The organism is Trichocoleus sp. Lan (genome assembly GCF_039961855.1).
Classification (GTDB): domain Bacteria; phylum Cyanobacteriota; class Cyanobacteriia; order Cyanobacteriales; family FACHB-T130; genus FACHB-T130.
This window is the reverse complement of record NZ_JAMPKA010000016.1, coordinates 1-57,671: the sequence shown is the minus strand read 5'-3', so window position 1 is coordinate 57,671 and position 57,671 is coordinate 1. Positions and strand designations below refer to the sequence as shown.

General features: G+C 45.2%; 50 protein-coding genes and 1 pseudogene (1 of these 51 running past the window's edge). 31 read left to right on the top strand and 20 right to left on the bottom strand.

What is annotated here, in order from left to right:
• Positions 1 to 286: the 5' end (the start) of a hypothetical protein gene (locus tag NDA03_RS15510; protein ID WP_190432582.1), read on the bottom strand. Its footprint begins 527 nt before the window's first position; the window shows 286 of its 813 coding nt (coding positions 1-286); the start codon lies at positions 284 to 286; its stop codon lies off the left edge, out of view.
• Positions 287 to 316: 30 nt separating this feature from the next.
• On the opposite strand from NDA03_RS15510, the gene NDA03_RS15505 reads away from it, so the two are divergent.
• From NDA03_RS15505 to NDA03_RS15490, 4 genes and pseudogenes are all read left to right on the top strand, one after another.
• Complete coding sequence (locus NDA03_RS15505; protein ID WP_190432584.1) at positions 317 to 1,201, top strand: GTP-binding protein; 885 nt, start codon at positions 317 to 319, stop codon at positions 1,199 to 1,201.
• Positions 1,202 to 1,205: 4 nt separating this feature from the next.
• Positions 1,206 to 1,637: an archease gene (locus NDA03_RS15500; protein WP_348238518.1), complete on the top strand. Its 432-nt coding sequence runs from the start codon at positions 1,206 to 1,208 to the stop codon at positions 1,635 to 1,637.
• Between the two features lie 396 nt (positions 1,638 to 2,033).
• Positions 2,034 to 3,497, top strand: a complete 1,464-nt coding sequence (locus NDA03_RS15495) for a hypothetical protein (RefSeq protein WP_348238517.1) — start codon at positions 2,034 to 2,036, stop codon at positions 3,495 to 3,497.
• 284 nt (positions 3,498 to 3,781) lie between these two features.
• Positions 3,782 to 3,883: pseudogene (locus tag NDA03_RS15490) on the top strand (archease); the annotation flags it as partial.
• Positions 3,884 to 4,025: 142 nt separating this feature from the next.
• On the opposite strand, the gene NDA03_RS15485 reads toward NDA03_RS15490, so the two are convergent.
• Positions 4,026 to 5,015 (bottom strand): hypothetical protein, encoded by a 990-nt coding sequence (locus NDA03_RS15485; RefSeq protein WP_348238516.1) that lies wholly within the window; start codon positions 5,013 to 5,015, stop codon positions 4,026 to 4,028.
• Positions 5,016 to 5,612: 597 nt separating this feature from the next.
• Between NDA03_RS15485 and NDA03_RS15480 the strand changes: the two genes are divergently transcribed.
• The 4 genes from NDA03_RS15480 (at position 5,613) to NDA03_RS15465 (ending at position 7,644) form a co-directional block, all read left to right on the top strand.
• On the top strand, positions 5,613 to 6,296 hold the full coding sequence (locus NDA03_RS15480; protein WP_190411558.1) for a Uma2 family endonuclease: 684 nt from the start codon (positions 5,613 to 5,615) through the stop codon (positions 6,294 to 6,296).
• 657 nt (positions 6,297 to 6,953) lie between these two features.
• Positions 6,954 to 7,136, top strand: coding sequence for a chlorophyll a/b-binding protein (locus NDA03_RS15475; protein WP_190411557.1), 183 nt, complete (start codon positions 6,954 to 6,956; stop codon positions 7,134 to 7,136).
• Positions 7,137 to 7,227: 91 nt separating this feature from the next.
• Positions 7,228 to 7,425: a chlorophyll a/b-binding protein gene (locus NDA03_RS15470; protein WP_190411556.1), complete on the top strand. Its 198-nt coding sequence runs from the start codon at positions 7,228 to 7,230 to the stop codon at positions 7,423 to 7,425.
• 48 nt (positions 7,426 to 7,473) lie between these two features.
• A complete protein-coding gene (locus NDA03_RS15465; protein WP_348238515.1) occupies positions 7,474 to 7,644 on the top strand; it encodes a hypothetical protein in 171 nt (56 codons plus the stop codon).
• A gap of 169 nt (positions 7,645 to 7,813) precedes the next feature.
• Here the strand turns inward: NDA03_RS15465 and NDA03_RS15460 are convergent, their stop codons facing one another.
• The 4 genes from NDA03_RS15460 to NDA03_RS15445 form a co-directional block, all read right to left on the bottom strand.
• Positions 7,814 to 9,148, bottom strand: coding sequence for a cytochrome P450 (locus NDA03_RS15460; protein ID WP_348238514.1), 1,335 nt, complete (start codon positions 9,146 to 9,148; stop codon positions 7,814 to 7,816).
• Between the two features lie 758 nt (positions 9,149 to 9,906).
• Complete coding sequence (locus NDA03_RS15455; RefSeq protein WP_339380597.1) at positions 9,907 to 10,527, bottom strand: Uma2 family endonuclease; 621 nt, start codon at positions 10,525 to 10,527, stop codon at positions 9,907 to 9,909.
• Between the two features lie 139 nt (positions 10,528 to 10,666).
• The gene (locus NDA03_RS15450) at positions 10,667 to 12,268 is read right to left on the bottom strand and encodes a DUF4419 domain-containing protein (RefSeq protein WP_348238513.1); all 1,602 of its coding nucleotides are present in this window, start codon (positions 12,266 to 12,268) and stop codon (positions 10,667 to 10,669) included.
• A 384-nt stretch (positions 12,269 to 12,652) separates the two neighbouring features.
• On the bottom strand, positions 12,653 to 13,192 hold the full coding sequence (locus NDA03_RS15445; protein WP_190411552.1) for a pentapeptide repeat-containing protein: 540 nt from the start codon (positions 13,190 to 13,192) through the stop codon (positions 12,653 to 12,655).
• 804 nt (positions 13,193 to 13,996) lie between these two features.
• Here NDA03_RS15445 and NDA03_RS15440 point away from each other — a divergent pair.
• Positions 13,997 to 16,492, top strand: coding sequence for a glycogen/starch/alpha-glucan phosphorylase (locus NDA03_RS15440; RefSeq protein ID WP_348238561.1), 2,496 nt, complete (start codon positions 13,997 to 13,999; stop codon positions 16,490 to 16,492).
• Between the two features lie 61 nt (positions 16,493 to 16,553).
• Here NDA03_RS15440 and NDA03_RS15435 read toward each other — a convergent pair whose 3' ends face one another.
• On the bottom strand, positions 16,554 to 17,129 hold the full coding sequence (locus NDA03_RS15435) for a DUF924 family protein (protein ID WP_190688755.1): 576 nt from the start codon (positions 17,127 to 17,129) through the stop codon (positions 16,554 to 16,556).
• 193 nt (positions 17,130 to 17,322) lie between these two features.
• Here NDA03_RS15435 and NDA03_RS15430 point away from each other — a divergent pair, with 193 nt between their 5' ends.
• The 4 genes from NDA03_RS15430 to NDA03_RS15415 all read left to right on the top strand — a co-directional run bounded on the left by NDA03_RS15430 (position 17,323) and on the right by NDA03_RS15415 (position 24,439).
• Positions 17,323 to 21,264, top strand: coding sequence for a PAS domain S-box protein (locus NDA03_RS15430; RefSeq protein WP_348238512.1), 3,942 nt, complete (start codon positions 17,323 to 17,325; stop codon positions 21,262 to 21,264).
• A 443-nt stretch (positions 21,265 to 21,707) separates the two neighbouring features.
• Positions 21,708 to 22,100, top strand: a complete 393-nt coding sequence (locus tag NDA03_RS15425) for a response regulator (protein ID WP_190427114.1) — start codon at positions 21,708 to 21,710, stop codon at positions 22,098 to 22,100.
• Positions 22,093 to 23,889 (top strand): diguanylate cyclase, encoded by a 1,797-nt coding sequence (locus NDA03_RS15420; RefSeq protein ID WP_190411547.1) that lies wholly within the window; start codon positions 22,093 to 22,095, stop codon positions 23,887 to 23,889. Before NDA03_RS15425 ends, NDA03_RS15420 begins: the two co-directional genes overlap by 8 nt.
• A gap of 148 nt (positions 23,890 to 24,037) precedes the next feature.
• Positions 24,038 to 24,439 carry a fasciclin domain-containing protein gene (locus tag NDA03_RS15415; protein ID WP_348238511.1) on the top strand — a complete coding sequence of 134 codons (402 nt, stop codon included), beginning with the start codon at positions 24,038 to 24,040 and terminating at the stop codon, positions 24,437 to 24,439.
• Positions 24,440 to 24,579: 140 nt separating this feature from the next.
• Here the strand turns inward: NDA03_RS15415 and NDA03_RS15410 are convergent, their stop codons facing one another.
• The 4 genes from NDA03_RS15410 to NDA03_RS15395 form a co-directional block, all read right to left on the bottom strand.
• On the bottom strand, positions 24,580 to 25,881 hold the full coding sequence (locus tag NDA03_RS15410; protein ID WP_348238510.1) for a CO2 hydration protein: 1,302 nt from the start codon (positions 25,879 to 25,881) through the stop codon (positions 24,580 to 24,582).
• 172 nt (positions 25,882 to 26,053) lie between these two features.
• Positions 26,054 to 27,565 (bottom strand): NADH-quinone oxidoreductase subunit M, encoded by a 1,512-nt coding sequence (locus tag NDA03_RS15405; protein ID WP_190523790.1) that lies wholly within the window; start codon positions 27,563 to 27,565, stop codon positions 26,054 to 26,056.
• A 199-nt stretch (positions 27,566 to 27,764) separates the two neighbouring features.
• Positions 27,765 to 28,478 (bottom strand): carbonic anhydrase, encoded by a 714-nt coding sequence (locus NDA03_RS15400; RefSeq protein ID WP_190426520.1) that lies wholly within the window; start codon positions 28,476 to 28,478, stop codon positions 27,765 to 27,767.
• A gap of 159 nt (positions 28,479 to 28,637) precedes the next feature.
• A complete protein-coding gene (locus NDA03_RS15395; RefSeq protein ID WP_348238509.1) occupies positions 28,638 to 30,509 on the bottom strand; it encodes an NAD(P)H-quinone oxidoreductase subunit F in 1,872 nt (623 codons plus the stop codon).
• Between the two features lie 625 nt (positions 30,510 to 31,134).
• Between NDA03_RS15395 and NDA03_RS15390 the strand changes: the two genes are divergently transcribed.
• From NDA03_RS15390 to NDA03_RS15380, 3 genes are all read left to right on the top strand, one after another.
• Entirely contained in the window at positions 31,135 to 32,121 is a 987-nt protein-coding gene (locus NDA03_RS15390) for a threo-3-hydroxy-L-aspartate ammonia-lyase (protein ID WP_190523800.1), read from the top strand.
• 70 nt (positions 32,122 to 32,191) lie between these two features.
• Complete coding sequence (locus tag NDA03_RS15385) at positions 32,192 to 32,737, top strand: hypothetical protein (protein WP_190523803.1); 546 nt, start codon at positions 32,192 to 32,194, stop codon at positions 32,735 to 32,737.
• Between the two features lie 82 nt (positions 32,738 to 32,819).
• A complete protein-coding gene (locus tag NDA03_RS15380; RefSeq protein WP_190523808.1) occupies positions 32,820 to 34,838 on the top strand; it encodes a family 10 glycosylhydrolase in 2,019 nt (672 codons plus the stop codon).
• A 156-nt stretch (positions 34,839 to 34,994) separates the two neighbouring features.
• Here NDA03_RS15380 and NDA03_RS15375 read toward each other — a convergent pair whose 3' ends face one another.
• The 3 genes from NDA03_RS15375 to NDA03_RS15365 form a co-directional block, all read right to left on the bottom strand.
• Positions 34,995 to 35,255, bottom strand: coding sequence for a hypothetical protein (locus NDA03_RS15375; RefSeq protein ID WP_190411538.1), 261 nt, complete (start codon positions 35,253 to 35,255; stop codon positions 34,995 to 34,997).
• Positions 35,245 to 35,721, bottom strand: a complete 477-nt coding sequence (locus tag NDA03_RS15370; RefSeq protein ID WP_190411537.1) for an SRPBCC family protein — start codon at positions 35,719 to 35,721, stop codon at positions 35,245 to 35,247. Before NDA03_RS15370 ends, NDA03_RS15375 begins: the two co-directional genes overlap by 11 nt.
• 277 nt (positions 35,722 to 35,998) lie before the next feature.
• Positions 35,999 to 36,664: a ferritin-like domain-containing protein gene (locus NDA03_RS15365; RefSeq protein ID WP_190688723.1), complete on the bottom strand. Its 666-nt coding sequence runs from the start codon at positions 36,662 to 36,664 to the stop codon at positions 35,999 to 36,001.
• Positions 36,665 to 37,104: 440 nt separating this feature from the next.
• Here NDA03_RS15365 and NDA03_RS15360 point away from each other — a divergent pair, with 440 nt between their 5' ends.
• A complete protein-coding gene (locus tag NDA03_RS15360; RefSeq protein WP_348238508.1) occupies positions 37,105 to 38,022 on the top strand; it encodes a histone deacetylase in 918 nt (305 codons plus the stop codon).
• Positions 38,023 to 38,038: 16 nt separating this feature from the next.
• Here the strand turns inward: NDA03_RS15360 and NDA03_RS15355 are convergent, their stop codons facing one another.
• From NDA03_RS15355 to NDA03_RS15345, 3 genes are all read right to left on the bottom strand, one after another.
• Positions 38,039 to 39,481 carry a bifunctional orotidine-5'-phosphate decarboxylase/orotate phosphoribosyltransferase gene (locus NDA03_RS15355; protein WP_348238507.1) on the bottom strand — a complete coding sequence of 481 codons (1,443 nt, stop codon included), beginning with the start codon at positions 39,479 to 39,481 and terminating at the stop codon, positions 38,039 to 38,041.
• An 87-nt stretch (positions 39,482 to 39,568) separates the two neighbouring features.
• Complete coding sequence (locus NDA03_RS15350; protein WP_190820969.1) at positions 39,569 to 40,078, bottom strand: GNAT family N-acetyltransferase; 510 nt, start codon at positions 40,076 to 40,078, stop codon at positions 39,569 to 39,571.
• 165 nt (positions 40,079 to 40,243) lie between these two features.
• Positions 40,244 to 42,115, bottom strand: a complete 1,872-nt coding sequence (locus NDA03_RS15345; protein ID WP_348238506.1) for a tetratricopeptide repeat protein — start codon at positions 42,113 to 42,115, stop codon at positions 40,244 to 40,246.
• Between the two features lie 194 nt (positions 42,116 to 42,309).
• Between NDA03_RS15345 and NDA03_RS15340 the strand changes: the two genes are divergently transcribed.
• Positions 42,310 to 43,191 carry an alpha/beta hydrolase gene (locus NDA03_RS15340; protein WP_348238505.1) on the top strand — a complete coding sequence of 294 codons (882 nt, stop codon included), beginning with the start codon at positions 42,310 to 42,312 and terminating at the stop codon, positions 43,189 to 43,191.
• A gap of 83 nt (positions 43,192 to 43,274) precedes the next feature.
• Positions 43,275 to 44,129 carry a rhodanese-like domain-containing protein gene (locus NDA03_RS15335; protein ID WP_348238504.1) on the top strand — a complete coding sequence of 285 codons (855 nt, stop codon included), beginning with the start codon at positions 43,275 to 43,277 and terminating at the stop codon, positions 44,127 to 44,129.
• Positions 44,130 to 44,214: 85 nt separating this feature from the next.
• On the opposite strand, the gene ubiG is transcribed toward NDA03_RS15335, so the two are convergent.
• Positions 44,215 to 44,970, bottom strand: coding sequence for a bifunctional 2-polyprenyl-6-hydroxyphenol methylase/3-demethylubiquinol 3-O-methyltransferase UbiG (ubiG, locus tag NDA03_RS15330; RefSeq protein ID WP_348238503.1), 756 nt, complete (start codon positions 44,968 to 44,970; stop codon positions 44,215 to 44,217).
• Between the two features lie 108 nt (positions 44,971 to 45,078).
• Positions 45,079 to 45,201, bottom strand: a complete 123-nt coding sequence (locus NDA03_RS15325; protein WP_277877524.1) for a hypothetical protein — start codon at positions 45,199 to 45,201, stop codon at positions 45,079 to 45,081.
• A gap of 92 nt (positions 45,202 to 45,293) precedes the next feature.
• Between NDA03_RS15325 and NDA03_RS15320 the strand changes: the two genes are divergently transcribed.
• From NDA03_RS15320 to NDA03_RS15265, 12 genes are all read left to right on the top strand, one after another.
• Positions 45,294 to 45,605 (top strand): carbon dioxide-concentrating mechanism protein CcmK, encoded by a 312-nt coding sequence (locus NDA03_RS15320; RefSeq protein ID WP_190411530.1) that lies wholly within the window; start codon positions 45,294 to 45,296, stop codon positions 45,603 to 45,605.
• 214 nt (positions 45,606 to 45,819) lie between these two features.
• Positions 45,820 to 46,155: a carbon dioxide-concentrating mechanism protein CcmK gene (locus NDA03_RS15315; RefSeq protein WP_190411529.1), complete on the top strand. Its 336-nt coding sequence runs from the start codon at positions 45,820 to 45,822 to the stop codon at positions 46,153 to 46,155.
• Positions 46,156 to 46,614: 459 nt separating this feature from the next.
• Positions 46,615 to 47,862: a nucleotidyltransferase family protein gene (locus NDA03_RS15310; protein WP_348238502.1), complete on the top strand. Its 1,248-nt coding sequence runs from the start codon at positions 46,615 to 46,617 to the stop codon at positions 47,860 to 47,862.
• Between the two features lie 309 nt (positions 47,863 to 48,171).
• Positions 48,172 to 48,633 carry a PqqD family protein gene (locus tag NDA03_RS15305; RefSeq protein ID WP_348238501.1) on the top strand — a complete coding sequence of 154 codons (462 nt, stop codon included), beginning with the start codon at positions 48,172 to 48,174 and terminating at the stop codon, positions 48,631 to 48,633.
• Between the two features lie 107 nt (positions 48,634 to 48,740).
• Positions 48,741 to 49,823 (top strand): serine kinase, encoded by a 1,083-nt coding sequence (locus NDA03_RS15300; protein WP_348238500.1) that lies wholly within the window; start codon positions 48,741 to 48,743, stop codon positions 49,821 to 49,823.
• A gap of 3 nt (positions 49,824 to 49,826) precedes the next feature.
• Positions 49,827 to 50,597 (top strand): glycosyltransferase, encoded by a 771-nt coding sequence (locus NDA03_RS15295; RefSeq protein WP_348238499.1) that lies wholly within the window; start codon positions 49,827 to 49,829, stop codon positions 50,595 to 50,597.
• Between the two features lie 55 nt (positions 50,598 to 50,652).
• Positions 50,653 to 51,369 carry a glycosyltransferase family A protein gene (locus tag NDA03_RS15290; protein WP_348238498.1) on the top strand — a complete coding sequence of 239 codons (717 nt, stop codon included), beginning with the start codon at positions 50,653 to 50,655 and terminating at the stop codon, positions 51,367 to 51,369.
• A 5-nt stretch (positions 51,370 to 51,374) separates the two neighbouring features.
• Positions 51,375 to 52,253 carry an SDR family oxidoreductase gene (locus NDA03_RS15285; protein ID WP_348238497.1) on the top strand — a complete coding sequence of 293 codons (879 nt, stop codon included), beginning with the start codon at positions 51,375 to 51,377 and terminating at the stop codon, positions 52,251 to 52,253.
• A gap of 28 nt (positions 52,254 to 52,281) precedes the next feature.
• Entirely contained in the window at positions 52,282 to 53,208 is a 927-nt protein-coding gene (locus NDA03_RS15280; protein ID WP_348238496.1) for an SMP-30/gluconolactonase/LRE family protein, read from the top strand.
• A gap of 36 nt (positions 53,209 to 53,244) precedes the next feature.
• Positions 53,245 to 54,378, top strand: coding sequence for a nucleotidyltransferase family protein (locus NDA03_RS15275; RefSeq protein WP_348238495.1), 1,134 nt, complete (start codon positions 53,245 to 53,247; stop codon positions 54,376 to 54,378).
• Between the two features lie 222 nt (positions 54,379 to 54,600).
• On the top strand, positions 54,601 to 55,491 hold the full coding sequence (locus tag NDA03_RS15270) for a M48 family metalloprotease (RefSeq protein WP_190531990.1): 891 nt from the start codon (positions 54,601 to 54,603) through the stop codon (positions 55,489 to 55,491).
• Between the two features lie 80 nt (positions 55,492 to 55,571).
• A complete protein-coding gene (locus NDA03_RS15265; RefSeq protein ID WP_190411518.1) occupies positions 55,572 to 56,327 on the top strand; it encodes a TIGR04283 family arsenosugar biosynthesis glycosyltransferase in 756 nt (251 codons plus the stop codon).
• A gap of 178 nt (positions 56,328 to 56,505) precedes the next feature.
• Here the strand turns inward: NDA03_RS15265 and NDA03_RS15260 are convergent, their stop codons facing one another.
• The gene (locus NDA03_RS15260; RefSeq protein ID WP_190523849.1) at positions 56,506 to 57,210 is read right to left on the bottom strand and encodes a DUF547 domain-containing protein; all 705 of its coding nucleotides are present in this window, start codon (positions 57,208 to 57,210) and stop codon (positions 56,506 to 56,508) included.
• Between the last annotated feature and the right edge of the window lie 461 nt (positions 57,211 to 57,671).

The window sequence follows — 57,671 nt, the reverse complement described above, 5'->3', positions numbered from 1 at the left end:
CTGCCTCCAAGTGGGTTTTTAACCGAGGCAACAGACAAACCCCGCTCCAGGTGTTGCCATTACGCCCCCCCATCGCCAAATAAACCATCCATTTTCCATCGAAAGATATATCGCATCTTTTTGGATATAACTTACCGTTAAACCAAGACCCATATTCTAGGCAATCGTCTTCTGTATTCCAACGAATGATGTGGAAAACTTTTGACGGCTTTCGTCTGATTACAGCGACGTAGGGCGAGCCTTTCGCTGGAAGTAAATGTATTCTCGCTGGAATTTCTTCAATCATCGCAGTGCAGTTCCATCAAAGGGATAGTTTATGCAGGTACGCACGCCACTTACAGTCATTACGGGACCACTCGGAAGCGGAAAAACAACTCTGCTTCGTCACATTCTCGACTCTTTTCCTAAAAAGATTGCCATTTTGATGAATGAATTTGGCGAAATTGGTATCGATACCAAAATCATTCAAGGCAAAAATGTCCAAATGGCGGATCTCGGTGGTGGTTGCGTCTGCTGTTCGCTGTTAGGCGAGTTTGAAGCCGCTGTCAATGAAATCATTGATAGCGTTGACCCGGATAATATTGTGGTGGAGACAACTGGAGTTGCAGAACCAGATGCGCTGGTGTTCGACATTCAAGAAAGCTTAACTAAAGTGCGACTGGATGGAGTTGTCACGGTTATCGATGCCGATGCAATGGTGAAATATCCGTCTGTGGGACATACCACTAGGATACAAATTGAAGCAGCAGACACCCTCCTTTTGAACAAAGTTGATTTGGTTTCTGAAAGCGAGTTAAAGGCGATAGAAGATAAATTGCGCTCCTTCAACGAAGTCGCCTCAATTTTGCACACTAAGCGATGCCAAGTAGACCCAGATTTGCTATTTGGGATTGGTCGAGAGCGAGTTCAACCGCAACCTCATCACGTTCACCAACTTGAATTTGAATCATTTAGCACGACAAGTCCTGCCACTTTCGATCGGCAATGTTTTGGAGAATTTGCCGACTCACTTGGGACAGATGTTTACCGGGCGAAAGGTTTTGTACGATTTCCTGAAGGAAACTATCTATTTAATTTCGTGGCTGGACGTTGGGATCTGGAGCCATTTGAACAAGAGGGCACGGAGCTAGTTTTTATTGGCAAACAGGTAAGCGATCGCAAGGAAGAAATTATTAGTCAGTTAAAGACGTGTGAGCAATAGTCCTATGCCTTACGAGTTTCTTGAAGATGTTGCCACTGCTGATATTGCTTTTCACGCTTGGGGAAAAGATTTAGAGGAGCTTTTCATCACGGCAGGTGATGCAACCATTAACGTGATGATTGATAATCTGGATGCGATCGCGCAAACCGAGACGCGCACCTTCAGCTTAGAAAACGATGAATTGGATATGCTGCTGTTTAATTTCCTGCAAGAATTTATCTACTACAAAGACAGCGAGTTACTACTGCTGAGGGCGCAGCAGGTTGAGATATCCGAGAAAGATGGAGTGCATCAGCTAAGTGCGGTTACGAAGGGAGAAAAGCTAGATAGCGATCGCCATCAACAACGGGTAGATGTTAAGGCTGTTACTTTACACCAGTTCCAATTGGAAAAAACAGATGACGGTTGGACAGCAATGGTGATTCTTGATATTTAGTGCATATCTCCAAAAAGGTCTTGCAAATTGTAAATACCGATGCGGATATTTATAAGATTGCAGCGAATATAGCGGTTTTCAATCGAGTGGAATATAGGTTGTGTTTGGAGGGGCAATTCATGAATTGCCCCTCCTGTTTACTTTTTCAAAGAATGGCTAATTTTCCCTTAAGCCAGTGACATTCGATTTAAATACTCTGATAGGGGAAAATATTACACAAGTGAAGTCTCTCTAGCCTACGGCACGCTACGCTAACGCCGACTCACCAAAAGCCCAGGTTTGGAAACCTGCGAAGGCAGATTTCGTCTTGTGTATCCATAGCTTACAGGATATCCTCATCCTTCCAATCGCAGTGCGTCTTTATAAACATCCTTTCAAGAGGAAATTTTTCCTATAATGCACAATTTTATAGAACCGCTGGGTAACTGGAATCCCCAACTGTTGCGGGAACTCAAAGGACGTTTTAAACCTCGCAACATTCTGTTGGCAAGTGTTATCTCTGTGCTGGGTCAATTTGGAATATTCATGTATTTTCAAACCCAGCTGCCGAATCCTATTAACCGAATCGCGGATATCTACAATAAATATTGCACAGGCAAGCCCCTTCCTAATAGTAAAGAACCGCTATGTCTGTTGGATGGATTGGGCAATTTGGTTATCAACTCGCAATTATGGTCACTAGACCGATTTATATCCCTGAGCATTATTGGCATCTTAATCCTGTTACTAGCAGGAACCTATTTGCTAATTAGTGATTTGGCTACTGAAAAACGTCGCGGCACCCTAAATTTTACTCGCCTCACCCCTCACTCTACTGCGAGTATTTTGACGGGAAAACTGCTGGGGGTTCCAATTTTGATTTATCTGGTAGCCGTCGTTGCAGTTCCTTTCCATTTGTGGGCTGGACTCGCCGCCAAAATTTCTTTGGGACAAATTTTGAGTTTCTATGGGGTTCTCGTTGGTAGCTGTATTTTCTTTTACAGTGCAGCGTTATTATATGGCCTTGTCAGTTCTTGGCTGGGCGGTTTTCAAGGTTGGTTAGGCAGTGGTACGGTTCTGGCTTTACTAATGCTAACTAAGGGAATAAGTACGACCAGTTACTATAATTCAACGACTTGGCTGAAGCTGCTTAACCCCTTTTGCCTAATCCCACATTTGTCTGCTAGTTCTTTTAATGAATCTTTTGCCACAGGGTTGGAAGGGTTTAAGTGGTTTAGCTTACCATTGGGTGACAGTGTTTTAACTGCCGTAGGCTTTGTGCTGTTAAACTACAGCATTTTGACTTGGTTTATTTGGCAAGCTTGGCAGCGTTGTTTTCGTAATCCCAAGGCCACTATGTTAAGTAAGCAGCAGAGTTATTTGTTAACTGCTTGCTTTACAGTTTTGACTCTAGGATGTGCCAATTACAACTCCATAGAAAATCGTAGCGTTTACGCTGCGCCGCTGTTAGAAAACCTCTTGGCACTATCGTTGTTGAATCTGTTGCTATACCTCTGTTTAATTGCTGCTGTGACGCCTCATCGCCAAACTCTACAGGATTGGGTAAGCGCTCGACCCAAGAGGGGTTCTAATAGCAAAAGATTCGCTGATAGCTCGTTGGTAAAGGATTTAATTTGGGGTGAAAAAAGTCCAGCGGTAGTAGCGATCGCGCTGAATGTAGTGATTGCGATCATCCCCTTGGCTTTATTTATTTTACTCTCCCCTGCACAATCAGCTACTGGTATAAATGCTGCTGCAAAAGTAAATGAGAGCAGAACTGGGGCGTTGTTTGGTCTTACTTTAGTGGCTAGCTTAATCCTAATTTACGCAAGCATAGCCCAACTGCGATTATTCATGCGAACTCAGCAACGGACGCTCTGAGCAGCGGGAACGCTAGGGGCACTAATTGTATTGCCCCAACTATTTTTGCGGTACTGAGAATTCACCATTTCGATCCCTTGGCGGTGCTGTCGCTGTCTATTGTCTCTCCTTTCGCTCTCTTACTAAGCTCGGAGAAAATTTTTCTGCTAATTCCAGGTCTGGGACTAATACTGGTATTGTTGAACCTGCAACTGACACGCCAGTTGCGGCAAGCAGGCAAGCAAATCAAAGGCTCTAGCCACGTCACCTCGTAGTGATAAACGCGCGATTGTCATCATCGCGATCGCCATCAACAACGGGTAGATGTTAAGGCTGTTACTTTACACCAGTTCCAATTGGAAAAAACCGATGACGGTTGGACAGCAATGGTGATTCTTGATATTTAGGGCGTGTCTGCAAATTCGACAATCTATTTTTGAAGAGTGCTGGCTGTCCTGTATCAATGAGTGAGCCTTGTCTGCGGCTACAATGTGACTGCCTCGCCTAATTATCTACTTTACGACGCTGTTTAGTGTTGAGTAGGCTGTTCTATAGAACTCCAAAGACTTTTAACACCGTTATGATTGCTGTTATCGCTGTTCCTCCAAGACCTACCCCAGCAGCAAGAAATTTAATGACGAGATCTCTATCTTGTCTTTTATCCGCGTCTTGACGCTGTTTCTCTTGGCGACGACGTTCAAAGAGGCTGAGATAATACTTAGCGTTTGCTTTGAGCGTTTCTTCTGGTAAGTCAGGGGTACCTAATCGTGATCCAATAGATCGCCCATCCTCAACCCAAGTGTAGAGAACGTTTTCATCTAGCTTTTCAAACAACGGTTTTAATTTCTCTAAGGCTTGAGTCTCCGCAGGTGTGAGAGCAGCTGCATCTGTAACCTTTGATAAAAACTTGTAAGCAAGGTATCCCTGCCAAAGAATCTCTTGAAAATGGGAGTTTTTGATTTCATACATGGTGTGAAAAATAGTTGCATTATAAGCAGCCCAAGCAGCTTCTCGCGCATCGTTCTCAGCAATTGCTTTTCGAGTAATGTCCACAAAGGACACCATGAGAGCAGCAGATATTTCTTGCAAGTTGTTATCTTCCTTCAAACGTTGCCATATCTCCTCATTATCGTTCTCATTTTCTATGTCTAGATCCTGGAGTAATGGACTCTCTCGTAAGCATTTGTACCCTTCCTTTTCATAGTATTCAAGTAGCATATCTAATTCTGCTGATGTTTGTGGGCAACCCGATGTCATTAGCATTTGAACAAAATCTAGCAGACCAATTCGGGTAAAGGTACAGTTTTCCTTAGGATCTAATGACATTCTTATCAAGCCAGCAGGTACTATGATCTGATCACCTTTTTGAACTTTAACGCCTTTCCCATCTTCACCTGGCTCAGCCACATGAATTGTTTTTCCACATTCTGAGCAGGCTCTTGCAACATGAAAGGTCTTTAATGGAATTAGGCTAAGTCCACATTGTGAGCAGTACCTTGCAATGCTTTCAGAAGAATTCTGCGATGAATTTTCAACCATATTTCAGAAGCTTTACTGATTTGGGACTCTATTAAAGTTAGTAAGATGAGCAGTCCTACCCTTGTTAAGGTAATTGTAAGTACCTGAAATTCTTGCAAATTTATAATGGCGTGACACGCCTAATCGATGCCTTAGAAACTTAGTAAAAGTTGTTTTAACATGGGTTCAAAACTTTATTATTGTACTATTTTAGCTGTAGTACGCCAGTAGGATGGATGACGCTAACCCACCATCTGTAAAATCTTCCATTTGAGCAAGTCTAATTCTTTGGAAGCACGAATATTCGCTTTTTATATCTTGACACGGGTAGATGAGCAGCGCCCATCAAAACCATTCTGACTACTTCAGTGAAGTAGTCACCGTCCGGTAAAACCCTTAACAGAGCCTGCCGCTCTGAATATCACTAGGCGCATTGTTTGCTTGTGGTCAATCGCTTGGATAATGTTGCAGAGGCGATCGCGTTTCATGGTCAGTAGATGCGACGAGAGTCTAGTTTACCAACACTCTGCGGTGTACTGCGCGATCGCTGCCAGGTATGAGAATTCGGCTGCCCCGCCTAGCTAAGATACAAGCAGTAAGACACACCTAGGAGTTGTCATGGTACAGTACAACCCGTTGCAGCATCTTCCCACCGCTGAAGAACTGCCTGAAACTGACCATAAGCCTGTGGAAAGTCAACTACAAATTCTGGTTGCCAGCTTATTAGGAGATATCCTAGCTTGGCTTTGGCAGAACCTTACCGACTGGTTTTGGGGCATAAACATGGGGGTTTATTATGACCCTGAAAAATCTGCAATTGTCCCTGATGGATTCTTAAGCTTGGGAGTTGAACGGTTGACTCGTACTGGGGGAAGGTTGAGTTATGTTATCTGGCAAGAGGGCAAAGTTCCCCTTCTGGCACTTGAGTATGTCTCTAAAACTTACGGTCAAGAGTACGACAACAAGAAAGATGAGTATGCCAGTATTGGCGTGTCGTACTATGCGATCTACAACCCGGAGTACCATAGGCGTGACAAGCACAATCCCTTTGAGGTTTATCGCTTAATGGATGGGCAGTATGTGCTGCAATCGGGCGAGCCAGTGTGGATACCTGAGATTGGCTTAGGAATTGGTAGGGCGCAGGGTACTTATCGGGCTTGGACGCGGGAGTGGCTGTACTGGTACGACCAGAATGGTAATCAACTCTCTACACCCTCGGAAGTTGCACAGCAGGAGCGTCAACGGGCAGAGCGTTTGGCTGAGCGGCTGCGGCAGATGGGAGTTGACCCCGATACTCTGTAGAAATGCGATAAGCCTGACGGCATGCTTTGCGATCGCGCAGCAGCTCTTCATGAGCGCGATCGCATCTAGGTCTATTCCAGTTCAAGTTGAGCGATAAGCGAAGAGCTTTCGCAACGCTCACCCGCTTTTCTCAATTTCAGCTTGGGTGCTGGAAGCGATCGCTTCAAATTTCCTCCTCCCTCTCGCTATTACCTATCTGCTGAACCCTTATCAATAGTTTCCCAAAATACATCATTCTTTATACAGAGAAATTAATCGCAAACAAATTTCTCTGATATTTAGACAATACTCATTCACTATTTTTAGGCTAAATATTCTATCCCCCCTGCCCCCTTCTACCTTTAACAACCTGAGGTGCTGTAGTCTTAAAAACTAAAAGTTGGGGGGATTGCTTTTTTTTGCAGACGCTTCGTGAAAAAAATACTTCAGAGATTTAGTCAATACTCATTCAACATTTTCAGGCTAAATATTCTATCCCCCCTACCCCCTTCTACTCTGAATAGGATGATGTGCGGTAGACAAAGAAGTTTGGGATCGGGGGGGATTAGTGATTACGAATAAGTTGCTGAAATGGGATAAGTTTTACTACTTTGGAAAGAACATTATAAGATTTGTTTCAAATAATATAGTTAAAAGAAAACAGTTTAGAGCGAGCTTATGCAGATTGTAGATAGAGAAGAAAGTTTGAGCTACAAACATTACAGCAGCGAATGGAAATGGGGTTTTACCCCTAGCGCTGAAATTTGGAATGGTCGTTTGGCAATGGTGGGCATTGTGATTGCTGTCCTCATTGATTTAGTAAGCGGTCAGGGAGTTCTGCAATTTTGGGGAATCCTATAAGCAAGGCGATCTCTTGCTAATTTCTCTTACCGTTACCCGCCTTTAAATCTGACTTTCTTCTTTTTACAAAGTTGCGTTTGAAATTTAAATAATGCAAATTTCGCAAGATAAAACAGAACAACAATACACGGAAGCTGCTATTAACATAGAACAAGGCTTCACCCCAAATTCTGAAATTTGGAATGGTCGCTTTGCCATGCTCGGTTTTGTATCCATCCTCACTATAGAGGCATTAAGTGGGCAAGGCATCGTTCATTTCTGGGGCGATATCCTCAGCAATCTTTGGTAATTGTTCTAATCAATTAAACTCATTGAAATCTAAATTTGGAGCATCATTATGACATCTGAACAACCAAAAAATTCCAATCAAACTGACGCTGTGCAACACGATAGCGAAACCCCTTTTGCAAAGAAACCTTCTGTTCTATTTATACTCAGCACTTCAATAGGAGTTATCACCATTCTCACGGTGGTTATAAGTGTTTATCGCGGAGTAGCTGGTTTGTAGTTCTACTCAATAGAAGTTCTAAAGACTGGCATTTTCTGAAGGAAGTGTCAGCCTTTAGATATTTCTAAAAAATTAAGTCACTCAACTTAAGGTTGCTAACGCAAGGTAGTGATATTAAATCGGGCTAAACACTTTCTCACCAAAACTCTAAGATGTAGTGCGCGATCGCTTATCGCTGAGTCACTAACATCTTCATCCCATGTTTTGGGCGGAGTGTTAACGAGGGTTGCAGCACCACCGGATACTCTGGTTGTAGCGTCAGGCGAAACTTTTGCGCGATCGCTGCCAGCAGTAAACTTGCCTCCATCATGGCAAAAGCCTTGCCAATGCAGATTCGCGACCCGCCACCAAAGGGAAAATAGGCAAAAGTGGGCAACTTTTTAATCAAATTATCTGCCCAACGCTCGGGGTGAAAAACTTCTGGATTTTCAAAGAACCGAGGATCTCGGTGCATCGCCCACTGATTGATAAACACAGTTGTACCCGCTTTTACCTCATACCCGCCGAGAACGCAGTCTTCTAAGGCACGTCGGCTCATTCCCCACACCGGCGGATACAGTCGCATTGATTCCAACACCACTCGCTCTGTGTAACGCAACTGACGTAAATCGGCAACCGTGGGTGCGCGATCGCCCAACACTGTCTTTAATTCTTCTTGCAATTTCGCTTCTACTTCTGGGTGTTGTGCAAGTAGAAACCATGTCCATGTCATAGCGTTAGCAGTCGTTTCGTGACCCGCCAAAAAGAGAGTCATTGCCTCATCTCGCACTTGGTGATCGCTCATCCCAGTTCCATCAGATTCATCCCGCACTTGAAGCAATAAAGAGAGTAAATCGCCTGTGTCCTTACCGCTAGCTCGTCGCTCGTTAATAATGCGATAGACAATCGCATCCAATTTTTCAATTGCTCGTTGGTAGCGTAAGTTACTAGGAGTAGGCACCCAACCAGGAAGGAAATATTGATTAGCAAGATTGGAATTAAAATCCATCACTGCATTTAGTGCCGCCTGCACTCCTTCCGCTTCATCTTTAATATCAACATCAAACAGTGTTTTTGACACAATTTCTTCGGTCAGCAACATCATATCTTGATGAATATCGCGGATTTCGCCATCGCGCCATTGGTCAATTAATTGCTCAGTATAGTCAACCATTACCTTTCCATAGGCGACAATTCGTTCCTGATGAAAAGCTGGTTGAACCAGACGGCGTTGACGCTGCCAAAAGTCGCCTTCGCTGGTTAGTAAGCCGTTACCTACAACGCGCAATCCGCGTCGGTACACGCTACTTTTAACAAAGTTGGGATATTGAGTGACCAAGACTTGCTCGATCAAGTCGGGATGGTTCGCTAAAAAAGCTGGAAATGGCCCAAACTGCCAGCAAACAAGATCGCCATACTCTCTAGCACATTTGCTCAAGAACTTAAGTGGATCGCGGTTTATTTCTGGAAGATGACCTACAAGAAAATGACCTTTAGGGCCAGGTGGTAAATGTACTGCGGGCATAAACAAATCGGTTAAAAATGCTTTTAGGGATAATCAAATGGTTTTATGGCTGCTCATGCCGAAACGTAGCTATTATCTCGGTTTTGTTGAGTTCTAGCTGTAAAAAACCACTTTCAAGCCTTACCCGACGGAACAGCGACGATTACAGCGATCGCTACTTTTTCTTAAAGAGCGCCTATCTAAATTTTAACTAAAACAAATTTTTTCAAAATCAAATGGCATTTGCATCGAACGCGAACATCCTGGGGACGCGCTTTGCGATCGTTTCTGCCATCCCTCGTCTGCAAAAGTGCAGGACAGCACAAGCGTAAGCAATACTAATTAACAAAAGCAAGCTAGTTAAGGTAAGACTTTGGGACGGAATAATAGATAAAAATTAGCCCTTACATTGAAAGGGCTAAACTGAACTAACGACTGGCCTTTTGGTTAGAAAAAAACATAAATTAATGAACGTCAATAATGGGTTGGAGAAGAAGGGCGATCGCCCCAACACTGACAAAAGACAAAGTTACCCAAAAGAAAATTCTCATTCTATTTTCCTACCTTGATTTAATTTCTAGTGCTTTATACGGTTCAATTTACTGGGATCGTAGTGAAGAGTTACGAATTGCCTAATCCACCTAGGGACAGAGAAAGGCTTCAATAAAAAGAGAGAGTTAATAGACTAGGCGCGATCGCCTATCGCCTATCGATTAGGTTCACGAATTTTCCTTTGTCAGCTACCATTTTTCTACTTAAACCCAATCAGCCATCAGCACTTAAGGAAGCAAGTCCAACACAGATAAAGGGCTGACTATTTGCCCTGCGATCGCAACAGGTACTTCATCAGACAGTTGATAATCTTGACGACGCTGATAGATGGATTCCTCAGCCACAACCGGCTCGGTGTAGACCTCAATCTGCTTTTCTGGGAGGTTGATAATCCAGTAAATCGGAATCCCAGCACGAGCGTAGAGACGCTGTTTTGAGGTACGGTCGCGCTCTAGGGTAGAATCGGCAACTTCAATAATCAGAGCGATGTCAGAGGCACCGGGATGACGATCGAGGTAATCGCGGGTACTTCCCCGAACGACCACCACATCCGGTTCTGGCTCACTATCGGCTAGGGTGATAGGTTCTTGAGTATCGACGTACCAGCCTTCTGGAATGACCGCTTCTAAGGCATTTAGAGTAAGTTTTGTGGTCGCACGATGGGGCGGATTTTTCGGCATTTTGTAGACCAACCATCCATCCAGCAGCTCTACCGGATCGTCGTCGCTTAGGATGCCAAGACGAATCATCTGGTGATACTGCTCAACACTCAAACGCCACACGGGTTCTGTTGGTACTGCCGCAATGGTTTGGGTATTTAGTGTATCAGATGGTATGGATGTGGACACTGGGTATGTGAGTTGAGCGCATTTACTGGCAATCGTAGCACTTGTGAAATTGCCTTTGTATGCGGAGAATGGGGCTGCTTAGGCGAATGCGCGATCGCACCTATCAGAGTCAGTTATGCCATTGAATCGGATGCCAAAACTATCTGGATGCCGACAATGAATCATGTGGTTGGAAGTCAGGATCGTCAAAGTAGTATTGTCCCTTAGCTTTCGCGATCCGTTCAAACAGTTGCGGAATTCCATTGGCAATCACCTTTACGTCTTCGGTTGTGAATGCCCAAACTTCTCGCCCAAAAATTGGATCGGTTCCTTCACAAACGAGTTTGCCTACAATGACCCACCATTCCCAAAGGCGATTTCTACTGTTGAGGCGGCGTACATAACCGTAGGCAATGCAGCGATCGCCCTCAATATCCATGAAACCAGTGAACTGATCGCCCTTAATATCGATGAAACCAGTGAATGGTTTGTCAGTACCTGTCAACTCGTGATAAGTATAGTCCTCTAATGCCCGAATGTGCCAAGGATATTCACTTTGAGCAAAAATTGTGCCACCGTCGAAATGGCTGTGGAGTTGAATCAGTTCCTTTGGCATTTCCGGTTGGCTTTGATTGTCTGACCAATCAATTGGCGATCGCATACTAGGTTTTTGCTCTAGGATGGTTAGCATCTTGAGAAATCGATCTTGCTTCCGTACTGCCCAGCCGATTTCCGGTTGGAGATAGCTATCTTGTTGCCGAACTCCAATAAAGCCTGCAACCACTTCTAAATCAGCTTTTCCTTTAGGGGTAACGAGTGCGATTGGTGCTTTAGAGAGTCCCGTGGGTAATACTGTTGGTGAGATTCCGTCCTCGACCGTGAGTTCTGCACGAGGGATATCTAGAATCGGATTCTTGTATGTAGGAGCGTGGGTGACGGAGTGATTAATGTAAGGAAATAGCTCGGCTAACCATCCTGTAATCACCTTTCCACTGTATATCTCCTTTGGTTTGTATATGTGCTGCCAAAATTTCAGTGGAGGTCTACCAGCAACAGTGTCAATCAAAGCGTCACAAATTGGCAACAGTCGTTCTGTCCACCAACCCAAATCGTAAGCAGCGATCGCTTCAACCCGCTCTCGGATACTGCGCCAGTCGGCTTCTATTCCGCGCACTGTAATCCAAGGAATGCCGCAAATGCCACGGACTATATAATCAAAATACTGCTGCAATGCATCCATCATCACCACCTGACTTGCGGTTTGAATGATGGATGTAGTGGTGCTGAAGTTGCACACCATGAGTGAGTGAATATCGGGCTGAACATTGTGACGAATGCGTTCTGACCATTGTTCAATCACTTCAGCCCAGTCACTCGGTTGAGCGAGTTTTTGAGTCTCAACCTTTAACTCCAGCTTGCCTGAATGACCCACAAAACGCGATCGCAACTTTTCCGCATGATTGTTAATGTGTTGTGCAAACCCTTGGGCAATCGTCAGCCAAATTGCATCTGGAGTCAGCAAAAGTGGTCGATGTTCGCTGTGGGCAATATGAACAGTAGTGACTAGGGGATGATTCCCTGATTCCTGAATGAATTCAAATGAGTTATTGTGGCTGAATGCCAATAATGAGAAACCTAATCGCTCCTCAAATTTCCTCCAAGCCTTGTTAACAGGAAGGATATCTTGACATACCTGGACATCATCAACGAGAAAACTAATTTCTCCGTCCGATTGATGCAAAATCGACGCTACGGTTTCCATAAAAATTTCTAGTGGTGAGTAAATAGGATGGAGGCTAAGCCTACTTACAAGGGAGTGGCATCCTTCAAGAATATATCTTACGAATCAAGGAACTAATCGTGTCTTTCTCTATGGTGTCAAGATGGTGTCAAGGTCAGATGCGATCGCCTATCGGTTAGGTGAAAGCACGAAACTCAGCCTAATCCGATTGATGCCCTAACGGTAATGCCAACAAGTAGCGTTTGAGGTCACAGCACCCACCAAGACTGCCGGATTTAGCGTTAAATTTTGCTTTGGCTAAATCCAACTGACAAGGTGAAAGTATATCGGTTATTTAATTAGGGCTGCTCACAAACGGTTTTTCAGAATGTAAAAAATGTTTTGCACTGAGCAGTATCGTACCGATTACTGATGGATTGTACCATCAGGCATCGTGACCTCTTCTAAGCGTGCTTCGCTCAAATCGGTTTCAATTACAGCCGCATTGGTCAAATTTGTCTTCAGCAAAACTGCCCCAGCTACATTTGCTTTGAGCAGAATCGCTCCTGTTAAAATTGCGCCAAACAGAATGGTTTCGCAGAGATTTGCGTACCTTAAATTAGTTTGACTCAGGTTCGCTCCACCTAATACGGCTCGGTTTAGATTTACCTTTTTCAAATTGGCTCCCGTAAGATTGGCTCCGCTGAGATTTGCTCCCGCTAAATTCGCTCCCTCCAGGTTGGCTCCGGTTAAATCTGCATCCTTCAAGTTCGCCCTCATCAAGTGTGCTTGTTGGAGGTCTACTCCACGCAGATTTGCACCCCTGAGGTTGATCATGCCTAGATTAGCTTGACTGAACTTCGCTCCATCTAGACAAGCAAAGGTGAGTTTTTCTCGGTATAGATTCGCTTGCCGAAAGTCTCTTTGTCCTGCTGCATACTTGCTTTTGAGTGTCTCAGCATTCATATTCACTACTTCTTCCTAGGTAACACTTAACAATCTTGTTCTTTCCCTATCGAATGTTAATGTCGTGCAATAAGTTCCCTAGTTGTTTTTTGCGGGACTCCCAGAAAGCCGTTTTTCAACCACGCAAAGCAAGACAGCAAGCTCATGCTATTTTCTCTCCCTGTAGTATTTAGTAAATCTTTCATTTTACTTTTACCTCTAATTTAGGGAATAAATCGTGAAGATTCTGTGTTGATGCTGAACCAAAAATTTTTAAATTGGACATTAAACCTTAAAAAGTTGTTACTTTTTAATAAAAAAACGGCTTAGTCTGCATTTATTTACAGATGAATTGTAACAAAAGTTATTATATCTGTTTTTTTTTAGGGCACGGTACTGCTGGAACCCTGTGAAAATTCACCATCAGCCGCTATAAAGAGTTATGTTTATTTCTCTGAGTTTGCTTAATAAAAAACTATAAAAATCATTAGCCAAAATATAATAATTTTGGGTTTAAATTAAAGATTTACACAATTCGCTTAGGCACGGGTTTTGTGAAGATGCGTTCGTGCAGCGTGCCGGAGGCATATTGCCAATACTTCCCGCCAATACTTCCCGCCGTGCCAGCCTAAAGCCGGTTATGACAGGATTGGGACTAGCAACAGACTGCTGTTAAACGGAGATTGATACATGACAGAAAGTAGTCATCAGCCCTCGCAGGGGGGGCGTTTTGAGCCGCCGTATGACGGGCACGCCGACCACTTGGAGACACCCATTGAACCCATTGAACCCGTTGAAGTTCAGGTGGAAGACGATCGCACTGGGATGACGGTCGTGACCCTGAAACGGGCGTTTGCAGATAACCTGTATTACCTGCTGGCAAAAGATGAGTATTGGGCGACGCCCCATGATTACTACATGGCTCTCGCTTATACTGTGCGCGATCGCTTGCTGCACCGATGGATTAACACGGGCAGAACCTACATCGACAAAGATGTCAAAGCCGTATATTACCTATCGGCAGAGTTCTTGATGGGTCGTCAGTTGGACAATAACCTACTCAATTTAGGTTTGTACGAACGGGCACGCCAAGCTCTCCACGAGTCCGGACTCGACATCAACGACCTCAAAGTATTAGAATCAGAACCCGGACTCGGCAATGGGGGTTTAGGGCGTCTGGCGGCCTGTTTTCTCGACTCCCTGGCTACCTTAGAAATTCCGGCAGTTGGCTACGGCATTCGCTACGAATTCGGGATCTTTGATCAATGGATTCAGGATGGCGCTCAAGTCGAACACCCCGACAAATGGCTCCGGTTTGGCAACCCTTGGGAAGTTCGCCGCTCAGAATTAACCGTTGAAGTGAAGTTCGGCGGATATACAGAAGCTTACAGCGATGGACAAGGTCGTTATCGAGTGCGTTGGATTCCCGATCGGAAAATCTTAGGGACACCCTACGATACACCCGTATCTGGGTACAACAACAATACGGTGAATACGCTGCGTCTCTGGCGGGCGGGAGCTTCTGAAGAGTTCGACTTCCAAGTTTTCGACAGCGGTGACTATGCCGGTGCCGTTACCAACAAGATATTTTCTGAAAATATCTCAAAAGTTCTCTATCCCAACGACAACACCTCTCAGGGTCGGCAACTGCGCCTAGAACAGCAGTATTTCTTCGTCAGTTGTTCTCTCCGAGACATTATCAATTCGCATCAGCGCATTCACCGGACTTTCGATCGGTTCTACGACAAGGTCGCTATCCAGCTCAACGACACGCACCCATCGATTGGGGTTGCCGAACTGATGCGGTTGTTGGTGGATGAGTACGAATTAGGCTGGAACCGAGCTTGGTACATCACTCGGCGCGTCTTCGCCTACACGAACCATACACTGCTCTCTGAGGCTCTAGAACGCTGGCCTGTGAGCTTGTTTGAGCATCTGTTGCCTCGGCACTTAGAGATTATCTATGAAATTAACCGCCACTTTCTCGATGAGGTACGTGCCAAGTATCCGGGAGATGAGGCGCGGGTGGGGAGATTGTCAATTATTGAGGAAGGTCCCCAGAAGTACGTCCGCATGGCGCATTTAGCTTGCGTGGGCAGCCATTCCATCAATGGAGTGGCAGCACTGCATACCGATTTGCTCAAAGCAGATGTCTTGCGAGATTTCTACGAATTGTGGCCCGAAAAGTTTAATAACAAAACGAACGGGGTGACACCGCGCCGGTGGTTGTTGCTGAGCAATCCCCATCTGTCTGAGCTGATTACCGAGAAAATTGGCAATGATTGGGTAACACAACTCGATCAATTCAAGCAGCTAGAAGCGTTTGTTGACGATGCTGAGTTTTGTTCTCGCTTCTCGTCGATTAAGCGCAAAAATAAGCAATCCTTGGCAGAGTACATTCTGCTCTACAACGACATTGAAGTAAATCCAGATTCTCTGTTTGATATTCAGGTGAAGCGGATTCACGAGTACAAGCGTCAGCTGTTGAATGTGCTGTACATTATTACGCTGTACAACCGGATCAAAAAAGATCCCAATGTTGATATCTTGCCCCGGACTTTTATTTTTGCAGGCAAGTCCGCTCCTGGCTACTACATTGCCAAACTGGTCATTCAGTTGATTAATTCGGTGGCGAAAGTCGTCAATAATGACCCGGATGTGCGCGATCGCATTAAGGTCGTTTTCTTGGCAAATTTCTCGGTCTCTCTCGGTCAGCGAGTTTATCCAGCCGCCGATCTTTCCGAGCAAATCTCCACGGCGGGCAAAGAAGCTTCCGGGACGGGCAACATGAAGTTCGCCATGAATGGGGCGCTTACCATCGGAACGCTGGACGGTGCCAACATCGAGATCCGCCAAGAAGTCGGGCCTGAAAACTTTTTCTTATTTGGCTTGACAACTCAAGAAGTATATGCGCTGAAGGCAAGGGGATACAACCCGCGAGACTATTACCATAGCAACGCCGAACTGCGACAAACGATCGACGCGATCGCTTCCGGCTACTTCTCACCCGACAATCGCGACCTTTTCAAACCAATTGTGGAATCGTTGCTAGACAGGGATGAGTATATGCTCTTTGCCGACTACCAAGCGTATATTGACTGCCAGCAAGAAGTCAGCCGAGCTTATCGAGACGCAAAGCACTGGACTCGAATGTCAATTCTCAACGTTGCTCGCACGGGGAAATTTTCCTCAGATCGCACGATTAAGGAGTATTGCCAAGAAATTTGGAACGTCCAGCCAGTCAAGATCGACTTGAAAGAGTATCAACCGCATACAGCGGGTTTGCAGGTGAAGGTGCAAGCCAAGCGCCCTGTCCTTTAACGAGCAACTCGTAAGTAGGGGACAGCGCGACAAGACAGTCAATGCAGTTGCATCTTAATCGTTAAAATGACGACCCAGGCTGCTGAAGAAACTCTGCCTCCTGGGTCGTTGTCTCTCGACCGAGAATCTGATTGCGATGGGGAAATCGCCCAAAGCGTTCAATTACCTCGAAGTGTCGAACTGCGTAGGAAATGTAATCAATACAGTCAGGATCGTCGCCCAATTGCTGAAATAACTCCACTGACTGACGCTGATGTTCGAGATTTTCACTATGTTCAAAAGGTAAATAAAAAAAGCATCGCTGGACTGGCAGCAATTCTCGATCGAAGCCATTGGCAACTGCGTGCTGTGCCGCAGACATAGCAAGGCTATCAGTAGCGAAAGCTTGGGCACTCCCGCGAAACAAATTGCGTGGAAATTGATCTAATAGCAGTATCAGTGCTAAACAGCTTTGGGGCGATTCCTTCCAGGGATTTAACTGACCCGCTGCGGCTAGTTCGTAGTCTCCTAAGAAGCGGGTTCGGATCTCCTCATCAAACTGCGGTTTTTTGGTAAACCAGACTTTACGGGGTTTCCCATAACCCGCCTCATCGGGTTTGCCAAACCAAAAATTCAAAATTTCATGGACTTGTGACATGAGTTTTGGCTCCAACACACTCAATTTCGCTCTCCCCAATCCTCCGATCTAATTCCCGCTTAAAAAAGGGGCTAAGGAGGGATCGATTCCTGCCCTGAGCCGGATTGTCAGCGCCCGGAAGCAGCGATTTGGTGATGCCGATGATAGCTGAAGATTACATTTGGGCACCCTTGAAATAGAAGTCTCTAGCTGCATGACTTTCACTTCACGCTCACCCCCAGCCCTACGCATGAATTACACCGATAACCAAGAGCTGCTTCAACTGTTTATCCAGCAAGCGCCAGCAGCCGTTGCTATGTTCGACCGCGAGATGCGTTACCTGCTGTTCAGTCGTCGATGGCTGACGGAGCAAAATCTTGGTGAGGATATTATCGGGCGCTCTTACTATGAAATTGAGCGTGGAGTAGCAGACCGTTGGCAGGCAATTCATCAGCGTTGTTTAGAGGGAAGCATCGAGAAGGTTGAAGAATCTTTACCCCGTACTGATGGAACTGTGGAGTGGGTAAGGTGGGAAGTACAGCCGTGGCGCACTGGCACAGGTGAAATCGGCGGATTGATCGTGTCGAGAGATGCGATCGCTGAGCGCCATCCATCACAGGAACACCTACACCTGTTGGAGAAGGCGATCGCTGCTAGCAATAACGGCATCGTGATTAGCGACGCGAGCTTGCCAGACAATCCCTTGATTTATATCAATCCCAGTTTTCAGGAAATGACCGGGTACTCCGAGAGCGAAGTTTTAGGGCACAACTGCCGCTTCTTGCAAGGAATCGATACAGAGCAACCGGCGATCGCTCAATTGCGAACGGCAATCCGGGACGGAAAAGAGTGCAATGTCACCTTGCGGAATTACCGCAAAGATGGGACGCTTTTCTGGAACGAACTGCGAGTTGCGCCAGTAAAGAATCCCCAAGGAAAACTCACAAACTTTGTGGGTGTCCAAACTGACATCACCGACCGAGTGGAAGCCCAAGAACATCTGATTCGGATTAGCAAAGCCGTTGAAAATGCGAGCGATGCCATCATCATTACGAACGCCAAAGGGCAGTCTCTGTATCACAATCCGGCGTTTGTGGAATTGTTTGAATACACCACAGACGAAATAAATGCGGCTGGGGGGCCAGCTATCCGCTACTGCGATCCGAATGTCGCTCGTGAAGTCATCAGCACCATCAAACAAGGCAACTCCTGCTGGAGTGGTGAAGTCGAGATGCGTACCCAGAGCGATCGCACTATATCGATTTTGCTTCGGGCTGATGCCATCACCGATGACAATGGTAATGTAGTCGGATTGATTGGGATTCACACCGACATTACCGCCCGCAAGCAGGCTGAAGCCGTTTTACGGCAGCTTCTGCGACGGGAGCAGCTCTTAGGAGCGATGCAAGAGCGTATCCGCCAATCCTTGAAGCTGGAGGATGTTCTCAACACTGCCGTGGCGGAAGTGCGGCAGTTTCTTCAGACAGACCGAACGATCTTGTACCGCTTTGAGCCGGATGGAAGTGGCACCGTCGTTGTAGAGTCCGTGAGTGCCCAGTGGTTGGCGGTGCTGGGAAGCAATATCAAAGATCCGTGCTTTGGCAAAACCTACGCTGCGGCTTATCAACAAGGTCGTATCCGTGTCATTGAAGATATCTACACGGCTCAGCTCAACCCCTGCCATATTGAATTGTTAGAGCAATTTCAGGTGCGAGCGAATCTAGTCGTGCCGATTTTGCAAGGAGACCACTTGTGGGGGTTGCTGATTGCCCATCACTGTCGCTCGTCGCGGCAGTGGCAATATGAGGAAGTCGAACTGCTAGAGGCACTGAGCGTGCAAATCGCGATCGCCATTCAACAAGCCGCTTTGTTCGAGCAAGTAGAAGCGGAACTAGCGCGAGCGCAAGCCGCTCAGACTGCATTGCGCGATAGCGAGGAACGTCTGCGGACTGTGGTGAAAAGTGCGCCCATCGTTCTATTTGCCTTAGACGATCGGGGTGTCATTACCTTTTCCGAAGGGAGCGGTCTGGATACTTTGGGACTGGAAGCGGGTAAGGTGGTTGGTCAATCCATCTTTGAGGTGTACCGCCGCTTCCCACAGATTCTCGAAGAGGTTCGGCAAGCGCTATCCGGCAAAGCCTTAACATCCCTGGTAAAAATGGGCAAATTGACCTTCGAGGTTCGCTATTCGCCCCTGCGAAACGCCAACAACGAAGTCATGGGCGCAATTGGCGTCGCCACCGACATCACCGAACGCATCCAAGTAGAGGAAACCCTCCGCCAAAGCGAAGTGCTGCGCCAAAGTGAAGCCAAAACTCGCGCCCTCCTCGACGCGATCCCAGATTCGATGTTTCGCATCCGTGAAGATGGCACCTTTCTAGACTTCAGAGCCGCTAAAAATGACGTTCGGGCGATCGCTCCCGCTCAAGTCATCGGTCAAACTGTGCAGGAGCTTTTGCCAACCGAGGTAGCGCAGCAAATGCTGCATTATGTAGCCAAAGCGCTGTCTGCTAACGAGATCCAAGTTTTTGAATATCAACTGCTCGCTCCCTTGAATCCCGCTTACCCAACCGGAGAGATAGGCTCTGTGCGCGATTATGAAGCTCGCGTTGTTGTCAACGGAGCGGATGAAGTGCTGGCAATCGTGCGCGATATTACCGAGCGCAAGGAGATGGAGCGACTGAAAAACGAATTTGTCTCCATCGTCAGCCATGAATTGAGGACGCCGCTCACTTCGGTGCGAGGCTCCTTGAGTTTAATTGCTGGAGGTGTGACGGGTGAAATTCCCAATGAGGCAAAGGCGCTCGTGAATATTGCTTATAAAAATACCGAGCGTCTGATTCTCCTGATTAACGACATTTTAGATATTGAAAAGATTGAATCCGGCAAAATGGATTTTCATCTCCAGCCGCTGGAACTAATGCCACTCGTAGAGCAGGCGTTGGAGGCGAACCGGGGCTATGGCGAACAGTTTGGGGTGCAGTTGGTACTGGAGTCTGAGTTGTCCGGTGTTCAGGTAAATGTCGATCGCGATCGCCTGATGCAGGTACTAACGAATCTACTCTCCAACGCCGCCAAATTCTCTCCCCCCAATGGTACCGTCACCCTCTCCGTTTCCCGTCCAACTCAATCGCCAAATACCATCCGAGTTGCCGTTACCGACTGCGGTTGTGGGATTCCCGAAGACTTTCGCCCTCGGATTTTTCAGAAATTTGCTCAAGCAGATTCCTCAGATACCCGTCAAAAGGGAGGAACTGGCTTAGGTTTAAGTATCTGCAAAGCGATCGTAGAAAAACTCGGAGGAAACATTAGCTTTGAAACTCAAACGAATGTCGGGACGACTTTCTACTTCGATTTACCAGAATGGCACGAAGCACGGATCTCAAAGATTATGACTTCCCACTCGCCGGAAAGTCTCCCCATCCTTATCTGTGAAGACGATCCCGATATTGCCACGCTGCTGTCGCTGATGCTGAAACAAGAAGGTTTAAGTGCAGATATCGCCTACAATGCAGCCCAAGCCAAGCAGCTTTTGTCAGAAAATTGCTATGCAGCGATGACTGTAGATTTGGCGCTACCCGGTCAAGATGGCATCTCTTTGATCCGCGAACTGCGGGAAGATGAAAATACTCAGAGTCTCCCGATTGTGGTCGTTTCTGCCAAAGCCCAACAGGGGCGCGAACAACTCAGTGGCGGTGGATTGCCGGTGATAGACTGGCTGGATAAACCAATCGATCAGGCGCGATTGATGGCATCTGTCCGCCAAGCAGTTCTGCCGAACTCAGACAGTAAGCCTCATATTTTGTATGTTGAGGACGATCCGGATTTAACTCAGGTGGTCTCAACAATTTTGCAGAATATCGCCGAAATTGATTCAGCTAAAAATCTTCATGAGGCAAGACACAAGCTGTCTTCTAAAACTTTTGACTTAGTGATTCTTGACCTCAGTTTACCGGATGGTTCTGGTCTAGAATTGCTAGCGGATCTCAACAATCAGATTTTTTCCTCCATCCCCGCAGTCATTTTCTCCGCCAATACCGTTGGCATGGAGGCGGCACATCACGTAGCTGCGGCACTCGTCAAGTCCCGCACCTCCAATCAGCAGTTGCTGGAAACGATTAAATCCCTAATTGGACGCGGTAATTCCGCTTCTTAATTCTGTTTTTTTAAGTTTCAATAAATTAAACGTTTATTGAAACTTAAATTTAATTGAGTTTAAATAGTTGTTATTAAATTTTTATTTATAAACTAAGAATCAAAATATTTAGTAGGATGACCGAATTAAACCATGTCATATTGTAAACTGGGAAGCCATTCCCATCCTGCTTGGTTCTCCGCGTTGAGAGGCGTGGATTTTGAGGTAAGGAACTCAACATGGCAAGGGTAAGACGGGGAGTAAAAAGCGCTTTTCCGATCTTACTAATAATTTAGTCTTACTACTTTCTGGAGATAGGGAATGAGTTCGTTATTCGTAGAGGTAAGAACAATAAACCCTAAACTATCGCCATCCTAAATGAATTGTAGAATCTTCTCTTTTTTTATAGATATGCTTTTTCTTCCCACTCAGTTTAAATTAATGAGTAATCAATCAAAAGCAATATGACAACTCCATCTTTAACTCGTATCTTGTTGGTGGAAGATGATCCGGACATTCAGACCGTTGCCTGCTTGGGTTTGAAAGTAGTCGGCGGTTTCACGGTAGAAGTCTGTAGTTCTGGGAGCGAAGCGATTCAGAAAGCGCCGATATTTGCCCCAGATTTGATTTTGCTGGATGTGATGATGCCTGGGATGGATGGGATGACCACCCTAAAGGCACTGCGGGAACTCCCGCAAACTTTAAGCACTCCGGTAATTTTCTTGACAGCCAAAGTGCAAACCCATGAAGTAGCTTATTATAAGCAACTTGGTGTATTGGATGTGATTGCGAAGCCGTTCGATCCCATGACCCTTTCTGCAACTCTCAATCGTATGTGGTTTCAGTACCATGATTGATGCGCTTCAAGATCCGCAAGAACAACTCAATGCCTTACGCCTTGCCTATAGGCAACAACTGCCGAGTCGAATTGAGCAGATTGAAACAATTTGGAATCAGCTGCTGGGAAGCCTTGAGGAAAGAGGGACCGTAGCTGGGGAGTCAGGATGTAGGGGCGGGGAAACCCTGCCTGGAGCAGGAGAGAATCAAGAACATCAACCCCTCAGCACCTCAAAGGTTCAGCCCCTTTCGTCTTCTCAAAATCCGCCTCAGTCCCTACTAGAAGCCGCTGCCTCACCTTTGGAAACGCTACACCACCTGATGCACCGTTTGGCGGGTTCTAGTGCCACGTTTGGGTTGCTGGGGTTAGGGAATGCGGCACGAACTTTGGAACTGGTGTTCAAGGCGATTTTGGATAGTGGAAAGTTGCCAACCGCAGAAGAGCAAGCACAAATCTGCGTGCTGGTAGGAGGATTGAAACAGGCGATCGCAGTGGAGGACACTTGTGTACTGGATCTAAACCTCCCCCCGTTGCAGTCTCAAGAGCCTTGGACAGAGAATCGGCTGATTTTTTTGGTGGAAGACGATCCGCATCTATCGCAGGATTTGGCGTTGCAAATCAGTTGTTTTGGTTATCAGGTTCGCACTTTTGACAAAATTGCTGAACTGGAGGAGGCGATCGCGCAAACACCACCCGCCGCTGCAATTGTGGATGTTGTTTTCCCCCAAGACAGTCTCGCTGGCCCCAAAACAATTACTGCCATCCAGCAGCACCGCGAGCAACCGCTGCCAGTTTTGTTTATTTCTGCCAGAAACGATCTCATGGCTCGTTTACAGGCGGTGAGAGCGGGTGGAAAGGCGTATTTTCCCAAGCCAATTAACATTGGAGAATTGATTGACGCGCTGGATTTGCTGACAGTGCCGCAAGCACCAGAGCCGTATCGCATTTTAATTGTTGACGATGATGCGCCTTTGGCATCCTTCTATGGTTGGACTTTGGAACAGGCGGGAATGACGGCGCTGGTGGTGACAGATCCGTTGCAGGTGATGCCGCCGTTAATTGAGTTCAGACCGGATCTAATTTTGATGGATATGTATATGCCGGGATGCGATGGAGTGGAACTGGCAGCGGTGATCCGTCAGCAACCAGCTTATGTGGGCATTCCGATTGTGTTTCTGTCGATGGAGACGGATCTGAATAAGCAGCTAGCGGCGATTCAGCTAGGCGGGGATGATTTTTTAACCAAGCCGATTCAGCCAAATCATCTGATTGCGTCGGTGATGCCGCGAGTGCAGCGATCGCGTCTTTTACGTTCGGTGATGGTGCGCGATAGTCTGACTGGGCTGCTCAATCATACGACGATTAAAGAGCAACTCAGTATTGAGGTGCAACGAGGTCGGCGGGAAAAGACGAACCTTGCCTTTGCCATGATTGATATTGATGATTTTAAGTCAGTGAACGATACTTATGGTCATCTCACAGGCGATCGCGTACTGAAAAGTTTATCCCGTCTGTTGCAGCAGCGTTTGCGAAAAACTGATATCACGGGTCGTTATGGCGGGGAAGAGTTTGCGGCTATCCTCCCGAATACAGATGGTGCAACAGCCGTGCAAGTTCTCAACCGAATCCGCGAAGGTTTTGCACAAGTTCGGCAGCAGTCTGACGGCGCTGAGTTTTCGGTTACTTTTAGCTGTGGCATCGCTGTCTTTCCCAACGTAGATGAAGCGACCCAACTCAATGAAGCCGCAGATAAAGCTCTCTATGAAGCCAAACGACGCGGACGCAATCAGGTGGTTCTGTCTACGTGAACAAATCTCTGCGATCAAGAGATTACAACTGCTTTTAACGAACATTAAAGATTTAAAGCGATCGCAAATAGCCAATCCAATAATATTGGCAAGGCTCACCCTACACTGTTATCAGAGCTTTTCCATACAATCTATTAAGTGAGAACAGATGGCTGACATTGTTGATATTGCCGTTGGTGCGGGTTCTTTCAAAACTTTAGTAACTGCTGTCCAAGCGGCAGGGTTGGTGGACACGCTGAAAAGTCCTGGCCCTTTTACTGTCTTTGCACCGAATGATGATGCCTTTGCCAAACTTCCACCCGGAACGATTCAAACCTTGGTGCAAAATATTCCCCAGCTTGCCAGAATTCTCACCTATCATGTCGTTTCTGGCAAGTTAATGAAAGCCGATTTAGAGAAAGTAAGTTCTGTCACCTCAGTTGAAGGTTCACCCATCAGAATTGATTGTTCTGATGGTTTTGAGGTGAAAAATGCTACAGTTCTCGCACCAGATATCGAAGCGGATAATGGCGTGATTCACGTTATCGACACGGTAATTTTAATGGGTTAAATAAAAAAAGGGAGCGCTCGCTCCCTTTTTAAAAACCCTATTTGAGGTGTGTTGGAGGAATCAGAGTGCGAGCGCTCCTTTTAAAAGCCCCCCTTTTTTCTAGCGAAGCGGCGCGTTAGCGCGGGGGTTGGGGGGATCTCCTATCGATAATCCGACTGCTGAATATCCCGCAAACGAGCTTCAGGACGCTTAAAGCGATCCATCTGAGCTTCAAAAAACTCGCGATTTGCTTGTAAATGCTTCGGATTGGAGTCATCTAAAGGATACAGAAGTGCCGTCCGCAATGCTTGGATAACAGCAGAAGTAACGCAGTACATCGAGCGTTGGAAAGTAATCCCTAATTGGATTAACATATCATCTTCACCGCGGCAGTGTTGGCGATAGTAATCCACGAGATAGGGTGGGAGGAAATGCAGCATATCCTGCATTAACAATGTCGGCGGAATGCCAGCAGTTCCCACCGGAAATACATCAGCATAGAGAATTCCATAGTGGAAATCTTTCTGATTTTCCGGAACTTGCTTTGCCTGAGCATTGTAAGATTTTGTACCCCGGAATGGAGCGGTGCGGTAGAACACAGCTTCCACATACGGTAATGCTGCTTCGTACAGCCATGTGAAACCGCAAGATTTGGGGATAATTTCATACTTTTCACCCCGAATGTAAACGTGATGATAAATTGGACGACCCGCGATCGCAAAAATTCCATTTACCAGAAAATTCATCGCTTCCGGCACAGTGGTCATTTTGCCCTCATCGTAGAGGTCTGACATCTCAAAGAAAACTGGAGCCATCACTTCCCAGAACAAGCCTAAATTACTGTAGTAAGACAGTTGGCGCACCTGTTCTAAGAACATATCAGGGAACAGTTTATACAATCCCAGCATCGCCGGATTGCCTTGGAAGTAAGCTTTAATTGCCCTATCTGCATTCGCTTTATATTCATCGCTATCCAGATAGGCATCGAATTTACCCCAACCCATGTCTCTGCCGTGCCAAAGCATTGCTTGCATACAAGCTTCAGCAAATTCCATATTGATGCGGTCATGCCCTAAGTGATGGAATAACTTGGGCATTTTAGAAGTTTCACCCTTCTCCATAAACTCTAGAAGTTCGGGATGAGCAGTGGCTTCTCCACGCCAGATTCGCAAATCTGCATCATCTCCAGCGTAATGATTATGTAACTCTAAATACTCCTTGGGCAGGAAGTATTTAAAGAAGGGAAAGGGATTTAAAAAGACATGCTCGGCAATATAAAGCAGGTCGCGCCAGTAGAAATCCATCGGTACTGCATACGCTTTATAAATACCGATAATTTGCATGAGATTTTCCGGCGTATCTGGCAGCATGGCACCACCAGCTTCTAAGCGGTGAATAATTTCGGCAAATTCATGGTTAGAAGGAGGTAATTTTGTTGAAGGCTTAGATGGAGTTTGTACCATTTTTAGTTCTTTTAGGTGAATTGCTGAATGTTTTTTAATGAGTCGTTATTTTGTTGTGAGGACGGTATTTTTAGCTGTCCCCCAACCCCTTCCCTAGCGCTTAAGGGAGCTGGGGGCTTAGGTTTCTCGTTTCCAGGCTGAGCGCCGTAACGAGAGGAATGAAAGTAATTTTCTATTGCTGAACTGAAGACTGGTAGTGGATAGCAACTTGCTGAGTAGTAGTCGCGGGCATGGTAGCAACCATTGCAGCTGTTGTCGGTTCACTCCAACGCACCAGCCAATTGGGGAAGATTCCCAAGAAGAAGATTAAGGCTGCTAAAACTAAAGCTGGGGTACGCTCAACCCATTCAACTTTGGGATAGTAGGCTGCGGCATTGTTCAGTTTGCCAAAACAGGTGCGGTTAATGAGGATCACAAAATAAACTGCCGTTAAACCGCTACAAACCACACAAACTAGGGTTGGAATTGGAAATACGATGAAACTACCTTGCAGCACTAAAAATTCAGCGATAAAGCCTACCATACCGGGGATACCAGCACTCGCCATTCCGCCTAGAACTAGCAAAGCAGTGGTAAGCGGTAAGCCGCGTTGGGGACTCAACAAACCATTCAAGACATCTAAATCGCGGGTGCCAACTTTGCTTTCGATAACACCCACCAAATGGAAAAGGATGGCTAAGATGATGCCGTGACTAACCATTTGCATGACGGCACCGAGTAAACTAAGCGGTGTAGCGGCGGCGGCGGCTAACAGAACATAGCCCATGTGACCAATAGAGCTATAAGCGACCATGCGCTTGATATCTTTTTGAGCGATCGCACTCAGCGCCCCGTAAGCGGCACTAAACGCTCCGATAATCGCTAACCCTGGTGCCACAATTGTCCAGGTTTCGGGAAACATTCCTAGACCAAACCGTACTAAACCATAGGTTCCTAACTTTGCCAGGATGCCACCTAAAAGAATGGCTACGGGTGGTGAAGCCTCGACATAAGCATCTGGCAACCAAGTATGCAACGGAACTAGGGGAATTTTGATTCCGAAACCCACTACCAGCATTGTTAGCAGGATTAGCTGCGCTTGTAACGGTAAACCTTGAGCAATGTTGGCATTGTAATCAAAATTAGGAGCGTTACCCAGCCAAGTTATACCCAAAAATGCCGCCAGAATTAAAATTCCAGAAAGCGCTGTATAAATGAGAAACTTCATCGCTGCGTAGCCACGCTTTTCAGTTCCGCCCCAGATGGCAATTAACAAGTACAGCGGAATCAGTTCTAGTTCGTAGAACAACACAAACAGCATCAAATTCTGCGACAGGAAGGCACCCGCAATTCCAGCATTGACCAGCAGCACTAAAGAATAGTAAAGCTGAGGACGAGTAATCTGCTTTGAGGTGCTGTAAATAACAATCCATGTCAGCAGGCTATTCAAAGCCAACAGCGGTAAAGACAAACCATCAACACCAAGGCTGTAATTCAATCCCAATTTTTCAATCCAGGGCATAAATTCAGAGAATTGCATCCCGGCATTGTTCAGGTCGAATTGGGTTAAAAGAAATCCTGTCTCTAATAAAATTCCACTGATAATCGCTAATGCAAGTAAACGGAGCTGACTAGCAGATAAGTTAGGTAAGAATCCGACGAGAGCGGCACCTAAAAAGGGTAGCCAAATAAAAGTGCTGAGCATGGTTTGTTATTTGCTGATTCCTGATTGCTGATTTCTGTTGACCGGCTGAATGAGAATCATAGAAACGGCGGTTTGGCTATATAGCAATCCCAATTTATGTAGGAGATATTCTTCTCTCTTTTTTCCCTCCGTTAACACGCGATCGCGCTTCGTTAATCGAAGACATCTCACCACTTAAATAGGATTGCTATAGCTCTACCTAACTCAGTAAGGTGACTTTGCCAGTGTCCAAATCGTAATAACCACCTACAACTTTCAGTTTATTTTCCTGAATTAACTGAGAAATGACAGGAGAGGTTTTCAATTTTTCTACTTGAACCAAAACATTCGCTTTGCTAGCATTCTCTAGCCGATCGCCGGGTTTGCCTTTTGAATTTTCTACACCAGGTTTTATTGCCTCAATTAAGCTACCAATTTGACCGGGCACTTGGGCACCTTTAATGGTGGCATCTACCGCCCCACATCTTTTGTGCCCCATGACCATGATTACCTTGGTTCCTAATATTAAACCCCCAAATTCTAGGCTCCCGGTTTCCTCCGGAGTTGCGATATTTCCTGCCACGCGGCATACAAACAAATCTCCAAATCCCCGGTCAAAGATAATCTCAGAAGGAACCCGCGAATCCGCGCAACTGAGAATCGCCGCAAATGGCTTCTGAGTTTTCGCAACGGCGGTCAAACGTTGAAAATCTCGGTTGATATTTTTAGTTTTTCTGGTAATAAACCGTTGATTCCCCTCCATTAAACTTTGCAGCGCTTGATCGGGGGTCATGTCATTCTCTGCAACGGCTTGGTCGGGGAAAACCAACTTGGTTCCGAGTCCGGCAGTTACGACCCCTGCTCCTACTGCGCCTGCGCTAAATTTCAGCAAATTCCGTCTGGAGAATTGTCCTTTCTGCTTTTTTGAATTCATTGGTTCGTAGCTTCCTTCCTAAGGGTTAAAGACTTGCTCTCTTTGTATTTTGTCATTAGTTATGTATCCTTTGCAATTTAAAAAGGACTAATGACAAAAAGTTCTAAACCAACCGGGTTTTCAGTTAGTTTGGTAGGGCAGCGATCGCCCACTCTCGACCTATTGAGCGAGTGCTACAAAGAGTGGTGAAGCGGCATGAAAGAAGCGCCAGTATAATAGCATTCCTAAGACAATTATTCCCATTACTATCGTCATCGCATAAGCTTGGGATTGTCCGGAAGTGCTGTATTTCAAACTTTGTCCGCCGAAAAGGGAAGCAACTCCGACAAAATTAACGAAGCCATCCACTAAGTAGCGGTCAAAGGCAGAGATGAAGCGGGAAACTAAAGCAACGCTGAAAACAATACTCACGCGGTAAATTTTGGCGGTGTAAAAGTCATAAGCCAACAAATCTTGCAGGGGTTTCCAAGGAAGTTGGACGGGTTTTTTCCACATTTTATTCAGATAAATTATCCCGCCAAGGCTGCAACCAAAAATACTAGACCAAATCAACAGCAGCGCCATATCTTTATTGAGAGTTGCCCAACTCGGCAGTAGCGACAAGCTTTGTAACACTAAGGGGAGGTGGAGGGTGAAGGCGGCCAAAACTATCATGGGGAAAGTTAAAGGCCAAAATGCTTCTGGCGATCGCACAGTCATCGACTTGGGTTCTCCGCCAAAAATCAGCCCAAACACTCTCGTTAAACTGAAGGCTGTCAAACCATTGACCACCAGCAATAACCCGACTAGCCAAGGTTGAGTTGCCCACAAACCATCTGCTAATTTCAGCAATGCCCAGAAGCTGCCTAGAGGCGGAAAAGCGATTAACCCCAGCGTCCCAACCAGAAAGGCTAACCCGGATATGGGACGGCGCGACCATAAACCGCCGAGTTGGGTTAAGTCTTGGGTGATGTTGTTCCAAATAATTCCACCAACACTCATTACCAACAGCGCCATTGCGATCGCATGAGTCAAGATCAACAACAAAGCTGCATCATCTTGCTGAGTGCCTACGGCGATAAATACCAATCCCATGTAGGCGCTGACGGAATAGGATAAAGCGCGTTTGATATCAATTTGGGCGATCGCAATCAAGGAAGCGCCAACCGCCGTCACACCACCGATCGATATCAGCGCCAGCGACACTATCGGAGAAAGCGCTAACACAGGTTGCAACTTAATCAACACCCAGGCACCTGTTGCCACGACGACCGAGTTCCGCAAAATCGTGCTGGGAAGCGGCCCTTCCATTGCCTCATCCAACCATAAATGCAACGGAAATTGAGCGCATTTACCCATCGGGCCAGCAATTAAACCTAAACCTAATAGCGCGGCTAGTGTAGGGTCTAAATCAGCGGTTTTTGCCCATTCTGCTAGATCGTTAAAATTCCAACTTCCTGCCAGGGGATACAAGGCAATGACTGGCATCAGCATGATTAAATCCCCAACCCGCTTGGTTAAGAAAGCATCCCGCGCCCCCGTCACCACTAGCGGCTGGCTAAACCAAAGCCCTACCAGCAAATAAGTCCCCAAGGTGAGGATTTCCAGGATTACGTAGCTAAAGAACAAGGAGTTGCACAAAGCTAAAGCACACATCCCTGCCTCAAAAAGCCCCAGCAAGGCATAAAAGCGTGCCCAGCCCCAGTCCATCTCCATGTAGCCGATCGCGTATATCTGGGCTAGCAGGTTTAACCCGGTTACTAAAGCGATCGCTGCAACGTTAATTACTGAGATTTCTAGGGGGAAATTTAAATCCAAACCCGCTGCCGACAGCCATGTAAACGTTATTTCTTGAGACGGCTGGTTCCAAATCGCTTGCAGAGTCACTAAGCTATGAACGAATGCCAAAAAGGTCATCAGCAAGTTAATGTAACCAGCGGGGCGCGGCCCTGTGCGGCGGATGACACCGGGCGACCATAATAGCCCGGAAATAGCACCAATTAAGGCATAGCAAGGGACTAACCAAATAGTATCGATGAGAGCCTGAACCACTGAATTCCCTCCAAACTTGCAGCAAAGCTAGGGTTGCTTTCAGCCAACCCGTAATTTCCCTAACCAACCTATGCAGTAAGGCGAATGCCGAATTAATAATTTCTTAAGCGTTCTGCTTATCTTAATGGTTCAAGTAACCAAAAGGGAATAATTGATTTAAAGAATTAAGCGATAAATCATCTAAAAAAAACTTATATAACTCTTTGCTATCATAGGTTTTTATGCCTAGAGCAGTTGTCATCAAGAATTTATATGGTACTGATAGATAAATGTCTATAGGTAAAAATATTTTTTAACAAATAAGTTTTTTGATTTTTAAGTGTATTTTAGAAATTACCATCAAGGCTTTATATGGCATCTATAGATAAACATCTATAAGCAATTCTACTTAGGCTACTATAACAGTTCTATTTGAGTTGAAGGCAAGATATCCAATTTCGAGAGAGAAATTGGATATCTTGCCTTCACGAATCAAAGAGAACGCTCCAGAGACACAAGGGAGAGAGTTTTACAATCCATTTAGGATTGGTATCGGTGGGATGCAAGGATGTTGGATGATGCAAAGTGTTTAGCGAATCCAATGAAGACTATCCTGAAGCATCTTTACAGGCGATAGGATTTTGTTATGGCAGAACACAACCCGTCTGCGATTCATTTCAGTGCCCTACCTGTTACGAGCGCCGATGTGGAAGCTGCGGCGGTGCGGTTGGCTGGAATTGCCCGTTGCACGCCGGTTTTGACCTCCAGAACGGTCAACGAGCGCACCAATGCTCAAGTATTCTTGAAGTGCGAAAACTTTCAACGCACGGGTTCGTTTAAGTTTCGGGGTGCTTACAATGCACTGGCACAGCTATCTGAAGAACAAGCATCACGCGGGGTTCTGACGTATTCATCAGGGAATCATGCTCAAGCGATCGCACTCTCCGGACAATTGCTGGGCATCCACACCACGATTATCATGCCGGATGATGCCCCAGGCGTGAAGCAAGCGGCAACTCGTGGTTATGGTGCTGAGGTGATTTTGTACAATCGTCAGGAAACCACGCGGGAAGCTTTGGCGCAAAGTCTGGTAGATCGGCGCGGTTTAACTTTAATTCCCCCTTACGATCATCCTCATGTCATCGCCGGACAAGGTACATCTGCTTTAGAACTCTTTCAAGAAGTCGGTTCCCTCAATTTACTTCTCGTTTGCTGCGGAGGCGGTGGTTTACTATCAGGATGCGCCCTCGCTGCCAAAACCCTTTCACCGAATTGCCGAGTGATTGGGGTAGAACCAGAACGCGCCGACGATGCGACACGCTCTTTTCACAGTAAAACGCTGCATACTACGAACAATCCTGACACGATTGCTGATGGGGCACGCACTCCTTGCCTGGGAAACATCACCTTCCCACTCGTATTGCACTACGTCGATGATATGGTGACGGTATCGGAAGAAGCCATCCGCACCACGATGTTTTTCTTGTGGGAACGTCTGAAAATCGTAGTGGAACCGACGGGTGCCTTAGCCGCCGCCGCTTTGCTGTCGGAAGTGGTGAAAGAACCGGGTGCCCGAATTGGGGTGATGATCACCGGGGGAAATGTAGATATTCGGCAAATCTGTAAATTGTGAATGCGATCGCTTAACCTGGTACAACTCTAAATTGGCTATCATCGCATGAGAACGATTTTCAGGCACAATTATGAGTGGATCTGCGTTTACAGTTCCAGAAAAAGTAAGCTTTGAGAGTGCGATCGCGCTGACTCAATCTTTGCTTTCCCAGATGCAAGCGGGGGAATTATCCGAAGCAGAAATAGAAACAGCCATTGCAGAATTAGTGAAAACTGAAAATGGTGCAAGAGGCTTTTTCGTCACCTACCTGACATCAGAGGGGACAATCGCAGATAATCCCTCTGCTGCTGTTATACGGGCATTGCAGTCAAATCCAGACACCGTTGCAGAATTATTAGTCAAAAATGTAGCCATGTCTGCGGTGATGGCAGTTGCCCATCATCGCAATGGTAACGAAGAGATGGCGCAATCATCCCAAAGAGTGCGATCGCGTACCACTCGAATTATCGAACAGGTGGAACTTCCTTCTGTCTACGAAGTGTCTCAAAAGTTATTGGAAAGTGCCGTTACTGGCGAAGGTAGCTACAAAGCATTTTTAGAACGCCGCGGTTACGATTCCGAACAACGACAGGTGCTCTCTGAAGCATTAGAACAACTTATCAAGCGTAATGGTTAATCGTCAGTAGTCCTGAATCCTTGGTTTGTTGCTAGTGACCAATTACCAATTACCAATTACCAATTACCAATTACCAACAACTATGGTAAATTCCCCTACTCAGTTTTCTGATATTCAAACTCATTGGGCACGCTTATTCATTCAAGCTTTAGCCCAGCGTCGCATTATTAACGGATTTCCAGATGGGACTTTTCGCCCAAATCAATCCATCACCCGCACTGAATTTGCAGCCCTAATTGCCACAGCATTTTCCAGACCTGTAAAACGACAGTATGTCCCCTTTATTGATGTTCCTTCTACTTTCTGGGCGGCGAGTGCGATTAAAAAAGCTTACGAAACACTATTTATTAGTGGTTTTCCCGATAACAGCTTCCGTCCAGCAGAGAGGATTACCCGAACGCAAGTTTTGGTTTCTCTAGTCAGCGGCTTGCAAATTGCTGCAAACGTAAAATCTGATTTAAAAACGGCACTTCCACAGATATATCAAGATGTCGCTGGAATTCCTAGCTATGCCACCGACGACATCGCAGTCGCGACGAAAGCAGGGCTGGTAGCGAACTACCCGAATGTAAAATTATTCAATCCCAATCTGGCAGCGACTCGTGGCGATGTTGCGGCTTTTATTTATCAAGCTTTAGTGTATCTCGACGAAGCTTCTCGGATTGAATCTCCCTACCTCGTAGTGCCTCCAAAAACCATTCCACCTAGTCAGATTCCAACCGTCAAAGTCAGCCATCAACGGGAGTTTCGGGGTGCGTGGGTGACAACGGTGTGGAACAGTGATTGGCCTTCCAAACCGGGACTAACGGCTGCACAACAGCAAGCCGAACTTATCGGTATCCTTGACCGGATGCAAGCGATGAAAATGAATGCGCTGGTCTTGCAGGTACGACCGGAAGGGGATGCTTTTTATGCTTCGCAATTAGAACCTTGGAGTTATTGGCTGACTGGAAGCCAGGGAAAAGCACCAGAGCCATTTTACGATCCGCTGGAGTATGCGATCGCTCAATGCCACAAGCGCAATATTGAACTTCATGCTTGGTTCAACCCTTACCGCGCCAGAGTCTCTATCAACAATTCCCCGCCAGCCCGTCCTCACATCGCCGTCACTAACCCCGAAGCAGTTTATGTATGGGGTAATCAGATGTGGATGGACCCCGGATTGAAAGTGGTTCAGGACAGGGCATACAATGTCATTCTCGATGTGGTGCGTCGCTATGACGTAGATGGCATTCATTTGGATGACTATTTCTATCCCTATCCCATCGAAGGCAAATCTTTTCCCGACAATAAAACCTACGCCGCTTATACGGCGGCTGGCGGGAAACTTTCTTTAGGTGAGTGGCGGCGGGACAATGTAAATCAAATGGTTCAGCGCCTATCGCGGGGAATTCAGGCAACCAAGCCACACGTCAAGTTTGGCATTAGTCCTTTTGGCATTTATCGTCCCGGACAACCATCTCAAATTCGGGGACTAGATGCCTACAGCGTACTTTATGCCGATTCCAAAAAATGGCTAGAGCAAGGCTGGGTTGATTATCTCGCCCCGCAACTCTACTGGCGCATCGACCAAACTGCACAAAGTTACCCCGTGTTGCTGAAGTGGTGGACGGAGAATAACCCCAAAGATCGACATATTTACGCCGGTAATAATCTGGGGCAGTTGGATGGCAAGGCTTGGACTCTTACGGAGATAGAAAAGCAAGTTGACATTACTCGCAACTTGAGCGGGAATTTGTCTTTAGGGAATATCTTCTTCAGTATGGAAGCCTTCGTTGAAAATCGTCAGGGCATCTATGAAAAATTCAAAACCTCGACTTATACTAAACCCGCACTAGCACCCCCGATGCCCTGGCGAGATACGACACCACCCCCGCCCCCAACAGCACTGGGGTTGAGAAATGGCAAGCTGACATGGAATCTTGCTAGCACTCCCGATATTCGTTCTTGGACGCTTTATAAGCAAACTGGTACAACTTGGACGCTGCAAAGAATCCTTTCAAGAGAGGCCACGTTTGCCACAGTTGAGCCGGGAACTTATGCTGTGTGCGCGGTAGATAAGATGGCAAATGAAAGTGGGGGAGTCGTCGTCACCGTCTAACTTGTCATCGTCTAGGTATCCGTGGAAAGCACTTTTTTGAACCATAAAGACACTAAGGGAAATAACAGGGAAGTAACTTTGTGTTTCCTTAGTGCCTTTGTGGTTAATCCGGCGTGTTTTAAACCACCCAATTCAATAAGTTTGTGTTTCCAGTCCTTATAAGTCTAAAGACTCGGTTTTAGAGTTCAGGCGCTTGGAGATTTGGCTAATTATCCCACTCAAAATTGCCCCTCCCATGAGAACTCCAAGCGCTGGGGTAAACAAGGGTTGCCAGAGTTTGTACCACAAATCGAGACCGAGGGGAATGCCGACCGAGTGACCGACAACAGCGATCGCTAGCCACCCAAAACTGAGCAAAACTAGGAACACATCTGCGACTAAAATCAGATTGAGCCAATTGAGGAGTTTATCTTTCATCAGAATTCTTCAAATTTCTCCGAAAATTTTCATTTAACAACGTTTGTTTGAGGTTGTTCATCCGCATCTGAAACATTGTCTCTAAACCCCAGCGGATCGCGGTACTGTCCAGAAACGGGTTCAGTTCAAAATTAATGACATCAACTAGGCGTGTCTCTGTGTCAGAAATGGGAATGAACTGATGGATATGTTCCCAGAATTGGAATGGGCCGCGCAATTGTTTATCAATAAATCTTCTCGGAGGTTCCCAGCGAGTAATTTGCACTTGCCAGTCGATTCCTATCTGCTCGAAAAGTTCTACCCGGATTGTAAAGCGCGTCCCTAAACCACAAATAATGTTTGAATCCAATACCCTGACGACTGGAAACGGTGGAGAGATGCGTTCTAGCAGATGTACATCCTCGTGAGCTTCCCAGACGGTTTCTATGGGGAGGGAGACGGTTTCGCTAACCTCAAAGTGTTCCAATTCTCTTCACCACCCAAGTCATTTGCTCGTTGGTAAATTTTTTTTCGCAATTGACGCTTCGGAATCTGCTTGCTTTGAAATTTTATCAATTACAAGACGTTTTTGATGATTTTTACTAGAAAATTAAAATTAAAGAGATTTTTTTAAGGGTTTATATTACTCTGGGAATTTCTTAAGTTGAATATCGAATCGCTTCCTATACAGCCTGAGTGCGGATTGTGGAATCGCACTCAGGCTAACAGATGAAGCCTACAGGCTTCATGAGGCTACGGTTGAATTAGACTTTCAGCACCCAGTCTTTGCGAGTATCTGCACTAACGAAGGATGCGGGAACGATTTCGATATCAACGCCCAGTGACTTGAAAGCAGCACGAATTGCTGTCGCGTGGGCAGATTCATCGGAACCAATGCTTGCGCCTGCGGTAATCAAAGCTGGGGTTTTTAGCTTTGCAATTTCCCTGGTATAAGCGATCGCTGCGTCAGTCTCCAGAGCGAGTGCTAACTTGGCAATATTCACATCTGAGTCGATGTTGCCTTCTCCTGCCTTGATGTAGGACGAGAGATCGTAGCTAGATTTTGCCGTCACCGGGGTGGCACCCAAACTTTTCACCACCGATGCCAGAGTATCCCGATGCGTTTTGTGATCGGCTTGGTTGCGGAGTGCCAACGCCAAAACAGCTTTGCCTACATCGGTGTCACTCAGCTTTGTTGCCGCAAAACCATACGCCCAGATGGCTTGATGCTCGAAAAATAGCGCTTTGTTGAGGATGGCAGCATCATTTCTTTTATCGTCTCTAGAGGCAGCACTGGCACGGTCAGCGATCGCGGTCAACCCTAAGGCACTCGCTACGCCAGTTACAGTCCCCGCCACCATAATCCCACGCCGTGAGAATGTTTTGCTGGGGCGCAAGAATCTTTTGGCGAAGGTATTTTCCCTCTCCATGTTGGTGTCTCCTCATTCATAAATCAGTAACTTACAGTTAATACGCGCACCTCATTCGATTGGATTTCAGTAGGATTACGGATGAGAAAATTATTTACAGGACTTACATACTGAAAGCTTGAAACCTATATCCTCACTCACCCCCAATTTATCGGGGAGTTAGTGGGATCTCTGCGTTAGTCCTAATTTAAAAGCTTTCAAAATTTGAGAAGGGACTAATTCTTCTGGCAAGTTATTCGATGTGCATACCGGAAGAAAGGTGAAGTACAAGTCAAAAGAGAAAGCTTGGGAGACGGTGAGCTTGACTAAGCCTCAACACCGTGTATAACAACTAGTGGGATTGCCAATCAGCTAGCCTCTCATAGATTTGGTATGTAGGCGGTCGTTCAACCCCAACCTGAAGGGTCTATCGGTAATTTCAAAATTGTGGAAACAACTGAATGATTACCATCTTCTATTCAGATAAATTTCTTCAGCATGAAACAGGATATATGCATCCTGAACAGCCAGAGCGACTCACTGCTATTGTTGATAAATTGCGAAGTTCAACTATAGCCGATAAAATCCGATGGCTGAGTCCTTCTAACTCAAGAAATGCGATCGCAGCGATCGAACAAATTCATTCCTCTGATTATATTCAGGAAGTTCGTACTTATTCTGAGCGGGGTTGGGGGTGTTTTGAATCAACTCAAATCTCGCCGCAAAGCTTTGAGGTTGCTTGCCTTGCAGTCAGTGCTTGGTTAGATGGTATTGATGTGGTTTCGCAGTTAAAACGACCAGCTTTTGTTCTGGCAAGACCACCTGGACATCATGCCCTCAAAAATGAAGGAATGGGTTTTTGTATTTTCTGCAATGCAGCGATCGCTGCCATTTACGCTCAATCCATCGGAATTCAGCGAGTTGGAATTCTTGATTGGGATGTACATCACGGGAATGGAACCCAAACAGCCGTAGAAAATATTTCCAACATGGCTTTCTGTTCCATTCATCAATCACCTGGCTATCCCCGTACTGGAACGCCTGAGGAACGGGGTAAGTATAACAATGTGTTGAATCTTCCGATTGCTCCAGGCAGTAATATACAGGATTACTGTAAGTTATTCGAGGAGAGAGTCATTCCCTTTTTTAAAGATTTTTGTCCGGATATCTTAATCATCAGTGCTGGGTATGATGCGAATCAAACAGACTTACTTTCTAAAATCAATTTACAGCCCCAAGATTACAGCATCATCACTGATTATTGTTTAGAGATTACACCCAAAATATTATTTGGTTTAGAAGGCGGCTATGAATTGGAGAGCCTTTCTTCATCAGTACTTGAGACTGTCAAACGATGCGTAGACGCATTTGTAGGATGACCTTCAATAGGTGAGGCTAATGGCTCAAAACTTGGAATTGCTCGGAATTGATCCGCCCCGATTCGTACAGCGTTTCCGCAACTTCCCCCATTCTCAGGACAGAATGACCCCGATAGCCGTTTTCCTGAAGCCGATCTTTGACTCCTTTTTCATGGTCGATCAACACCACGATATCTTCGACATTTAATCCAGCATCTTTGAGTTTCGTTGCTCCCTTCATAGCGCTATTGCCGCTGATAAGAATATCATCGACAACGACAATGGTTTCTCCCGGCTGGAAATGACCCTCAATGACTCGTTGGGTGCCGTGAGATTTTACTTCCTTGCGCGGGAAAATCATCGGGCGGTCTAGGCGCAGCGCTAACCCTGTAGCCGTGGGTAAGGAACCGTAAGGGATTCCGGCTATTCGGTCAAAATGCAAATGTTTGAGAATCTCGGCGTAAGCACTCAAGATTTGATGGAAGATTTGCGGTTGGGAAATGATGACGCGCAGGTCGATGTAGTAGGGGAAAATCTCTCCAGAGGCTTGCACGCGATCGCCAAACATAATGCAACCCAGGTCGTAAAGTTGCAAAATCAAATCTCGGTTGGGAGAATGTTGCAAGAAGCAGACATCCGGAAGCCACAAGTCACAGGTGGGGCTTTCCTGCACAATTCTGAGACGTTCTTCATTAATCGTGTCGCGTAAGGCTTGGACAGCCTCAGCGGGGTGTTCGGTGGTTAATAAATCTGGGGGGACTGGCAGGAGTAGCCCTTCTCCATAGCTGTTTAAGCCAGCCGCTAGAATTTCACTTAAGTTTTGGTTTTCTGACCATCCCTGCACGAATATGAGGCGTTCTGGTGCGATATTGCGGATGCGAGTCAGCGTTTCCGGAATTGCAGCGCCTACTTCTAGCCCTAGTTGTTCTTGGGTGCCCCAAGTTTGCGCTTCTTTTATCAAATGGATGTAAAAGGGTAGCCCGGTACCTGGATATTCTTGCAAGACGGCGGCTGATGGGTTGTCAGTGGTACAGACCACAAAGACGGCTTTGCCAGGATAGACCAAAAAGGGAGCCGCTAAATCAAGTCCTGGGTAAGGACTCAAGGTGACAGCATCCACTTTCCAGTCTTCAAAGACGGTTTGGGCAAAGAGGGTGCTGGTGTTGAGGTCGCCGTGTTTGGCGTCTAAAATTACTGGAATGTCGGCGGGGATAGCAGCTAGGGTTTGCTGAAGGAGTTCTAAACCTGTTGCCCCCAGTGCTTGATAAAAGCCAAGCGTGAGTTTGTAAGCGCAGACTAAATTGGCGGTTTGGGCGATCGCAAATTGCAGGCGATCGCTCAGAAAACTTCGATCGCCCGAAGGGAGAATGGCACTAGCCCCATTGCGCTTTTCTAGATTCTCTATATCCGGGTCGAGGCTTGCGTACAGTAAGCTTTGATTGCGCTCGATTGCTTTAAGTAGCTTATCGAAGAAGTTCATAGGTGTTTTTTTTAGAGGCGATTGCTACCGATGAGAAGGAGAGCGCGACAGGTGGCTATAAAACTTAGGCACTTTCGTCTGCTTGCCTTAGCTAAGGTTCATATATATTCTTGCTACTGTATCTGGATCGTCGTTACCAGTAGTATAGTCCACTTCAAATCCGTGTTTTCTATACCATTCAAGCAGCTTAGGGTTATTATCACTATCCCTCTTAACGACCTTTCCGAAAATAAGTTTTATACCCTTCTTGGAAGCGTGTTTAATTACGAACTGTAGAAGATAAGAACCTAATCCTCTTTTGCGGTAGTTTTTTTTCTTACTTCGATTCAAGACTATTTTTAGAAAAACATCCCAAAAGTTTTGGGGAATGTGAATAACTTCATCGTAGATATTAAGGTCTGCTAATAATAGTTTATCCGGCGGGTACCGGACACAGTTAGCTTCGCCCACCTTTATCCCTCGATGTTTTAACCTCACGTAAATGCACTTATCATCATCCATTTCTAGGCACAACTCATATTTTCGACCTTTGTTATCCGAGAAGATAAATTTCTCCGGCTGTTCAGATATTAAATCGCTTTTCTCTTGAAATGACATCTTTACAGTATTTTCATTTGTACGACAGATTTATTCTAGTATTTTGCTTGGAAATTGCATAAAATCAGATGAGCAATGCCCATCCTCCAACTAAGTTTCAATGTATTCAGTCCGTTAAAACGGACTTTAGTTATTAGCCAGGAGTTTAAACTCCTGGCGGGCTGACTACATCGATTCCTTATATCTTTCTAAAATTTGGGGAATATAATCGTAGCCATCAACACCGATAAGGGCGATAATTTGTGGGCGCGATTGTTGCAATTTTTTCTGGAACGCTTCTGCTCCCATTTGTCCTTGCAAAATGGTGAGTAAGCCTGCGGTTTTCCGCCACTCTTCCGCAGCAATTTGCTCTAGGAGATACATTCCCAGGCTACCTGTAAGGATTGTTTTATCGATGTTTTGCAGACTGTAGTGAGCTTCAGATAAGTAAGCTAAGTTTCGCCCTTGCAGGTATAAATCGCCGGAAAATTGGGCGGCTTGTAAGCCAGATTCCAGGTATTTAATCGCTTCTTGGGGTTGTTCTACTATCAACAAGGCAATTCCCAAACTACTGCAACAAAGGGCTTTACTTTGACCATCCCCTACTCGTTCTGATAACTGCAATCCTTGCTGCAAATAGTTGATGGCTGTCTCGTAAATTTCGGGTTCTATTTGTTCTAATTGTTGAGCTTGGAAAACTTCACTGTAGCCGAGATTAGCGAGGGCGTTGGCTTCTCCTAATCTATCTCCCGTCTGACGAGAGAGAATTAATGCCCGTTGGCTATAGCTGATGGCTTCGGCATAGTTCTTTTGCGCGACGCAGGTGCGGCTGAGGTGATTAAAATTGGCAATTTCACAAGGGCGATCGCCTGCATTTCTGGCGATTTCTAAGGCTTGCTCGTGAAATGCGATCGCGTCTGCATATCGACCTTGCGCCCGCTGGGAATAACCCATTAATGTCAAAATCCGAGCTTTTTCTTGCGTGCCTTCCACTTGTCGCAGCGGTGCATCTAGATAGTCAAGGGTCGTGCGGAGATATGCGCCGGAAAATGAGGCGAAAATGCCACCGTAGAGGGGGAAATACTGGCGCTGGGAAAAGGTTCTGAGGATTTGTAGGGTAATTTGAAAACAGCCATTCACTAAGCGATCGCGCGAAGTAGAATTGAGAGTTGTCGCCTGATTCAAGCCATTCGCTAACTGCGACCAAATCACGGCAAAAGTCAGAAAAGTGGAAATCGACAGCCTTGCGCCCACTTTGGAGTCGTAAACCAGTTTGTCAAACCAGTTCACCAACCCCCGCTGCAAGTATTGCAAAATTACTGCTAACTCAACGAAGGAAATCAAGTCAGGCGGTTGTTTTGCGACCAATTCGGTTAATGATTCGTTGAGGGCAAGCGCGTGGAATAATGCCTGAGGATAAGGGCTATTGACTTGTTTTTCCCAAACTCCCCAAGGGCCACTTTGCGCCGGTGTGCCTTCAAATCCTAAGGAGCGATTTTGGTCGTAGATCCAGCTTACCAGGTGCCCTTCCAGACGTTGCCAAGATTCCAAGCCACGGGTAAGACCTTCAGCAAGTTGCTGCACATCTCGATCTTGTTCGGGATGGGTAATTTCTGGCGCTTGTTGCTTCAGTGCAGATGCCAACTGCGGTAAGTTCAAAACTTGCGCTAAATTAGGGTCGATCACCCGTAATAAAGCCGCTAGCTTGTCGTCTGGTGGGGAAGCGATAATTTGTTGAACAGCGGTAGCGATCGCATCCGTCGCCCGATTTTTTTCCTGCGCCCGTTCCCATTCTCCCCGAATCGTCTGCATTGCCCTCAAGGTACGAGTCGCCTTGGCAAGCTTCATTTCATCCTTTTGAGTGTCCACCTGTTGCTGGGTGGCGCTTAAGGTTTCTTCCAAAACTCGCTCGAAAATTTCGCCCGTACCCGGAGTCACATCCTTGACGAGCATTTTATACACCTGCTCTTTCGAGCGAATCTGCCCTTTGAGGGTGGTTTGTACAATTTGGTCGATTAATTGTAGATAGCGATCGCGCAAAGGCAGAGAGTCTGTCATGGGGAGTGGTTAAGTGGAATTGTAGGCAATACTGTTCGGTTCGCTTCTCCCCTGTTTTGCTGCCGCTTCTCTTGCAGGGAGAGGGGTTAAGCTTTTCTTTTTTAAGAGAGAAGAAAATAACTTATTTACTTTGCAGTGTACTGAATAAGTTACTGAGTTCGCATACTACAAAGTGTGGAGAAACACTAACGCTGATGTTTGCCGATTTTTTACCCTCCCAAGTTCAGCAGTTGCGCGAGTCCGCATCCATCGCCCTTGCTCAAAAAATTGAACGTCAGGCGATTAAAACTCCTCTCTCGCCACAACCGATAGCTACAGCTTACGTCCATCAGGGGAACGGTGGCACCCCAATTCTATTACTACCCGGTTTTGATAGTTCGGTGCTGGAGTTTCGCTGCTTGCTACCACTACTCGCCGCCCAAAATGAAACTTGGACGGTAGATTTGTTGGGATTTGGCTTTACAGATCGAGTGCAGGGAATTTTGTATAACCCCGACGCTATCAAGACGCACCTGTATTACTTCTGGAAAACTTACATCCAAGTGCCAGTCATGTTGGTAGGCGCTTCGATGGGAGGTGCAGCGGCAATTGACTTCACCCTCACTTACCCGCACGCTGTCAAAAAGCTGGTGTTAATTGACAGTGTAGGTTTCAGCGGTAGCTTCCCGCTTGCCTCCTATCTCTTTCCTCCCTTAGATTTTCTGGCAGTCGAATATTGGCGTCAGCGCAAACTCCAAGCGCTGTTATGGGGCAGCACTTTTGGCAACTTGGAACCGACTGCTATTGAGGCGATTCGGTGTGCGGCGCTGCACATGGAAATGCCCGGTTGGCACGAAGCAATCATCGCGTTTATGAAAAGTGGCGGTTACTGGAATTTGGCAGATAGAATTCCTCAAATCGATAAGCGGACGCTGATTCTGTGGGGAGAGGCGGATGATATGTTGGGTACGGACGATGCCGAGAGGTTTAAGAGAGCGATCGCTCATTCTCAACTCATTTGGATCGAGAATTGCGGGCACGTTCCTCAATTTGAACAGTCAGAGATTACCGCTAAGCATATTTTGGCTTTTAGGTAATTGTAGGATTTATTGTTAACGCAAAGGTACGCAAAGGTTAGCGCAAAGGTACGCAAAGGAGTTTTCAGGGTAGCGTTAAAGTTATGAATCAGGATTCTCTTGCCCATCGATGGGTAGTCAGTGCAGAAGAAGCGAAGGAATTGATTAAGCTGGATGCGACACTTCTGGATGTTCGCAATTCAATTTCCTGGTTGCTTGGGCATATTTCTGGTGCTGTTCATGTCACTTGGCAGCAATTCTCGCAACAACAATCTCCGAATAAGGGAAAGTTGATTGAGAATACAGAAATTTTGCAAGAAAAACTTTGCGCTGTCGGCATTTGTAACAATCAACCTGTCGTTGTCCTTGGCAATCCAGCGCACAATTTTGGTGAAGAAGGGCGCATTGTTTGGATGTTACGCACGCTAGGACATTCACAAGCAGTCTTTGTCGATGGGGGACATTCAGCACTTGTTAAAGCAGGTGTCCCGATTGTTTGGGGAGTGACTCAACCCAAACCTGGTGATTTTCTTGTACAGCGAACTTCCTTATGGGAAATTCAGCGCGATGAACTCAAAGCCAATCTTTCCGCTAAAGAGATATCCCAAGATTTGATTGTCATTGATACCCGCGAAGCGAGGGAATATGCAGGAACTCCCGCTTACGGCGAACATCGGGGAGGACATCTCCCTGGTGCGGTGCATTTCTACTTCCAAGATTTGAAAGATGCCAAGGGGAACTTGCTGCCTCGTGACCAGATTATTGATAAGTTGGAAAGATTAGGAATTCAGCATCATACTCCCATTATTACTTATTGTACAGGCGGCATCCGCTCAGCTTTCTTCACGGCTGTACTTGTTGATTTAGGATTTAATCATGTAAAAAACTATGCAGGTTCGATGTGGGAATGGTCAGCTTCGCCAGAAAATCATTATCCTCTAGAATTTGAACCAAAGTAGGAAAATAAATTAAACAAAATCAGTAACTATTTTACAAATAATTAAGCTTCTTTTAATTACCCATAAATATAATAATAAACAGCAATTATTTAGGCAACTTTATTGCTTTACCAATATACATAACTGAAGTATTGTTACTAATTTCTACTTGAAATTTGCCCATTTTTTTGTAGTGAATATAAGTAAGCACGTTTTGGTAAATGCTTTCACCAAATATATTAAACCCTTTAATTTCTATACCGCTAAATCCTTGGCTATGCATTAAACTTGTTAATTTTTGCGGCTCAATAAACTTATTCCAATCGTGAATACCACGAGGAATTTCCTGCAAAATATTTTCTAATAGCCAAATCATTATTAATTTAGAGGCGAAAGTTTTATTAATTGTGTCAAATAGAAACAAGCCGTTTGGCTTTAAAATCCTATAAATTTCAGAAATTGTCTGGCGTAAATCTGCAATATGCTCCAAAACATCAACACAAACAACAATATCAAAAGTATTAGCTTGATAAGGGAGGTTTTCAGAATATCCCTGTTGATAGTCAATCTGAAGTCCGCTTAGCGATGCATGATCTTGAGCTTGTTGAATACATTTAGCAGATTGGTCGATTCCTGAGACTTTTACTCCTCTTTTCGCCATAAATTCGCAGGTAAATCCGCCGCCACATCCAACATCTAAGGCTTGCAATCCCTGCCAATTTGAAACATAGCGGTCAAAAAAATCAAATCGGGGTTGATTGAGATGATAGAGAGCATAGATTTTCTCATCTTCCTGCCACCACCTATCTGCACTCAAATCATAAAATTTTAAGTCGTTTTTTTTCAAGTGTTTGCTTTGCATCCTGTATGTGGGAAGGTTGATAGGACAAACGCATCTAAGGTAATTTTAGTCGCTGCTTCAGTGGGAAAATTATGCTAACATTGCGAACTCAATCATTCCACTTCTAGCCTATCGGCATCTAGTAGGATGTCCTTTATGAAAGGTAGCGATCGCTATCTTCGCTGCATCTGAGCGATAATAGCTAGCGTATACTGCCCGCAGCCACGCTTCTCGCTTTGTCTCCAGAAGCATAAATCTTATAATCTAAAATCAAAAATATTATCACAAGCCTCGTACAATGAAATATTGCTGGGAATATTGCTGGGACTCAAGGAGCTGATTTTATGCCACAGGCAGTGGGAACGATTGAAACGTTAGGGTTCCCAGCTGTACTAGCAGCAGCAGACGCAATGGTTAAAGCTGGTGCAGTCACGCTGGTTCATTATGCACTTGTAGAAAAAGGGAACTTTATGGTCTCCGTTCGGGGAAAAGTTTCTGAAGTCAACATCGCTGTTGAGGCAGGGATTAAAGCCGCAGAGACAGTCTACGGAGGTCAAGTGATCTCCCACTACATCATCCCCAATCCTACGGAAAATGTTGAAACTGTTATGCCCATTCATTTCACCCAAAAAGTTGAACAGTTCCGTATGTCGTAGTTGGTTAACAATCGGAACTTAATTGCGAGTAGACATTGCCAGCTATCCCAGCAATTATTGGGATTTTGTTTACTCGATTGTTTGGTCTTTTGTCAAGTCAAAAAGTGGGAAAGTAAAGGCAAGGGGCATTTCCATCCAAAGGTGCATCGAAAATTCGTACAATTAGTTCTTAGCTCTACGTAACTCAATTAAATTCAAATTCAGGAGATAGCCAATGCCACAGGCAGTTGGATCGATAGAAACGAAAGGCTTTCCTGCTGTCCTAGCAGCGGCAGATGCGATGGTTAAAGCTGGAAGAGTTACCCTAGTCGGATATATCCGAGTTGGTAGCGCCCGTTTTAATGTCAATATTCGGGGGGATGTTTCAGAGGTGAAAACCTCAATGGAGGCGGGAATTGCCGCAGTAGAAAAAGTTTATGGTGGCGTTGTAGAATCCTGGGTGATTATTCCCCGTCCCCATGAAAATGTCGTCAGTGTACTGCCAATTGGCTTCACTGAAGACGTGCAACAGTTCCGAGATGCTGTCGAACAGCCGATAGTCCGCAGGTAGTGGAAACATCTGTTAGCGAAAGGCGCGTAAGCAGCGCCTGCTGAGTAGAAAGACTGCCTGCAAGAGAGCGTCCAAAATCATAGCTGCTGTTACAACCCGTTTTCTTCAAGAAAATGGGTTTTTTTAGCAATATTTTTTGAATAAGACTCACTTTCCCTTTAAACCGGAGAAAACATCTCTCTTACAAGTGGTTAATGATGTTCGTTTTTCACCTCACCCTAAAGGTAATTTCTTAAACCCTTGATTCGTCAGGGTTCTAAAATTTGGAGTTTCTCGTCTCGTGAAAATTTCGTGACGCTAGCATCGTACAAATACTGACAAAAACTAGAAATTACTAAATCTTTACTAAAATTCCCTATATTTTTATCAGAACTATACAAATAATGCCGTAGTTGTATATAAAAATTGATGAATTGTGAATATTACTACCAGACTTAGCTAAATTAGTGGAGCCAGATATTGCAAACATTACTTGCTAAAGCTTCATCGGTAGGTACTCGCCCTGAAATCGAAGTGCTGCTAATCTGTGCCAGTACTCGGATGGAATTGGAAAGAGTTGAGCGGCTAGTCACTTTACTCCAGGAAAATCATATAGATTGGGCAGAACTGATGCAAATGGCGACTGAGCATAGGGTGATGCCACTTTTGTATTGGAACCTAAACAGCACCTGTCCGGAAGCGGTTCCGAAGAATATTCTGGCTAAGTTGCGGGCTGATTTTCAAACCCTCACGCGACGCAGCCTATTTTTGAGCGGCGAACTGGTTAGACTCGTAAATCTATTTGAAGCACAAGGAATTCCGGTTCTACCTTTCAAAGGGCCAGTATTAGCCGCTTCTGCCTACGGTAATTTGTTGAGAAGACAGTTCTGGGATTTAGACATTCTGGTGCAAGAAAGAGACATCGAAAGGGCAAAGGCGCTGTTTTTGTCTCAAGGATACCAGATGAAAATCGAGCGCATCGAAGTGACTCAAGAACAGGAAGCGGCTTTTGTGACTTCGCCTCATATTCATCAATTTGTACGCGAAGCCGCCTATCCATTTAGAAACCACCAGAAAGGAGTGTTGGTGGAACTGCACTGGGGAGTAATGCCAAAGTATTTTTCTTTTCCCATCGATTCTAAAGAATTGTGGGATGACCTGGAGCCAGTCTCCATTGCTGGAACGACAGTTCCCAACCTCTCGCCAGAGAATTCGTTGCTAACGATTTGCGGACACGGAACCAAAGACTGTTGGACGCAACTGGCAAGAATCTGCGACGTAGCCGAACTTATCCGCAGCCATCCGCAGCTAGATTGGGTCAAACTGATGCAGCAAGCTAGCGCCAAGGGCGGTCAGCGAATGTTGTTTATAGGTTTAAGGCTGGCACATCGTCTTCTAGGAACTGCCCTGCCAGATGATGTTTGGCAAAAGATTCAGGCTGACCCAGCGGTAGAATTGCTGGCGGCTGAAGTATGCGAACAGCTTTTCCGTTCGTCGGACGGATCTGTTAAAGACGGGACAACCACCCGCTTCCATTTAAAAGCCAGAGAACGCCTAATTGACAGGGTGCGGTATTCTCTGAAATTAGCAATCACGCCGACTACTACCGACTGGTTGCTACTACCCTTGGCGGAATTTCCAGCTTTCCTTTACTATTTGCTGCGACCACTCAGGCTAATAGGAGAGCAAATATTAAAAAGATTCAATGTGAGTAAAAAAAACTTATGATTTTCATGCTTAAACTATAAAATTTATTCCTTAATCAAAATGGTAGTAAGTAAGGAATAAATCTTTTTCAATTTTAAACCGGATACATATTATGAGCTTTAAATTTAAACTAAATCAAAAGTTCATAATATGTATTTTGCAATAACTAATATTATTTAAAATCGTTAATTTATAATATAAGCGGAATTATTATAAAGTCTATAAGTTTAGTAATAAACCTAATTAGTTATACCTTGACATTAGAATATCTCAAGGTTAGCTTAGGGTTAAGAAAAGCGAAACAAAGCTTGGTAGTATAGCAAAAAAATCATGAATTATTCAGAGATATTTAAGGCGAATGCTCCTAAAGTTGTCCACGAAACGATTGATGGTGAAGTTGTAATCGTCAACTTAGATAAGGGAGATTATTATAGCTTAGTAAAAGTTGGAGCTGATATTTGGGAAGAACTTATTAAAGGTACTTCCAAAAGCAATATTATCCAAAAAATAATCCAGTGCTACGATGGCAATCGCCAAATTATTGAAAATACTGTCAATGATTTTATTGCCAGATTGCAGCAAGAAGAACTCATTACTCTCGATGGCACAGAAGATCCTAAAAATTTAAATATAGACAGCGCACCAAGCACCACAAACGACAATCCTGAAAAGCTCAGCTTTTCACCCCCAACTTTAGAAAAATATACAGATATGGAAGAATTGCTAGCTTTAGACCCCATTCACGAAGTGAATGAGGTGGTGGGCTGGCCTAATGTTAAAGTTGAAGCCTGATTAAATCAGCATTTGGCATCATTATCAGCAGCTTCAAGGTGTATTGGGAAGGGGCAGCCGTCAGGATTTGCCCCTAGGTTTCAGCTAATTCCTTAAGTTTTTTCAACATGATGACTAACGAGTTGGCATCTGAGATTGCCACTAAAACAGAAGCGAAAGACCCTTTAGCCTTTTTTAATACGGTTTATGAATTATACGAAAAAGCTGAGGCTACATCTGGTTCTATTGACCGTTTTTATTGCTTAGGCGGGTTTAAAATTCGGTTGCGTTTTGCTGGTTCAGCTTTAATTTCCTACATGACACCTGCTTTAGGACATTTAGCGACAGAAGCCGTTTCAGATCCAGCGCTGACAGTTTGTTTGTGGGATAGCGCCTCGACAAACACCGTAATGCCACCTCCACCTTGGCAAATAAATCATCATCATCCAAAGCGTGGGGAAATTATCGGGTTTACTAATGAGCGCATTCATACCAGTTTCCAATGGGGAGCGTTTGCGTTAAGTATTTTAGATAGCGATCGCAACCTGGGAATATATTGGGTTGAGACAACCGAACAACTTCCTTACTGGGAAGCAGGTTCTCCGCTACGGACAATTTTTAACGTCTGGATGAGTAAGCGGGGACTGCAACTGGTTCATGCGGGTGCAGTTGGAATGCCAAGTGGCGGCGTGTTGCTAGTCGGAAAAGGGGGATCTGGTAAATCAACTACAGCTTTAACCTGCCTTAACTCTGAGCTTTTCTATGCCAGCGACGACTATAGTTTGATTGCATCCGACCCCACCCCAACTGTTTTTAGCATTTACAGCACTGGCAAAAAAAATGCCGATGATGTTCAAAGATTGCCGTTTCTCGCTAAGGCAATTAGCAATAGCGATCGCTTAGATTCAGAAAAAGCGCTTTATTTCATCAACGACCATTTTCCCGAAAAAATCTTGCCCAGTTTTCCCCTAAGAGCGCTTTTAATCCCACGCATTACTGGGGGAAGCAATACCACCTTGAAAGCTACCTCATCAGCAGCAGGATTGGCAGCACTTGTTCCCAGTACAATCCTGCAATTGCCCGGTGCAGGTAAGGAAGCTTGTGAGCTAATGACAAAAACTGTTAGCCAGCTACCTTGTTATTATCTAGAACTCGGCACTGACCTGAAGCAAATTCCTGAAGTCATTTTAAGCTTACTTTCAAAGCAATAGCCCATGAATAATAAGGAATTCTTCGTTAGTGCGATCGTTCCTGTCTATAACGGAGAACAGTTTCTAGCAGAAGCTATTCAAAATATCCTCAATCAAAACTATCAGCCTCTAGAAATCATTGTTGTTGACGATGGATCAACAGATAAAACGGCGGAAGTTGCTGGTCGCTATAAAGATAGTATTCACTATGTTTATCAGCCTAATAGCGGGCCATCAGCAGCTCGTAACCGTGGTTTAAGGATGGCAAAAGGGGATGCGATCGCTTTTTTAGATGTTGACGACTTGTGGTCTGAAAATAACCTAAAATTGCAAACAGATTACTTAGTAGATAACCCATCAGTAGAGATTGTTCAAGGATTAATCCAAAACCTGAAAATTTCTCAGTTGACACCAGAAAATGCAATCTTTGAAAAACATTATCAGCCTTATAATTACATCAATTTGGGAAGTGCCCTTTATCGAAAATCTGTGTTTGATAAAATTGGCTTATTTGATGAAAGTTTAAGTTTTGCTGAAGATGTTGATTGGTTTGTAAGAGCCTGGGAAAATAGGGTGTCAAAGGTGGTGCTGGAACAGGTGACGCTTTTTTATCGAAGACACCAAGACAATATGACTGTGGGAAAAAATTTAATTGAATTGGGGTTTATTAAAATTTACAAGAAACATCTCGATCGGTGCAGGCAAAAAGGGCAGTTGGCTAATAGTTCGCTACCAGGAATGCCTAAGATAAACGAATATCTGGGCGCGCCTCCAAATACGCCCAAAATTTTTTGATGAAGAGCTAATTAGACAGCAAATTTTTAAAAATCAAGTAGAAGGAGGTATCGGAATGGAAAATCATCTACTAATCAGTGTCATCATCCCAGTATATAACTGCGATCGCTATCTGGCTGAAGCGATTGAAAGCGTACTAGTTCAAACTTATCAGCCACGGGAAATCATTGTAGTAGATGATGGTTCAACGGATAACAGTGCAGAAGTAGCAAAGCGCTTTGCCCCATCAGTGCGGTACTATTCCCAATCCCAAAGCGGTGCTGGTGCTGCCCGAAATTATGGCACAGAGTTAGCGCAAGGAAGTTTCTTTGCTTTTCTCGATGCCGATGATTTTTGGGTCAAAGATAAATTGACTTGTCAAATGCAGGTTTTTGAGAGCGAACCCGATATTGATATAGTCTTCGGACACGTTCAACAGTTTCACAGTCCCGAATTAGATGAAAGCATCAAGAATAAAATATACTGTCCTCCTGAATTAATGGCGGGATATCACCCTGGAACCATGCTGCTTAAACGGGAAGCTTTTCTTCGGGTAGGAAAATTTGAAACCAACTTACAAATGGGAGAATTTATTAGTTGGTATGCGCGTGCAACAGAGCTGGGATTGCGTGAGAAAATGTTACCAGGCCTCCTGATGTCACGGCGGTTGCACGAAACCAATCTGAGCATTCGCCAGCGTGAAGCGCGGACTGATTATGTCCGGCTAATTAAAGCTTCACTCGACCGACGCCGCGCCGCAAGTTTGCCAGAAAAGAATTCTTCATTTTCTTAATAAGTATGAGTTTTAAAACTCGGCTTAAAGCTGCCTTAACAGCCTTCGTGAATCCGCCCACAGCTCCAAAATTGGTAGTTACAAAACCAGGACCAGAGCCTTCGGTAGTTATTGATAATCAGCTTTTAGCTGGAAAAAATGTTCTGATAACCGGAGCAGCCAGAAATATTGGTAGAAGTATTGCCCTTGAGATGGCAAAACAAGGTGCAAACATTTTCTTCACTGACCTGGTTCGGGAAGGATGTGAAAATTTAGAAAAAGAATTAAGTTGCTGTTCAGTTAAGTCAAGAGGCTTTGTATCAGATATTTCCCAGACTGAAGATAACAATTATTTATCTAATTATTTAGTAGAAAACAAAATAAATATTGATATTCTTGTCAACAATGTGGGAATCCAATTTGAGACGAGCCAGATAAAAGACCTTGATTTAGGAGAATGGCATAAAACCTTTAACACCAATGTCTTCGGGCCAATGTACCTTACAAAGCTTATTTCTCAAATGATGATTAATCATCGCACTCATGGCTCGATTATATATATCACGTCTATTCACCAATGGGAACTTGTACGTTGGCCTAGTTACAGCTCCTCAAAAGCTGCATTAGGAATGATTATCAAAGAATTGGCTCTAGAATTGGCAACTTCTGGGATAAGAGTTAACGGAATCGCTCCCGGTTGGGTAGCGGAAGATGACCAGGGAAATTCACTTCCTCACAACTATACTCCGCTGCATAACAGTTCAATTAATCCTGGTTATATTGGTCGTGCTGCTGTTTACCTAGCTTCTGACTATTTTTCACAGTTTACTACTGGAACCGTCCTCAAAATTGATGCTGGGTTGTCATTATATAATCATCGTTTTGCAGAATATCTGAATCAATAAAAAGCGCTGTTATTTTGAATAAAACCAAATGTTGCGTATTGCGAATTGGGTAAAAAGACAAGTAAAAGAACAACTATTTTCAAGCTGCTTGGAGGCAAAAGGTCAAGCATTTAAAAGCTTTTTTCCTAAAAATGCAACTGTTGAGCGTGTGGCTACGGGGTTTCAATTTACAGAAGGGCCTATTTGGTTGGCTGAAGAAAAGTATCTCCTCTTTAGTGATATTCCGGCTAACAAAATTTTTAAACTGACTTCCAATAGTGAGGTAAAAGTCTTTAGAGAGCCTAGCCATAACTCCAATGGTTTGACTAGAGATAAGCAGGGACGGCTCATTGCTTGTGAACACGGAACGCGCCGCGTCACCCGCACCGAAAAAGATGGTTCGATTACCGTCTTAGCTGATAAATTTCAAGGTAATAAACTGAATAGTCCTAATGATATTGTCGTGAAAAGTGACGGTTCTATCTACTTCACAGATCCGCCTTATGGCATCAAACCCGAACAGCAGGAACAACCAATCCAGGGGGTTTACCGCCTCTCGTCTGATGGCAAAGAAATTATTGTCGTAGCCGACGATTTTGATAAACCCAATGGACTAGCATTTTCACCGGATGAAAAAAAGCTTTATATCGACGATTCTGAACGCCGTCATATTCGCGTGTTCGATGTTCAAGCTGACGGTAAACTTGCCAACAGTCGCATTTTTTACAATATCAATGGTAAGAAACCTGGTTTACCCGATGGGATGAAAGTAGACGTGCAAGGACATATCTACTGCACAGGTGCAGGAGGCGTGTGGGTTTTTGATCCAGAAGGGAATCATTTGGGAACAATTGTGACTCCGGAGGTGCCAGCGAATTGTGCTTGGGGAGATGATGATTTGCAAAGTCTTTATATTACTGCTGGCACTTCTGTTTACAAAATTCGAGTAAATGTTCCAGGCATCAAAGTGCCTTAATTGATTACCATCGTTTAAAATTTTCAATTACAAAAGATGCCTAAAATGAATCTATATAATAAGGATAGCTGTGACTGGCTTAATTCCGAGCAAAAATTGCTTTTGCGGGCAGCACTGTTGCAGGGAGAAGAGGCAATTGATTCTTGGAATCAATGGAAAGCATCTGCCGATCTTGAGAATCTCGATGTAGAATCCTATCGATTGCTGCCTTTACTTTATCGCAACTTATCCGCACATGGCGTGACGGATCTGCATATGGCAAGACTAAAGGGAGTTTACCGACGCACATGGTGTGAAACCCAAGTTTTGTTGCAACAAGTCGCAGCTATTATCAGTTGTTTTCAGAATGATGGTATCACAACAATGCTGCTCAAGGATGCAGCTTTGAATATACATTATTACAAAGATTATGGCTCACGAATGATACATAATTTTGATTTTTTAGTTCATCCAGCAGATGCTTTAGCAGCCGTAAGTCTGTTACAAAAAATTGGCTGGAGAGCCAAAGGAAAAATACCAGTTACAATTACGCCCTTCTCTCATACTCTAGGATTTGACAATGAATTAAAACAACAGTTTAATCTTCGCTGGCATCTGTTCGCAGATGGTTTTCAAGAAGATGCTGAAAAATATTTTTGGGATAGTGCGATATTAACCAAGCTGGATGACTTATCAACTTATGTTTTAAATCCTACCGATCAGCTATTGTACGTTTGTGTATATGGAGGAATGAGTAATTTTGTTTTTCCAATTAGTCGGCTAGCTGATGCCGCAATACTTCTCAACTCATACCAAGCAGAAATTGATTGGAACCGACTGGTAACTCTGGCACAAAAATATCGCTTAATTTTGCCCATACAAAATATACTGACAAAATTACATAAAATCCTATATTCCCCAATCCCTCTGTCGATTTTACAAGAAGTACAGAGTATACCCGTTTCTAAATTTGAGTGCAGCGAATATCAGCTCACGAGTAGAAAAAGAAAATCATTTTCCGAGGGTTTGATAATGAGATATATACAATATTCAAGAGCAGTAAATACGGATAATTCTAAATTAGAATTTTTAGGTTTTCCCAGATATCTACAATATATCTGGGGTTTAGAACATTTATGGGAAGTTCCATTGCAAGCAATGATGCGGGGTATAAAAAGGCTCGTTTGGTAATCGCGATCGCTTTCACCTGAAAAGAGATGAAGACAACCAGGGTAGAAGCGATCGCCATCAATGCACTAGCAGATAACTATAAGCGTCTCCTAAAGCCCTTTACACATTTCCCTACCAGCCGGAAGAGGCAAGTTTCATACATGAGATAGAGCCTAGACACTCCAGAATCTGAGAACTTAAGAACAAATAAAGAAAATTCTCAACAACTGCTTTCTAATAATCATGATTGGAAATCAAATCAAGACAGCAGCATTGCTGGGACTCCTCAGCGGTCTTCTGGTTCTGGGTGGCTATTATCTGGTCGGCAACGAGCAGGGGCTATATTTAGGTCTGGCTTTTGCTGCATTCAGTAGTTTTAGCTCCTGGTACTATTCTGACCAAGCCGCTTTGATGGCGTATCGCGCCCAACCGCTAGAGCGTCAGGAGGCTCCAGAACTCTACGATATGGTAGCTTCTTTGAGCCAAAAGGCGGGGATTCCCATGCCGAAACTGTTTTTAGTGCCAACCAAATCCCCCAATGCTTTTGCAACCGGACGAGATCCGGATCATGCTTCTGTGGCAGTGACTCAAGGGATTATAGAATTACTCTCCCGCGAAGAACTTGAAGGTGTTTTGGCTCACGAACTTACCCACGTCAAAAACCGCGACACTTTAACTCAGGCAGTTGTAGGCACCATCGCTGGAGCGATTACTTTTGTCGGACGGATTCTCACTTTGGGAGCGCTCTACGGCCCTGTCACCCGCGATGACCGCAGAGGTGGAAACGCTTTGGGTGCCTTGTTTCTAATCGTTTTGGCTCCTATTACTGCGGCGCTAATCCAGTTTGCGATTTCCCGCACCAGGGAGTATTCTGCTGACTTGGGTTCGGCTGAAATCACGGGGAATCCTTTGGCGCTTGCCAGTGCGTTGGAGAAGCTTGAGGCAATGGGTCATCAGATTCCGATGAACGGCAATCCCACGATGTCGCCGCTACTGATTGTCAATCCTATCTCGACAAAAGGGTTGCAATCTCTTTTCCGTACCCATCCCCCGACTGAGGATCGGATTCGTCGTCTCGTAGAATTGGCTCAGCAACAAAAGCAACAAAAGCAAATGACTCCAGCGATCGCATAATGTGCAAGCAGTGCTGGTGATGCTTGATTTTAGCCGGTGGTAACGCCGGTTTTTTATTGAATGAGGATGCTAAACCGGAGATGTCTCGCGTTTCGATTATTATTCCCACGCTGAATGAGGCGACGTGCTTGGAACGCACGCTGCGCCAGTTGAATTTGCTAGATCCTCCAGCTTGGGAAGTGCTGGTGGTAGATGGGGGAAGTGACGATGAGACAGTTGCGATCGCCCAGCGGATCTTACAAGCGATCGCCCCGTCATCTCAAGCGCGTGTCCTCTGTTGTGATGTTCGCGGACGTTCAGTGCAGATGAACCGAGGCGCAGAGGCGGCGACGGGAGATATCCTGTGCTTCTTACACGCAGATACTTCGGTTCCAGATGATTTTGTGGCAGTGGTTGAGCAAACTTTAGCCGATCCATCTGTTGCTGGCGGCGGGTTTATTTCTTTGATGACAGGTTCCCAGACGACGCGCTGGGGAGTTTCGCTGCATAATTACCTCAAAACTTACTACGCGCCGCTGCTTTTCCGACCTCGTTTGTTTTTTCAGGGGTTGCGATTGTTATTTGGCGATCAGGTGATGTTTTGTCGTCGCGCCGATTTCTGGAAATGTGGCGGATTTGATCCGGCATTGCCAATTATGGAGGAAGCGGATTTGTGCCTGAAGTTGGTGCAACGAGGTCGGATTCGTCAAGTGAATCGAGTTGTGCAAAGTAGCGATCGCCGTGTGGCAAAATGGGGTTCGCTGAAGGCTACCGCGATATATCTCTACATCGGCTTTCTTTGGGGTATCGGAGTTGAAGCAACTTACCTGAAAAAGTTTTATGAGGAAATTCGCTAATTCGTTATTAGTTATAGAATCTGTTTAATTTCCCATAATAAAAGAACCCCACCCCCCAACCCCTCCCCGCTTGCGGGGAGGGGAGCCAGAGCCGCAGGCGTTGGCGGGGTGGGATTCCGGGGAGTGGGTAATTACTGAATTTGATATCAAAGTGCATCTGCTGTCGCTCAACTAACAACTAATAACTCTTTTTTTCATTCAGATTCCAGTCGTAATAGAGATAGGAAATCGGCGTTGAAGCGTCAAGAGGCACGTCGGTTTTTAAATACAAGCGGATGTATTCAGGAATTGAAGGTGCGACTTTCAGTAAATCGCTCTTGTACCACTTGAAAATTTTGCTACAGTAAAGCGTTCCCGTTTGGAAATCGTAGCGAACTTTATCGGGATTATTGATAAAACGGCTGGCGTCATCCTCTAACTGAGTCCGCACCGATTCCGGAAAGTATGCACCGTTTCGCAACAACGGACAACCGATGGATGCACAAACAAGGGCGAAGTGGATGAGGGGTTCGTCAAATTCGCGCCGGAGAATGTCATGTTCGATTTGATTGAGGCTGTAGCGCTTACCTGCAAAGGAATAGACGGGACGGATGAAGAACAACAGGAAGGCAATCCAGTTGGGAATTCCTAAAATCTTCGGTCGGATGGAGGGGATGGGATAGCGTTCTAGAACTTGATTGATCGCGATCGCATTATATAAATTCAGCCACAGCGCTAACCGTTCATCTAGGTTGGGATAATCCCCCAAATCTACTTCCTGCAAGGAATTCAGCCATTGTGAAAGCGCTTGCGATCGCTCTGAAGACCAAGCATGATAATCGACGCGACCTTCTAGATCGACGTATCGGCGCAGTAGCTCATCCCAAACTGTAAAGTCGATCATGGCTCAATACTTTCTCCGAGCGGACAAATCTAACCCCATATTAAAGTTCCTGACCTCTTGCACGTCAGCCTCAAAACCCACCCAGAAATAAATTTCTGGGCGGGTTATTGCAACTGGTGCAAGATGTGTGATTCCCGATAAGGGAAGGGAGAAGAATTGAACTCCCCTCTCTTTTTAGAGGATGCTTTAAAAGGTAAGGGTAGCTGTAAAAAAGCTCACAAGGCTGAAGCTGAAATTGCAAATATCAGCACCACGCGCACGCGAATGACTAAAGCATACTAAGCGCAACCTAACGTGTGTTTAGCTGGCGATTATCAAAGACTACCCGAAACCTCGGAGGTTTTTATCTATAGCAATCCCAAGTCAGTTGTGAGAACCTAGAGAAGATTCCAACAGGTTGAGATAATGGCTCTATGTTAGCTGATCTGAACGACTTTATTGGCTCTAACCCGGATGCGCGT

What these genes read in the sequence shown, in the direction of transcription:
- NDA03_RS15465 (WP_348238515.1), top strand. Translation starts at nt 7,474, where the DNA reads ATGACATCTGAACAACCAAAAAATTCCAATCAAACTGACGCTGTGCAA.
- NDA03_RS15440 (WP_348238561.1), top strand. Translation starts at nt 13,997, where the DNA reads ATGACGGTCGTGACCCTGAAACGGGCGTTTGCAGATAACCTGTATTAC.
- NDA03_RS15405 (WP_190523790.1), bottom strand. Translation starts at nt 27,565, where the DNA reads ATGCTCAGCACTTTTATTTGGCTACCCTTTTTAGGTGCCGCTCTCGTC.
- NDA03_RS15270 (WP_190531990.1), top strand. Translation starts at nt 54,601, where the DNA reads ATGATTGGAAATCAAATCAAGACAGCAGCATTGCTGGGACTCCTCAGC.
- NDA03_RS15380 (WP_190523808.1), top strand. Translation starts at nt 32,820, where the DNA reads ATGGTAAATTCCCCTACTCAGTTTTCTGATATTCAAACTCATTGGGCA.
- NDA03_RS15365 (WP_190688723.1), bottom strand. Translation starts at nt 36,664, where the DNA reads ATGGAGAGGGAAAATACCTTCGCCAAAAGATTCTTGCGCCCCAGCAAA.
- NDA03_RS15355 (WP_348238507.1), bottom strand. Translation starts at nt 39,481, where the DNA reads ATGAACTTCTTCGATAAGCTACTTAAAGCAATCGAGCGCAATCAAAGC.
- NDA03_RS15300 (WP_348238500.1), top strand. Translation starts at nt 48,741, where the DNA reads ATGATGACTAACGAGTTGGCATCTGAGATTGCCACTAAAACAGAAGCG.
- NDA03_RS15415 (WP_348238511.1), top strand. Translation starts at nt 24,038, where the DNA reads ATGGCTGACATTGTTGATATTGCCGTTGGTGCGGGTTCTTTCAAAACT.
- NDA03_RS15335 (WP_348238504.1), top strand. Translation starts at nt 43,275, where the DNA reads ATGAATCAGGATTCTCTTGCCCATCGATGGGTAGTCAGTGCAGAAGAA.
- NDA03_RS15280 (WP_348238496.1), top strand. Translation starts at nt 52,282, where the DNA reads ATGTTGCGTATTGCGAATTGGGTAAAAAGACAAGTAAAAGAACAACTA.
- NDA03_RS15425 (WP_190427114.1), top strand. Translation starts at nt 21,708, where the DNA reads ATGACAACTCCATCTTTAACTCGTATCTTGTTGGTGGAAGATGATCCG.
- NDA03_RS15260 (WP_190523849.1), bottom strand. Translation starts at nt 57,210, where the DNA reads ATGATCGACTTTACAGTTTGGGATGAGCTACTGCGCCGATACGTCGAT.
- NDA03_RS15305 (WP_348238501.1), top strand. Translation starts at nt 48,172, where the DNA reads ATGAATTATTCAGAGATATTTAAGGCGAATGCTCCTAAAGTTGTCCAC.
- NDA03_RS15315 (WP_190411529.1), top strand. Translation starts at nt 45,820, where the DNA reads ATGCCACAGGCAGTTGGATCGATAGAAACGAAAGGCTTTCCTGCTGTC.
- NDA03_RS15475 (WP_190411557.1), top strand. Translation starts at nt 6,954, where the DNA reads ATGCAGATTGTAGATAGAGAAGAAAGTTTGAGCTACAAACATTACAGC.
- NDA03_RS15390 (WP_190523800.1), top strand. Translation starts at nt 31,135, where the DNA reads ATGGCAGAACACAACCCGTCTGCGATTCATTTCAGTGCCCTACCTGTT.
- NDA03_RS15350 (WP_190820969.1), bottom strand. Translation starts at nt 40,078, where the DNA reads ATGTCATTTCAAGAGAAAAGCGATTTAATATCTGAACAGCCGGAGAAA.
- NDA03_RS15450 (WP_348238513.1), bottom strand. Translation starts at nt 12,268, where the DNA reads ATGGAAACCGTAGCGTCGATTTTGCATCAATCGGACGGAGAAATTAGT.
- NDA03_RS15495 (WP_348238517.1), top strand. Translation starts at nt 2,034, where the DNA reads ATGCACAATTTTATAGAACCGCTGGGTAACTGGAATCCCCAACTGTTG.
- NDA03_RS15340 (WP_348238505.1), top strand. Translation starts at nt 42,310, where the DNA reads ATGTTTGCCGATTTTTTACCCTCCCAAGTTCAGCAGTTGCGCGAGTCC.
- NDA03_RS15435 (WP_190688755.1), bottom strand. Translation starts at nt 17,129, where the DNA reads ATGTCACAAGTCCATGAAATTTTGAATTTTTGGTTTGGCAAACCCGAT.
- NDA03_RS15445 (WP_190411552.1), bottom strand. Translation starts at nt 13,192, where the DNA reads ATGAATGCTGAGACACTCAAAAGCAAGTATGCAGCAGGACAAAGAGAC.
- NDA03_RS15385 (WP_190523803.1), top strand. Translation starts at nt 32,192, where the DNA reads ATGAGTGGATCTGCGTTTACAGTTCCAGAAAAAGTAAGCTTTGAGAGT.
- NDA03_RS15460 (WP_348238514.1), bottom strand. Translation starts at nt 9,148, where the DNA reads ATGCCCGCAGTACATTTACCACCTGGCCCTAAAGGTCATTTTCTTGTA.
- ubiG (WP_348238503.1), bottom strand. Translation starts at nt 44,970, where the DNA reads ATGCAAAGCAAACACTTGAAAAAAAACGACTTAAAATTTTATGATTTG.
- NDA03_RS15430 (WP_348238512.1), top strand. Translation starts at nt 17,323, where the DNA reads ATGACTTTCACTTCACGCTCACCCCCAGCCCTACGCATGAATTACACC.
- NDA03_RS15485 (WP_348238516.1), bottom strand. Translation starts at nt 5,015, where the DNA reads ATGGTTGAAAATTCATCGCAGAATTCTTCTGAAAGCATTGCAAGGTAC.
- NDA03_RS15320 (WP_190411530.1), top strand. Translation starts at nt 45,294, where the DNA reads ATGCCACAGGCAGTGGGAACGATTGAAACGTTAGGGTTCCCAGCTGTA.
- NDA03_RS15295 (WP_348238499.1), top strand. Translation starts at nt 49,827, where the DNA reads ATGAATAATAAGGAATTCTTCGTTAGTGCGATCGTTCCTGTCTATAAC.
- NDA03_RS15290 (WP_348238498.1), top strand. Translation starts at nt 50,653, where the DNA reads ATGGAAAATCATCTACTAATCAGTGTCATCATCCCAGTATATAACTGC.
- NDA03_RS15345 (WP_348238506.1), bottom strand. Translation starts at nt 42,115, where the DNA reads ATGACAGACTCTCTGCCTTTGCGCGATCGCTATCTACAATTAATCGAC.
- NDA03_RS15470 (WP_190411556.1), top strand. Translation starts at nt 7,228, where the DNA reads ATGCAAATTTCGCAAGATAAAACAGAACAACAATACACGGAAGCTGCT.
- NDA03_RS15480 (WP_190411558.1), top strand. Translation starts at nt 5,613, where the DNA reads ATGGTACAGTACAACCCGTTGCAGCATCTTCCCACCGCTGAAGAACTG.
- NDA03_RS15400 (WP_190426520.1), bottom strand. Translation starts at nt 28,478, where the DNA reads ATGAATTCAAAAAAGCAGAAAGGACAATTCTCCAGACGGAATTTGCTG.
- NDA03_RS15360 (WP_348238508.1), top strand. Translation starts at nt 37,105, where the DNA reads ATGATTACCATCTTCTATTCAGATAAATTTCTTCAGCATGAAACAGGA.
- NDA03_RS15325 (WP_277877524.1), bottom strand. Translation starts at nt 45,201, where the DNA reads ATGCTTCTGGAGACAAAGCGAGAAGCGTGGCTGCGGGCAGTATACGCT.
- NDA03_RS15505 (WP_190432584.1), top strand. Translation starts at nt 317, where the DNA reads ATGCAGGTACGCACGCCACTTACAGTCATTACGGGACCACTCGGAAGC.
- NDA03_RS15265 (WP_190411518.1), top strand. Translation starts at nt 55,572, where the DNA reads ATGTCTCGCGTTTCGATTATTATTCCCACGCTGAATGAGGCGACGTGC.
- NDA03_RS15285 (WP_348238497.1), top strand. Translation starts at nt 51,375, where the DNA reads ATGAGTTTTAAAACTCGGCTTAAAGCTGCCTTAACAGCCTTCGTGAAT.
- NDA03_RS15275 (WP_348238495.1), top strand. Translation starts at nt 53,245, where the DNA reads ATGCCTAAAATGAATCTATATAATAAGGATAGCTGTGACTGGCTTAAT.
- NDA03_RS15410 (WP_348238510.1), bottom strand. Translation starts at nt 25,881, where the DNA reads ATGGTACAAACTCCATCTAAGCCTTCAACAAAATTACCTCCTTCTAAC.
- NDA03_RS15375 (WP_190411538.1), bottom strand. Translation starts at nt 35,255, where the DNA reads ATGAAAGATAAACTCCTCAATTGGCTCAATCTGATTTTAGTCGCAGAT.
- NDA03_RS15420 (WP_190411547.1), top strand. Translation starts at nt 22,093, where the DNA reads ATGATTGATGCGCTTCAAGATCCGCAAGAACAACTCAATGCCTTACGC.
- NDA03_RS15500 (WP_348238518.1), top strand. Translation starts at nt 1,206, where the DNA reads ATGCCTTACGAGTTTCTTGAAGATGTTGCCACTGCTGATATTGCTTTT.